This window comes from Peptoanaerobacter stomatis, assembly GCF_000238115.1.
Taxonomy (GTDB): Bacteria; Bacillota; Clostridia; order Peptostreptococcales; family Filifactoraceae; genus Peptoanaerobacter; species Peptoanaerobacter stomatis.
On sequence record NZ_JH414555.1, the window covers coordinates 1 to 57671 of the forward strand.

Sequence of the window (57671 nt, forward strand, 5' to 3'; positions counted from 1 at the left end):
TATATATATATATATATATATATATATATATATATATATATATATATATATATATATATATATATATATATATATATATATATATATATATATATATATATATATATATATATATATATATATATATATATATATATNTNTNTNTTNTTTTTTTGTATAGTAAATTTATCTTTTATTATAAACTTATTAATGTACCTGTTTTTCCTTCCAAACCTTCTGCAGCTTTTTCCAATGATGTGATTAAAGTTGTTCTTCCCGCTTTAGATTTCGCAAAGTTTATTGCAGCCTCCACTTTAGGTTTCATAGAGCCTTCTGCAAATTCTTTGTTTTCTATATGAGTAAGTGCTTCTTCAACTGTTAGCTTATCCAACCATTGCTCATCAGGTTTTCCAAATCTTATAGCTACTTTTTCTACTGCTGTTAATATTATAAGTGTATCTGCATCTACCAACTCTGCCAATTTTGCAGTTGTAAAGTCTTTATCTATAACTGCCGGTACACCCACAAGCTCGTCATTTTCTTTTATTACAGGTATTCCGCCACCACCTGCAGCTATAACTATGCAATTAGCATTATATAATGTTTCTACTGCTTGTTTTTCTACTATATCTATCGGCTTTGGAGAAGGTACTACTCTTCTATATCCTCTACCTGCATCTTCTTTGAATTTGAAACCTTTTTTCTCCATTTCTTCTGCTTGCTCTTTTGTATAGAATGCTCCTACAGGCTTAGTAGGATTGTCAAATGCTTTATCTTCTTTGTCAACTAACACTTGTGTCACTATGGTTGCTGTCATAACATCCATATTTCTTCTTTTTAGTTCGTTTTCTATAGAATTTTGAAGGTGATATCCTATATATCCTTGGCTCATGGCTCCACATTCAGGAAACGGCATTTGTGGAGTTTTTGCATCTGATTTTGATGCAGCGTCCATTGCTAAATTTATCATACCTACTTGTGGTCCGTTACCATGTGATATTATTACTTTATTTCCTTGCTCTACAAGGTCTACTATTGATTTTGCAGTATTTTTAACTGCTTCTTTTTGTTCTTCAGGTGTGTTTCCAAGTGCGTTTCCGCCCAATGCTAAAACTATTTTTTTCAATATAATTCTCCCCCATTATTCGAATTTATTTGTCAATAATCTTTTATTGACAGATATATTTATCTTTTTCTATACTTTACTGTAATTTTATACTATTCTCCATTTGAAATGCCATACAATTTCGATTTCTACATAATATACTTTTATGTGAATATTTATTGCATTATTTCATATTATATATGGCTTTTTAAAAGATTTTTAGTATTACTATATTTCTATGCAGCATTATAGAAAAGACAGATTTATATTATATTATTTTATTTAAGTTTTTTCAACTAAAATATATACTTTTTTAGCTGTTTAATGCTCTATCCACATTTCTTATAAAATCTTGCGCATTTGTAACTATTGACACTGCTGTTAAAGTACCTCTGTCCGCCAATTTGTTTACTGCAAATTCTTGTATATCTATAGTATACATATAAACAGGTCTAACTTTTCCGTCAAATTCGTTGTATGAAGGTGTCATATTACCTGTTGCTATTGTGTATAATATCGCACTCATCATTATTATTGTAGATGTTTTTCTTGCGTGACTTCTCATCGCATTTTGTGCTTCATATACATTGTTTATAGTTTCAGGTAATGCAAATCTGTCACGAATTGTTCCTGCTATTACTACAGGTACATTCATTTCTACGCATGCTTTCATAAATCCGTCTTTTACCATACCTGATTCAACCAATGCTTTTGTTGAGCCGTATTTTCTTGCAAGGTTTATTGTTGCAAATAAGTTTTTTGTTGTATTTTGCTCTTTTTCAAAAGTTTTTTGTCCCCAAGTGGTATCATAAATACCTTTTTCCAAATCAAAAGCCGCTGTTTCAGTTCCGCAGAATATTGCTTGAACATAACCTTGTCTTATAAGTCTTTCAAGTGCATTTCTTGAATCTCTATCCAATGATATAGCTGAACCTACTATAAGAGTAACATATCCGTTGTTTGCTTTTTCATATCTAAGCACATCATATAATGTATCATAATCTACTGAGAACGCCGTTTCTCTTGAACGACCTGATCTGAATGCGAATGTATCTGAATCTGCAGAATCCTCTAAAAATCCTTGTGTCCAAACATATATTCCTTCTGATGCGTCTTCTGTTCTTCCTATTACAACTTTATCGCCTTTTTTCAGATTTCTAAACTCTACTATATTTACGCTTTCTTCTCCTTCTTTATCTATAGCAACGCAAACTGTATCCATTCTTGATTGAGTAGCCAATACCCATTTGCCATTTATTTTAAAGTATTCTGGAAAAACTGATAATGCATGATAATTTCTTGGGCTTATACCGTCTACTTGTACTTCTTCAAGTGTAACATTAGGTGCATTTACCAAAAAATCCTGGTCAAAATTAGGATGATGATATTTAGGCATTTCAAATTTCATTATAATCTCACTCCTTTTATTTCATCTTCTTTTTTATTTATTCCTACCGCTTCTGTTTGTTTTATTTCCATATCACCCATAAGAGATTTATCCGCAGGTTTTACAAGTGCTCTTTCGCAGTTTACAACAAAATCCTGAACATTTGTAATCATTGGTGTAAATGCCATAAATTCTCTTGCTGCAGCAACTTTATTTACAACATTTTCTGTTATATCAACTGTATACATATAGACAGGTCTTACTTTTCCGTCTTGTGTTATTCTATAGCTTGATGCCATATTTGCAACAGAAAGTGAGTGAAGCATTGTGGCTATACCGATTATAAGTGTTGCTTTATCAAGTTGTTTTTTTGTTTCTGTAAGTGCTCTATCTGTATCTCCTATTACTTCCGGAAGAGGACCATCGTCTCTTATTGAACCTGATAATACGAAAGGAACATCCAAATCATTAAGTGTTTTTATTATTCCGTCTTTTACATTACCGGCTTTTATAAACTCTTTGATTGAACCTATTGTTCTGACTTCGTTTAACAAATCCAAATGGTTGTAGTGCCCCATAGGAACATTTTCTTGTGTATATATGTTTTGTCCAAGTGCAGTTTGCAAAAATCCTCCTTCAAGGTCATGTGTACACATTGCATTTCCACCTAAAAGGCAATTTATATATCCGTTTTCAGCCAATTTATTCAATGAATTTCTTGTATCATAGTCAAATACAACGCTTGGTCCTAATACCCAAACTATATGTCCGCCATTTTCTTTTTCATATTGCATAAGTTCGAATAATCTGTCATAATCTTGTGAAAAAGATGTTTCAACAGCTTTTCCTCTTGGACAATATATTGACTGAGGAAAACCGTCTTTATATACAAGTATTCCTTGTGTGCCGTCTATTTTATCTCCTAATACTACCTTATCACCTTTTTTCAACTCTCTAAGTTCTGTTATTACAATTTTATCACCGTCTAATACTGCTACACAATTTAGTGAATTATGCTCAGGCAATATCCACTTTCCATTATATTTGTAAAATGTAGGCATATGTGATGTAAGGTAAAAATCATCTGGTGCAACTCCGTCTTTTTCTACTTCTCCTATGCTAATTTCAGGTAAATTGGCATATTGTGCGTCAGAAAAATCAGGAAATTTAAATTCCGGTAATTTGAATTCCATATCTCTTCTCCTTTAAATTAATTATTATATTTTGAAATTAAATCTATTTAACTTGAAAAATATATCATATTATATATTATTATTTTGTCAATACTGTTTTGCTAAAATAATTTTATAAAAAATTAAATTTTACTCAAGCATAAGTCAATATCTATAGAAATAAAATATTAATCCTGTAAAATTATATTATTCTCTTCATCCAGCACAAGTCTTACTGTAGAAAATTTTTTCAGTTTTCCTTGAAGATTTTTCATAGATATGGGAGTAAGTATGTACTGCTCTATAGCATTGCTTATTGCTATTGCTCCCATATTTTCATAATCAAAATAAGTTATGAGTTCATCTTCAACTTCTTCATTCCAAACAAGATTTATTTGGTTTGTACTCAGCTCTTGTGATAATTTTTGTAAACTCAATTTTGCAACTTTTTTAATACTTTTTTTATCAAATTTGTCTATAAAAAATATTTCATCAAATGATGATAAGAAACTGAATTGTAATTTTGTTTTTAATAAATCTAAATATTTGTTTTTATCAGAGTTTATATTAACTGTGCATATTATTACTGTATTTTTAAAATCTATATTCCTGCCTTTACTGTCATTTATTTTACCATTTTTTATTATTTGAGATATTATAGCTGTCACTTCCAATTGTGCCATATCTATATTATCAAAAAGTATAACGCTGTACGGTCTTGTTCTTATTGTTTCTGTAAACGCCCCTCCTGTTTCAAAACCTATATATCCCGGAGGTGCACCTATCAGCTTGGTTATAGATGATTTATCCGTAAATTCACTCATATCTAAAGCTACAAGACTTTTTTCTCCGTCATATATATAATTTGCAAGCAATTTAGCTATATAGCTCTTACCTACTCCACTACTTCCTGCAAGCAAATATGCTCCTATAGGTCTGTTTTTTTCTACCAAATCGCCTCTTGAACGTATGTATGCATCTACAATTCTGTCAATCATATTTTCAGAGCCTATAAATTCATATTTTAAATTTTCTTTAAGATTTGATATAAGTGCAAGTTCATCCGTTTCGAGATTTTTTTTAGGCATTCCTGCCAATTTTGCAACAATTTCTTTGACTTCTTTTTGAGTTACTTGTATTCTTAACGGATAATATGGTGTTATAGATTTTACTTCCTTTAAATTATTATCCGTTTCCTCTTTAAGTTTCATCAGGTCGCCCAATTTGTCAAATGAATGTTTTTCTTTTGCATCTTCTATTTGCAAAGTGAGCAATTCTAAATCAGTTTGTAGGTTGGATATTTCTTCCTGTCTCTGCCTTTCTTTTATATAGGCATCTTCTTTTTCAAGAAGTATATTTTTTTCTTGTTCTATTGTCTTTTCAAGCTCTGCAAGTCTATGTTTTGATACTTCATCCACTTCTCTTTTCAGCAATACCTTCTCTGTCTCCAACTGCAAGATTTTTCTGTTTAAATCTTCCAATTCAAGCGGTCTTTCATCTGTATACATTCTGACAAGTGATGATGCTTCATCTATTATATCTATGGCTATATCCGGCAATTTTCTACTGCTGAGATATCTTTTTGAAAGTTTGACTGCATCTATTATAGCAAGATCTGTTATTTGCACTTTATGGTGTCTTTCATATTTTGACTTTATACCCCTAAGTATTGATATAGTATCTTCTTGAGTTGGTTCTTCTACCAAAATTTTTTGGAATCTTCTCTCAAGTGCTCCATCTTTTTCGATATATTTTTTATATTCATCCAAAGTTGTAGCTCCGACTACAAGTATCTCCCCTCTCGCAAGCATAGGTTTCAATATGTTTGATGTATCCATTGTACCTGATGTATTTCCTGCACCTATTATGTTATGCAGTTCATCTATGAACATAATTATCTTGCCGTTTGAGTCTTTTATTATCTCCAACAGTTTTTTCAACCTGTCTTCAAAATCTCCTCTATATTTTGCACCTGCTATAAGCGATGTCATATCCAGCGCAAATACTATCTTATCTTTTAATATGTCGGGAACATCTTGTTTTACTATACGTTGAACAAGTCCCTCAACTATCGCTGTCTTACCTACTCCAGCTTCTCCTATAAGTACAGGATTATTCTTTATTCTGCGAGATAATATTCTTATCACGCCTTTTGTCTCTTCATCTCTACCTATTATAGGATCAAGCTTTCCGTCTATAGCCTCTTTTGTAAGATTTCTTCCGTATTTTGACAATTCTTTTAAAGTTTCGTCCGTTATTCCTCTTGCAATATTTTCGCTGTTTATTTTGTTAAATTCTTTTTCCAAAATCTCATAATTCAAATTATATCTTTGTGCAATTTGTGCACCTTGTGTATAATCTTCTTTTAATATAGCAAGAAATATATGTTTTTGACTTACTAAGCTGTCATACATACCTCTTGCTATTTCTTGTGATACTATCAAAACTTTTTGATATGCGCGACTCACATATAGGTTTGTTACACCTTTAGGTGATTTTAATTTAGATATGGCGTTTTTGATATCATCTGTAAGCGATTTTACTACTATTCCCATATTTGTTATAGCTCTTATCACTTCATTATCTGAATTTTTCAAAATACAGTACATGATATGTAATTCAGTCACTTCTAAATTTTCATTTTTTATTGCAATTTTATGTGCCTCTTTTATAGTATCAATAACTGCTTGAGAATATTTGGATAAATCCATATCTAAAAACTCCTTATTTTATTATCATTCATATCAAATTTTTTTCGGATGTATTATTGAGAAAATATCATCTCCTATATTATCCCACTATCATCCATATCAGATGGGCTGCAATTCCTGCACCTAAACCGCCAATTGTATGAGATAAAATTGCATTTCCTGTCATTTCTTTAGTTTCCAGTGCATCCATCATAGCTATATGAGTGGATAAATATCCGCTCCAGCACATACAAATTGCAGTAAATACAGCTATATCATTTCCAGAAACTTTATTGCTTTGCACCATTTTTGCTATCATTCCTATTGCTGCACCGCTACTGCCAAGTGCTGTTATAGGTACTGCTATTGCATCAGGAGATTTAAAGCCGAAAAGTGGCGTCAGTATAAATTGTAGTTTTTCACCTAATAGCGGCAATACCCCTATTCCTTGATTAGCTGTACCGTCATATACTCCTGAAGCCCCTGTTCCGTTTGTAAGAATTATAACCATTGTACATATAAGCAAAACACCTGGAATTATTGACATTCCCATATCTACTCCTATTTTACCACCATCCAAAAGTGCCAATATAAATCTTGAGCCTGCTGAGCCTTCTCTTACTCTTCTCATTCCTTTAGGTATTTTGTCTACATGATTGGTTTTTACCATTTCAGTAGTGCCATAATATTTTTTTGTCTTTCTTATCATAAGTCTTACAGATATAACGCTACCTACAGTTGCTCCTAAAACTCCAATAAAAGCAGCTTTTATAGCACCCTCAACAGGAAAGCTCATCATAGTTGTACTAATTATAAGTCCCATACCGAACGCTGTTCCCAAATTTGTAAGTGCAGGCAATTGATATTTTTTGAAATATTGTCTGAAATTATCATCATGAGCAAGTGTTAATATAGCCGGATTGTCAGACATAAAACAATTTAACATTCCAAGAGAGCTTGCTCCCGGTAAATCATATAGCGGTTTCATTATAAAAGAAAGCACTTTATTTATAAGCGCCACAACTCCGAATTCTGAAAAAACTCCTGAAATACCTCCTGCTATTACTGCAACCGCCATAAGATATAAGCAAACATTTATCAATAGATCAAATGCAGTTGCCATCATAGTTTTTATCATATTGGTTCCGCCCATTATACTGCCTACCCAAATAAAAAAGGCGAAAAAACATATCATAAAAATTATAGATTCTATTCCTATCTCTTTTTTCAGGGCAATTTTAGTGCTTTCACTTTCTACTTGTTCATTAACCCTTTCCATAATTATTTTAACCCTTTCCAATTTAAAATTATATACGAAATTTTTATTCCGGATTATATTGTATTTATATTTTTGTCACAAAATTAATACTAATCTCAACTTAAAACAAGCGATTATTGTTATAAAAATATTTGAACATTTTAAATACGTTTAATAATCAACATTGAGCAAATTTAATTTAAGATTAGTATTAAATATTATATTTTAATTAATTTATAAAACTGAAACAATTTTATTTATTATTCGATTTTTACTTATCTCCCGGATAGAATTTAGGATTTTTGAAGAAATCTTCCGTCATTTCTTTCAACTCTCCACTCATTATTATCATACCTATCATATTGGTAAACACTACAAGTCCTAATGTAAAGTCCAAGAATGTTCCGGCATTGTCGAATGATACGAAACCTCCAAGCAATACCATTCCGCAAGCTGCAAATCTCATAACTTTACCTATTGCTGTACCGAACAAATACTCACCTTGTTTTTCACAATAGAATACTATAACTATAATTGTAGAAAGCACGAACAAGAACAAACTTATTGCTATTATAGCTGTTCCCAATTGTCCGAAAGCTGAATTAAACGCTCTTTCAACTGCAACGCCTTTAAGCTCAGGATCAGTATAATTACCTGTAACTAAAACTACCAATGCTGACATACTGCAAACAAGTATTGTATCAGCAATTACTTCAAATATTCCCCACATTCCTTGACGTACAGGGTGGTCAGTTATAGCTGTAGCATGCGCATAAGGAGCTGAACCCATACCGGCTTCATTTGAATAGCAACCTCTCGCAGCTCCGGCTTTTATCATTGCCGCAAGAGATGTTCCTGCCGCTCCGCCTACAACCGCTTGTGGATTGAATGCACTTTGGAATATCATTGCAAATGCTCCCGGTAATCTGTCTATATGCATAATTATTATTACTAAACCGAACAATAAATACAAAGCTGCCATAAAAGGAACCAATTTTTCAGTAACTTGACCTATTCTTTTTATTCCGCCATAAGCAACGAGTACAACAAGCACTGTTATTATCACTGCTGATATTTTTCTTGAAAGACCGAGATTTTCAAGAGGTCCTGCTGCTGATATTGTTTGCAATGTTATAGATGGAAGTATCTCTATCATAAAGAAGAATGATACCAAGAATCCCATTATTTTACCTGCTGTTCCTCCTATACCTTTCTTAAATGTGTATGAAGGACCGCCGACAAATTCTCCGTCAGAGTTTTTTTCACGATATTTTATACCGAGTATTATTTCAGCAAATTTTGTAGCTTGACCGATAAGTCCCGCCATCCACATCCAAAAAACAGCTCCGGGTCCTGCTGTAAATATTATAGCCGGTGCAACAACTATATTAGCTGCACCTATTGAAGAGGCAAGTGCGGCTGAGGCAGCTTGAAACGGACTTACTGAACCTTCACCGCCGACATTTGACGCGAACATCTTTCCGAAAGTTTGTTTTAATATAAAAGGTAAGTATCTTATCTGAACAAATCCTGTTCTTATTGTTATAATAATTCCTCCGCCTAATAATGCTATCAATATAGGCCAACCCCACATAAATCCGGTTATTTTATCTATTATGTCTAATATTGCTTGCATTTTATTTCCCCCTTAGTTATAAATATTAACTTAAAAATAACAAAATCTGTATATTAATCTGAGATATAAATATATTTTGTGCAAAATAGATGCAAATATTAAGTTTAAAAATTTAAAATGATTAAAAATCTATACTTTTATATATAAACTGCAAAACTCAAAATTATCATACTGTCAATTAAAAAGAGCTTTTTACATATATATGTAAGTTAAAATATTAACAAAGATAGATTATACAATTATTTTTAATTAAAATAATGTATTAAATTATTATATGTAAATTAATTCCGATTATAATTCCATTTTATATCATAATTTCAAATTTTAAAAATTTATAATTATTACAAAGCAAAGCCGTTTCAAATTATTTTAACATAATAATCTCTAAACATAATACAAAATATGCATACACTCATTAATTTTACAATTTATAAGCTTTTAGAGCAGTGTAATTCACTGCTCATATTTCCATACTGCCTTTTCAAAAAATTAATATATCTAAATAGAAAAGACATATTAATTTTTTGAAATGTATTGTCTTTATAGACAACTGTTATTTTTACACGAACTTTAAAACAAATTTCAGCATTAATCTTTAAACTTAACAGCTTTTAAACATTAGCAAAGTGTAGCATATACAACAGCTTTTATTGTATGCATTCTGTTTTCAGCTTGATCAAATACATAAGATTGTTTTGATTCAAATACTTCATCAGTTACTTCCATTTCAGTTATGCCGAATTTTTCTGCTATCTCTTTTCCTACTTTTGTCTTTGTATCATGGAATGAAGGTAAGCAATGTAGGAATATGGCTTCTTTATTTGCATTAGCCATAGCCTTTGCATTTATTTGATAATCTTTTAATAAAGATATTCTCTTTTCCCATATTTCAGCAGGTTCGCCCATAGATACCCATATATCTGTATATAAAACATCTGCATTTTTTGTTCCTTCTTCTACATTGTCAGTAAGTGTAACTGTGCAGAAATTATCTTTTGCTATTTCTTTTGCCATTTCAACCAATTTAGGATCAGGGAATAATTCTTTAGGTGCGCAAGCAACATAATCAAGTCCAAGTTTAGCGCAAGCTATCATTAAAGAGTTTGCTACATTGTTTCTTGCATCTCCCATATAAACAAATTTTAATCCTTTAAGATGTCCGAAATGTTCTTCTATTGTAAGCATATCTGCAAGCATTTGAGTAGGATGCCATTCATCAGTAAGTCCGTTCCATACAGGTACACCTGCATATTTAGCAAGTTCTTCAACTATTTCTTGTGAAAATCCTCTGTATTCTATTCCATCGTACATTCTTCCAAGAACTCTTGCAGTATCTGCTATTGACTCCTTATGTCCCATTTGTGAACCGGCTGGATCAAGATATGTAACTCCCATTCCTAAGTCATGACCTGCAACTTCAAATGAGCATCTTGTTCTTGTTGAAGTTTTTTCAAATAATAAAACTATATTTTTTCCTTCCAAATATCTATGAGGAACTCCCGCTCTTTTCATAGATTTAAAATTCTTTGAAAGTTCAATTAAATATCTTATATCCTGTGATGAAAAATCAATTAATTTTAAGAAATTTTTACCTCTAAAATTTTTTGCCATAATTACCTCTCCTTTTTAAATACATTAAAATTATAGATAACGTTTTTTGCTTTACTAACGTTTTCTGATTTTTATAATATCATAAGAGAAAATTTTATGTAGGACAAATTTAGAGAATATTTTTGTATTTAGTTTATAATTTTTTTCATTCTAAAATTTTTACAATAATTTGTAAATTTCATATAATTATTGCAAATACTAATATTATTATCCCATTTACATAATTTTTTATAAAAAATATTTTTATTTACAACTTAATTTATATGATATAATATATTATAAAAGTATAATTTTTTTGTAAATAATATACAAATACTGATATAAATGTATTTTATGATAAATATCGTTTAAATTAAAATATTCTCAAATATATTAAAAAACATCTATATTTAATTTAAATAACAGTATTAAAATTCACATTATATAATTATAAGTATGAGGTTATTTTCAGATGAATAGCGCCAACAAACTTACTATACAGCATTCAGCTAAAGATATTCTAAATTATAGTGATATAGCCATATTTGATGTCCAAACCGACTTTGCTCCTACAAAAGCACTTCTTCATAAAGAAAGTCGTTTTTTGTACATAATTTCCGGTATGGCAAAAATAAAAATACAAGGTAAAGTACATGAAATGAAAAAAGGTATTCTAATTACATTATTACCTTGGCAAGTATCGGAAATAATAGAAGTTACAGAGCCGGTATCATATTATCTTCTCATATATAAGTTCGATTTTATAAATAATATAATAAAACAACATTTGAACATAAATAATGAGCATTTTAATATGATTGAAATGTTGTATTCTCACAATTCAATAATTATACCAACATCTCATAGAGATAAAATATTAAGGCTTTTTGAAGACATAAGAGATGAAATCGGTATACGCTCCATACAAATAGATCTGTCACCACAAAAATTTTCAGGAATATATTTAATTTCAAGACTTTCAGAGCTACTTGTATATTATATGAGATTTATAAACACCGATATAGACGAAGACAGTTCTCCTATGATAAGCGAAGAAATTTTCAAATATATGTATTTAAATCTGTCCAATGATTTAAGCCTTACACAGTTGTCAAATATATTTTACATGAGCGAAAGCTCCATATCAAAATATATAAAAAATATGACAGGATTGGGATTTTATGATCTTATAAATGAGATGAAACTCTCCAAGGCTCAATTTTTATTATTGTACACTAACCTGACACTTGAAGATATATCCGCATTGCTCAAGTTTTCGGATTCATCTCAGCTAAGTAAAATATTTTCTTCAAATTACGGTATAGGTACAAAAAAATTCAGAGATGCTTATAAAAATGCTGAGGCACTCGCCGACATACGTTTAGATAAAAGAAATGCCAAAATCATAGAGTATATATATGAACACTATGACGAAGATATTGATATAACTGATATTTCAAAACTGTTTAACATACAGCCCAAAATATTAAATCAGATACTGACATATTATGTTGAACAAAATTTCAGCAATTTTTTGAACACAGTTCGCATAAACAAGGCATGCTCCCTACTGCTAAATACGAATTACAGTATAACTGATATAGCTTTTATGGTTGGCTTCAACTCTACAAAGAGTTTTACAAGAAATTTCACTAAGTTGATTTCTCTAACTCCTTCAGAGTTCAGAACAACTACATTGGAACAATTTGATTGATATTTTATAGCAAACTCTATTAAAATTAAACCATATAATTAAGAACATATAAAAAAATTATAATTTTAGTATAAAAGTATAATCAAAAATACTTTTATACTAAAATCTTACAGAATAATAGAAAAACATAATAATTAATTTTTCGGTAAACTATTTATATTAATATTACATAATTATACAAATTATCTATAATTTTATTAGAAAATAGTATTAATTAAAGTCTATTTTTGACTATATAACATTAACTTTTACAAAAAAACAGTATCTACGTTTTTTATTCATAGATACTGTTTCTTTTATTAATTCGTATAATTATCAAAATATCCTTGAATGTAAATTATCGGTGTTCCTTTATCTCCACTTCCTGATGTCAAATCTGATAATGAACCCAATAAATCTGTAAGTTGTCTTGGGGTAGTTCCTTCTGATGCCATTTTACCTACCAAATCAGATTCTTTATTTTTTATATAATCCACAACTGCATTTTTAAGTTCATCTCCTGTTAAATCTGCGAAGTCATTGTCTGCTATATATTTGAGCTTAATTTCTGAAGGAGTTCCTTTTAATCCACTTGTATATCCCGGTGATACTACAGGATCTGCAAGCTCCCATATCTTACCTACAGGATCTTTAAACGCTCCGTCTCCATAAACCATTACTTCAAGATTTTTTCCTGTTAATTCCTTCAACTTAGCTTGAATTTTTTCTACCAAATCCTGACTATTTCTTGGAAATAACTTCAATGTATCTTCAGTAGCTTTATTTGAACCAAGAAGACCATATTCACTATATCCGCTTCCATCAACAGATGATGTCAATATATCATCAAGAGAAAATACTTTTTCTCCACCATTTTCTAAAAGTATTCTCTTTGTTCTTTTTCTTGTGTGTATATCACAATTTATAACATTTTTAGTGTATTTTAATATGGATTTCGGATCATTCGCAAATACTATCTCGCAATCTGCACCGGCTTCTTTTACTATATCTTTGTAAAATTTTATATAATCCACGCCTGTAAACTCATGTACAGGATTTTCGAACAATTCTCTGAATTTTTTTTCATCAAATTCATCTTTCCAAGGATTTATATTATTTTTATCAAGCTCATCATAAGTTATGAAATGATTCCCTACTTCGTCTGACGGATAGCTCAACATTATTATAACTTTTTTTACACCAAGTGCTATGCCTTTAAGTATAAGTGAAAATCTGTTTCTGCTTAGTATTGGAAAAATTATTCCTACAGTATCTGAATTTAGCTTGTCTTTTACATCATATGCTATATTATTTACATTCGCATAGTTACCTTGCGCTCTTGCAACCACAGATTCTGTAATAGTTACAATATCTCTATCATTTATAGTATATCCACCTTCTTTTGATGCTTCAATAACGGTATCACATACTATCTTTACCATATCATCATTTTGTTTGATAATTGGAGCTCTAAGCCCTCTAACAACAGTACCTATCATTCTGCTCATAACATACTCCTTATTTTTTATAAATTTGTTATAAAAACTTACATTATTTATATACTCTTTTAATACTAAATATAATAATATGAATTAAAATTATTTATGTTTATATTATATCCTTTTTATCTGAAAAATACAAAAAAAAATAATTTAATATTCATTTTATAAACTCAAAAATTTACCTTAATATTATTATAGAATACATATTTTTCACAAATTTATAAACTGAATATTTTTTATTTCATTTTTTTATAAATTTATATATATTTAGAATTATATATCAAATAAATATATATAATATTTCTTATTGAAATTATTTCAAAAATGTTATAAAATAAAAAGTGATATTTTTTAAAATAAATTTAAATAAGATTCGACTATTTATATTTTACAAACTCTTTCATTAAAATAGGCATTTTTAATTAAAACTTAACTTGTAAATTCAAAAGCATTATACTCTCAAATCAATAGAAAAATTTCACCATAATAACGATTATATTTTTTCATATAAATAAATCTATTTTATAATTAACCTGTTAATTACCCATTTTATATATTATATGAATGATATTTCTGATTTATGTTATATATTTAAATTTCAAGTATTCGGAGGCAATTTATGATTGATTATGACCATCTAAAAATTACGGAGTTAAAAGAATTAGCAAAAGAAAAAAACGTATCAAATTATTCAAAAATGAAAAAAAATGAATTGATACTGGCATTGTCATCTATTAGCAACGATGATATAAAACAAATAGATATACAAGAAAATGTCTGTATAAAAGATATAGATTATGAACCTAATTCAAATGAAAAGAAAGTAGGAGAGCTTTTCATAGCTGAAAACAATTCTATAGCAAGTGGTGTTTTGGAAATATTGCCTGATGGATACGGATTTTTGCGTGGAGATAATTATTTATCCACAGAAAATGACGTATATATGTCTCCTACACAAATAAGACGTTTCAGAATGAAAACAGGTGATTACATAGAAGGTGTAGTAAGACCTCCAAAGACAGGAGAAAAATTCAGCGCTTTATTATTTGTACATAAGATAAATGGCGAACATCCTGAAAAATCTATAAAACGTATGTCTTTTGACAATTTAACACCAATATACCCAAGAGAAAAGTTCAATCTTAACAACAGCGATGATGTATCATCAAGAATAGTAGATATAATAGCACCTATTGGAAAAGGACAAAGAGGTCTTATAGTTGCACCTCCAAAAGCCGGAAAAACTATGCTCATAAAAGCTCTTGCCAACTCTATAAAAACCCATAACCCAGAAGTTGAGCTGATAATATTACTAATAGATGAGCGTCCTGAAGAAGTCACAGACATAAAAGAGTCCGTAAAAGATGCCGATGTTATATATTCAACATTTGATGAACTTCCGGCGCATCATATAAAAGTTGCAGAAATGGTGCTTAACAGAGCAAAAGGACTCGTAGAATTTAAAAAAGATGTCGTAATATTATTAGACAGTATAACAAGGCTCGCAAGAGCATATAACATAACCATACAATCGAGCGGAAAAACTTTATCAGGCGGTTTGGATCCAAGCTCACTATACGGACCTAAACAATTTTTCGGTGCAGCAAGAAATCTGAAAGAAGGCGGTTCACTGACAATATTATCAACAGCACTAATAGATACAGGTTCACGAATGGATGATGTAATTTTTGAGGAATTTAAAGGCACAGGAAATATGGAACTCACACTTGATCGAAAAATTTCACAAAAAAGAATATTCCCGGCTATAGATATAGAAAAATCCGGAACAAGAAAAGACGAATTACTTCAATCTGAAAAAGAGATGCAGCTGGCGGCAAATATTAGAAAAAACTTAGAAAATCACACAAATGTATATTATTTGGAAAAACTTATAAAACTTTTACAATCAAAATCATCAGAAAACCTTATAAAACAAATAGAAGATATTTAAAAAACTTTATTAATGATAGTTAAATACAACACTTTTTTAAATCACTCAAAAAACTTATTTTTAAGTTTACAATATAAATGCACCACTTAACAAAATAAATTTCAATAATACAATCTATCATAAAACATAAAATAAATTTTAAATTTAATAAAATATACAATTTAAAATTTATTTTTTTATTTTATGATATTTTTTTATCAAAGCTTTACAAAAATATACTTTTATAGTATAATTTTGTAAAATAAACTAATACTAAAACCAATAAAAACATTGAATTATTTAGTAGATAGATTATATGACACCATAAATTTATTAACAAAAGATACTGTAAAAAGTGTTATTCATAGAGAATGAATTATCTCTACTATTAAATTGGTTATTAGTATAAATTCTTAAGTATGGAGATGATAAAATGAAATATTTTTTAATTACATTATTATTAGCGACAATCTGTATGTTTTTCTTTTCATATAATAAAAATGAGGTGTATAATATGCAAACTAAATCTATATCAAGCAGTTCAAATCTACCTAATAATCCAAATGTAAATGTTGACTATTCTAAGGTCGATCTAAAAAAAATATATTTAGCAGGCGGTTGCTTTTGGGGATTGGATGCTTATATGGCAAGAGTTTACGGCGTAGCGGATACGATAAGCGGTTATGCTAACGGTAAAACTGAAGATGCCGTTTATGAAAACTTAAAATCTACAGGACACGCTGAAACAGTTGAAGTTTCATATGATTCTTCAATAGTATCACTAAACGACATATTACAATATTATCTACGAGTGGTTGATCCTACAAGTCTTAACAAACAGGGAAATGATATAGGCACTCAATATAGAACTGGAATATATTACACAGATGAAGATGATAAAAAAATCATAGAAGAAGTATTAAAAGAAGAACAGAAAAAATATAAAAATAAAATTGTTATAGAAGTATTACCTCTAAAACATTTTATAAAAGCTGAAGACTACCATCAAGATTATTTGGAAAAAAATCCTACAGGATACTGCCATATAAATCTCTTTGATGTTGAAAAACCTCTTTCTGAAAGTGAAAAAACATATAAAAAACCATCAAAAAATGATTTGAAAAAAAGTTTAACAGATATTCAATACAAAGTTACTCAGGAAAATGCAACAGAAAGGCCTTTTTCCAACGAATATTGGGATAATACAAAAAAGGGTATATATGTAGATATAACGACGGGAGAGCCGTTATTTTCTTCAACAGATAAGTTTGAATCAGGCTGTGGCTGGCCAAGTTTTTCAAAACCTATCAGCAAAGATTTAATAGAGTACAAAAACGACACAAGCCATGGTATGAACAGAACAGAAGTTAGAAGTAAGTCAGGTGACGCTCATTTGGGACATGTATTCGATGACGGTCCGAAAGAATCTGGAGGAGCAAGATATTGTATAAACAGTGCCTCTTTAAAATTTATACCTCTTGAAGATATGGAAAGAGAGGGATATAAAGATTTAATCCCCCTTGTTAAATAAAACAAATTACAATAAACCTATTTAAATTAAAATATGCTCAAATTGTTTTGCTATTTGATTTACCTATGATTTTATAAATATACACATATATTTATAAAAAAGTTTCCCAAGCAAAATATATTTGAGCATTTCTACGTTTAGTTAGATAGTAATATTATACATAATTTTATCATTATAATAGGCTTTTTAATATATTAAGAAGTCTATAAATAGCATTACATTTTTATTAAATTTACAAAATACTATTTTTCATAGTTCTGTTGAACTTTATTATAAAACAACTATATTTTATAATGCTCTACATTGATTACAAAAACAACTCTGCTATTTTTTTTGCAGTATCTATTTTTTTATTTCTCCTCATAGAGCTTTTTATTATTTCCAATTTTTCAGGATTTTCTATCACACATTTTATAAGCATATCCAATGAAAAATATCTGCTTGTATAAAGTGCCATTTGATTATTTACCAAAAAATCTCTGTTGCCTTCTTCTTGACCTGGTATGAAAAAAGGTATTATCATAGGCAATTCTTCGTGAATACATTCTGTAATGGTAAGACCTCCCGGTTTTGTTATAATCACATCTGATATTTGATAATATCTTTCTATTTCGTCAGTAAATCCTACAACTACAGTTTTATTTTTAGGTTTTTTTCTATATATTCTTCTTTCCAATCTTTCTTTAAGATGTTCATTTCTTCCGCATATTACTATTATATTTATATCTTCGTGCAAATTTTCAATCTGTTTATAAACCGATATTATGTCGCCTGCACCAAAACTGCCTCCCATAATGAGTACAGTAAACTTATCATCTATATCTTTTTCTGCTTTCCATCTTTTTGTATCTGATATATCGTAATCTTTCATATCTATAGGTATTCCCAAAGGATATATCTTTTCCTGTTCTACTTTAAAAGATTTTAAAAGTACTCCTGTATCTTCATGAGCTACTATATATTTATCTATATCTTTGGCAACATGAGCTACATGAACTGTATAATCGGTAATAAGAGAGTATAACGGGATATTTATTTTTTCCTTTTCCTTCAAATTTGATACAGCTATTCCCGGAAAAGCATGGGTAGTTATTATATGTGTTATATTCTCCTCTTCAATCTTTTTTAATATATTCCTTTCCATATAAGATATTATAAAATTCCAGTCAAATGTTTTTCTGATAAATTTACCATCAGATGCGTTATATGCTGTACCGTAGACTTTGGGTATATATTGAGCTGATTTTTCATATCCTCCTGATATCATAATGTTTAACAATCTCCCTACTTTGCCTATATCTTTAAGAGAGTCTACAATCTCGCTTTCTATATTCAATATATCAAGTTGTTTTTTTATTGCATTTGAAGCTTTATTGTGTCCTCCTCCTGTTGAGGCAGTAAGTATCATTACTTTTTTTTGCATAAATTAATCTCCATATCATTATATTTTGCATTTAATTTCTGTAGTATATTTAATAATTATATCAAAAATTAAGCATTAATAAAATAAAAAATAAGAAGTTGCGATTTTTAAATTCAAATTTAATAAAAAATTAATATAAGGATTATATAATTTATTTCACAACATATGTAATATCAAATATAAAAAATAATAATTTCTTGGTGTTTATAAATGTTTATATCGGGAAATAATCCTTAATATTCAGTTTTTTATTAGGAGGGTATGATTTGTTCAAAAATAATCTGTTCAAAAAAATTTTATTTGTTATATTTTGTTTAATTGCATATAAAATTGTTGATAATTATGTTTTTTTCTTTTCGGAAATCGGAAGATTTTTGTCTATATTATCACCTTTTTTCTGGGGAATTGCTTTTGCATATATACTTAATCCTCTTATGTGTTTGTTTGAAAGTAAGCTTAAAATCCCTAAGAGAGTTTTTACTCTTGTGCTTGTATATCTTATATTTTTTGGAATAATTGTTCTTTTTGCAATATTTATCATACCTGTTATAGCCGAAAATATAAAGGAATTGTACAGCAAATCCTCATATTATCCAAGCATTTTGTATTCATATATAGAAAAGTTGCCTAATAGTGAATATTTATTGAAAAATCTCGGGATAATGAACTTAATCGAAAACAACAGTTCAAGCATTTTGCAATGGCTGTTTCAACTGTCAAATTTAACATTTAATTCAATATTGACGCAAGCTTTTAACATAACATCCGGTTTATTCAATTTTGTACTTGGAATTTTTGTTTCCATATATCTGTTATATGACAAGGAACATCTCATATATTATAACAAAAAAGTTATACGTGCATTATTCCCTAAAGATACAGCTTTATCCATATTAACTTATTTTTCAAAAGTGAATTTTTATTTTTATAATTTTTTAATTGGAAAACTAATAGACTCTACAATTATAGGTATACTTTGCTATATAGGACTTTCACTGCTTAAAATAAAATATGCTTTACTGCTTAGTATAATTGTAGGCATATTTAATATGATTCCGTATTTCGGACCTTTCATGGGGGCAATACCTTCAATATTGTTGACTCTTATATACAGCCCTGTTCAAGCGTTATGGGTTGCATTATTTATATTGGCTTTACAACAATTTGACGGTTGGTATTTAGGACCGAAAATACTCGGCAACACTGTAGGTGCATCTCCGCTTTTCATAATATTTTCCATCTTGGTCGGCGGAGGTTTTGCAGGTGCTCTTGGAATGTTGCTTGCAGTTCCGTTATTTAAAAGTTTATTCTTGCTCTGTGAAGAATTTATAGACAAAAGAAGTCCCGATAAAAAAGATTTGATTGAATAAAAAAATAATGTTATAATGTTTAAAATAAATGTTTTCATATAGCAGTTTATAAATTTGTTCTAAAAATGTATATTTTAAATTTATTTTATTAATTATAGAGTATTTAATTATTGTCTATCATAGCGTATATTTAATAATAATCTTATTTTTAATATGGATAATTTCCTTTTTAAAATTTTAATTAAATAGCTTTAAGTAGATAATACATTATACAAAAAATCATCATATAAAATTTATTTTTATATATTTTAGAGTGAAATTTATATAATCTATTATTTTAAAATTAATTTTTTAATTAATACGAAATATGATAACTTATAGGGGGATTTAAGATGAGAAGAACAAATTGTGAAACAAACTTATTTGCCATTGTAGGTGCTACTGCAATAGGAGCAATAATAGGTGTGGCATTCGGCTTGATGTTTGCACCGAAAAGTGGAAATGAATTAAGAGAACAATTAGTGACATCAGGAAAAGATTTGGTCAATAAAAATAAGTCTAAAAAAGACAGTTTTTTTGATGAAGATGATGAAGATATAGACGAAATAGGAGATTTTTCCGATTCTATATAATAAATAATTTGATAAATTAAAGGTGAACATTTAAAGTGGTTACGTTTAATTTATCCGCCTGCATTTTTTAATTATGTGTTTTTATTTCAAAAATACCGATATTATAATAAATTAATTCATTATAATATCGGTATTGTACTGTTTCTCTTTTGTAAGTATTTATAGAGTCATATTTATGCCAGTATTTTATCGTCATTTATATGTCTACTTCATAAGCACTTCAATCAAATCTTCTTGTGATTTTATATCTGCAATCTTGCACATATCTGTTACTATAGAATCCTTAAGTGACAGGAATTGCTCTATTTTAGTATGTTCATATGTGTAATCAAGCGCTTGTAATATAGCCAACAAATCTGTCTTAGATAGCTGATCAATAGTAATCTTGTTAAAATCAAACATATCTTCTCTCCTTTTATTTTACTTTACTCTAAGTATTATATCATAAAATAATTTTTTAGTGCATAAATTTTTATAGTTAATTACAATATTCTTATACTAAACATAAATACTAATGCCTAATTAAACAGATATGTGATAAAAATGTTAAATTGAATGTATTTTATTAGTGTCACTTTCGGTACAATAAAACTCACAATCTCCTTAATCAAACACATTATACTAAAATCTTATAGAATAATGGAAAATCATAACAATTAATTTTTCTGGTAGACTATGTATATTAATTTTATATAATTATACAAGTTATCCATAATTTTATTAGAAAATAGTATTAAAACGCATTCTTTACATTTTTTAATAGATTTTAGATAAATTAAGTTATGATCTAAAAATATTATCTAATCTTTAAAAAAATATGATATAATATCTAATATCAATCAAATGCAATAAATAGTTGGAGGTATCATTATGTCTGATACAAAAAATATTGAAAATGTGATATTGGTAGGACTCAATATAACTACTGATATAAAAAAACAAACTGATATAGATATATACGATTCTATGAAGGAATTGGAAGAACTTGCTCAGGCAGCCGGTACAAAAATACTGGGAACTACCGTACAAAACAAAGAGACTTATGATGCCGCATACTATATAGGTAAAGGCAAAGCAGAAGAGCTTGCTGAGCTTGCCGAAAATATGGAAGCGGATACAATAATATTTAATGAAGAACTGTCAGGAGTACAAATCAAAAATCTTGAGGAAATAACAAAAACAAAAGTAATAGACAGAACAACATTAATACTTGATATATTTGCATCAAGAGCTTTATCAAAAGAAGGTAAATTACAAGTCGAGCTTGCTCAACAAAAATATCGTTCAGCAAGACTTATCGGATTAGGCTCACAACTTTCAAGACTTGGTGGAGGTATAGGTACAAGAGGTCCTGGGGAAAAAAAATTAGAAATAGATAAGCGTCACATAAAACAAAGAATAATAGATATACAAAAAGAATTAAAAGAAATATCAAAAAATAGACAAACACAAAGAAGTAGCAGAGCAAAATCAAATTTACCTCTTGTAGCTTTGGTAGGTTATACAAATTCAGGAAAATCTACAATTTTAAATGAAATAATAAAAACACATAAAGATTATGATAAAGAAAAAGAAGTCTATGTTCAAGATATGTTGTTTGCCACACTTGATGTTCAGCTTAGAAAAGCAACTCTACCTTCAAATTCAGACTATCTCATAACAGATACTGTAGGTTTTGTCTCACAAATACCTCACGATTTGATAGAAGCGTTTAAAGCTACATTGGAAGAAGTAAAGTATGCTGATTTGCTCCTACACGTAGTAGATTTGTCAAACGACAAATATAAATTACAAATGGATACAACAAACAAAGTTCTATCAGAAATAGGAGTTGACAACAAAAAAGTTTTATATGTATTCAACAAAGCCGACAAAGTAAATTATGAAGCAAATATCAGCGTAAATGAGCCTTTTATTATGATATCGGCAACAAAAAGATATAATATAGAAAAGTTTTACGAAATGATAGAACATATGCTGTCAAAATCTAAGAAAAAAGTAGAACTGCTCATACCATATTCAAACTCAGACATAATAAACAAACTTCATGATAAATATAATTTTGAAGAAATTTACGAAGAAAATGGAACGAGATTAAAAGTCAGCTTAGAAGAAGAAGAATATGGAAGATATAAAAATTTTATAACACAAGAATTTTAATTTATTTTTGTAAGCTTATCAAACAAATCTATTACTTAAATTAATAGATAGTAGTATTGGATAATTATAATACTAAACTCAGTTTAATTAAAATATTTTAAAATTGTTTTGTAAACAAGATTACTAACACCATTATAGATTATATATTATAAAATCTCTAAACTTTATATAAATTGTTGTTTTACAAAATATGAATTTTTAAATATATGATTATGATGTACTTTTAATTGATGTTTAATATTAAAAAGTATTTAATCATATGATAGTATCAGGATAAAAAATAGGAGTTATCATGAAATTAAAAGTTAAATTTGAAAAAGAAATTTGTCAAGATTTTGAATTTGTAGATGGAAAATCAGATTGGATAGATTTAAAATCAGCAGAAGATGTTGAACTAAAAGCCTTTGAACACAAACTTATAAATTTAGGTTTTGCATTAGAACTTCCAATCGGATATGAAGCATATGTACTTCCAAGAAGCTCTACATTTAAAAACTTCGGCATAATACAAACCAATTCCATGGGCATAATAGACAACTCATACTGTGGCGATGAAGATTATTGGAGATTGCCTGTTCTTGCAATAAGGGATACTAAGATAAATAAAGGCGACAGAATATGCCAGTTTAGAATAATGGAAAAAATGAAAGATATAGAAATCGAAATAGTTGAACATTTAGGAAATAAAAATCGTGGCGGTTTCGGTTCAACAGGTAAGAATTAATAACAAAACTCCAAGTACTATTATTCAATTAAAATAATATAGTTTTTTAAATGTTTTTTAACTACTGATATTTAATTGAATAATAGTATAAAAATTATGTCCAAAATTATGTAAATATAGTGATTTGAGATAATATGATTGTATTATAACATTGCGAAAAATTCTATTCGCAAAATAAATATGGATGTTGTTTAATAAGTTCAATCAATTAAAAACCATATATGCTATTAACCTATTTTTCTATAAGCAATTCAGTTGAAGCGTTTTAAAATAATTGATAGTGTCATTATTAATGTGAAATCAATCATGTTTATAGGATTGTGTAATCAACTTATTTGCTAAAGGCAATAAGCTTTATTGGCATGAATAATTACGAAACTGCCTGTTAACACTTATTCTTAAAGTTCTGTAAAAGTATCTACAAAGTATCCATATTTGTGTACCCTCTCATAAGCAGTTTGCTGCCATTCCTCCTTTATAAGACCATCTTCTCCAACGAAAAAACCAGGATCCATATATCGTATTATCATGAACTCTGATGTTTTCTGTTGAAATCCATCTCCACGACTAAAATCAATTCCTCTTCCGGTATTTTTTGTTGCAATAGCCTCGAGTAGTGGCAGAGTAACTTCATTTACGGGTATCGTCATATCCGGCATATCAAAAAAAACACCCTTATCTTTTATATAAATAGCCAGATTACTGATTGTCCCATTTGTCACGCATTTCACTCTACGTATTGAATTAATATCAATTGTATGTTTTTTACCTAAGATTTTTCCCTGTGAAATACGAATCTCTTTTTCTTTCAGACTATGTGCTATAAGTGTATCAAGATTATACAAGTTATTTGGAAAATCTTTAGTCAGCTTACTTGCCGCAAAAGCAACAAGAATTGTTTTTGTTTCAGCAATATTGTGTCCTGTATTTCCTCCTGTTTCATCCGTTGTTATTTCACATATGTTTTGTCCATCAAAATTTCTAAAAATCAAATTATAACTCTTATTTGAATTGCAATATCCTATCGGCAGTATTGAGCCAATATCAGAAAATTTTAAGTTTATCGATGTTTTTCCATCTGAACTTATTAAGGCAAATCCCTCTTTCTCCACTATCAAAGTATGTTTCTTGTCTTCAAATGTTATCTTGCGGTCATCAAATACAGTTTTCATTAAATTCCCTCCAAATTTTTTTCTATATAGTAAATATAACTATACTTTAAAATTTATCTAATAGTAATTTTATTATTACACTTTTACCTGCTCCATTTGTCCACTATAGAAAACTATTGTTCTCTTAGAAATATCAAGGTTTAACGGTCATAATTTCAAGCTATCAAGCTTTTTTTACTAAATATTTAATTTTAATAGCAATATAGAATCATCACTGTAATTATTAATATGTATATTAATTATTTACGACTCACTGTTCTTTGTATTTTAACTTTTATTATTATGACACAACACCTTAAAAAATTCAACCAATATAATATACAAAAATCTGCTGACTACATATAAGCCAGCAGATATAATTTTACTTAACTTTATAATATCTGATTAAGACAATATACCGATAAAGCTATAAAAATAGTTTCCTTTAATTAACGTAATAATCCAAATTGTTCTGTATCTATCCATTCCATCGAAAGAATAGACCAAAAATCTTCTGCAAGACCATCCAATACATAGTCATATGGAATCCATCCATAACCATCTTGCCCCCAAGTGCTTCCCCATGAATTTCGTATCATGATGGCTCCTTTTGTTTTCTCATTACTGCTTGTATTAATAATAACTTTATTGTCATCATAGCCCACTGCCATAACGGCATGTCCCCATTCCGCCTGTTCATTTTTACAAGGATAAGGAATCGAACCGGGGGCATCGGAATTTTCAAAAGATGGGAATCCAAAAAAACCAAATGCAGACGGAATTCCTGCTGCTAAATATGTCTTTACGTTTCTTAAAACATCTTTTTTCGATGTTTTTTTACCCAACGGATCATGACAGAAATAGTTAATAGCAGAGTAGTGATTTGCAAGAGAATAAAGGAAAGCATCTGGTTCAATGTCCCAATCCGGATTTACATTTTCTCCATCAAATGTGTACGGAAAATATTTTTCATCAGGTACTCCAAACAATACGAGAGCACCCATCGCCGAACGAAGCCAAGCTCCTGAGTCTCCAGTTGAGAGCATTAGCTTTCTCGTTGCTTTATACACAAATAATCTTGAACCTTCAATATGTCTTCCGTATGCTCTTTTTTGAAAGTATTCCACCATTCCAACAACAGCATTTGCTGTACAAGAACCCAAACTAAGCTGGTCTTCCACAGGTGAACACCATTTTCTAAGATCTACACGACTTGAAAGTTTTTTTTCAGTTTTTGTTTTGTCTGATCCCTTTATGCCAAGTTTCATAGAAATCTCAGAGATAACAGGGTGTTCATTTGAATAGTCTCTCATATCAGGAAGAGGAGGTAACCAGCCCGTTGTAAGCGGTTCGCCAGCTTTATCTCCCTTCATAAACCTTCTTTGTCTATAAAATACCTTAATCATATGATATCCTCCTTTTTACAACTTGATATGTTCTGGTGCTCCAATTACCATACCTGCTGATTCAATGTTTGCAATCGGATCATATTGTGATAGTTCACCAAAGTCCAAGCCTGTAATTTCTTCTATGCGAGCAACCGGAACTTGATATGTTTTGTATTCTCCATATGCAAATTCAAGGTTTTCAATCATATTTTTCTGAGTTTGAAGGTAAGCAGTAGCAGACATTTTTCCATCGTCCTTAATCATGACTGCAACTTTCCAAAATTCTGCCGGTATCTTAAATTTTTCACGATAAATCATGTCGTCACTTCTAAATACAGGACCGGTGAAAACAGAAACCTTCAGATTGTGATTTTGTGCATTTTTTAAAATATAATTTTCTAAATCGAGCCAAATCTTTTGATTTAAGTTTTTGTGCTGAGGTGAGCTGTTTGTAAAATGAAAAGTATCATTATTTGCCTGAATAGCCTTATCTCCCCAAACAGGATCCAATCTTCTTACCAAGTGACCACGATCTAAATCATTTTTGACATATAGCTCATCTCCATACTGGGCATCTTTAGGAATCCTTGGATCAAAGTTCCAACTATCTCCACTCCTTTTTATATTTTTAGCTTGATTTCCATCTATATTTACAGCTGTGAAATAAGCAAGACAACGTGAACGACACATCACGATTGAAAAATGCGTATAATCCAAAACATAACTTCCATTATCCATATAAGAGACATCTTTCTTCATCTCCTCAGAAAGCCCTGGAAGTTCAACTTTGTAATCTAAACCAAGAAAAGTACTGTCGTATCCCACATCTATTTTGGAAGGAATGGGATCAGAAGGATTAGGCTCACCACAAATATCCAAGTTTGGAAAAATTTCCCGAATGAACATTTTTTCTCCCGCATTAAAATTATTGAATTTCTTTGCAAAATAATTTGAAATGGAACTGATGCGAATTCCCTCATTTGCAATCCATGTATTCTTTTTATTAGGATCTGGCACTCCTGAGTGATGAAGAGCTACAACAATCCATTGATCATTGAATACCGGTGAACCTGAAGAGCCAGGCTCAGTATCTGTTAGGTAGTGTATGAAGTCATCTAAAATAGAGCTTACCTTATTTTCCCTAATAGTAACTGCCTTTGGTCCTCCGTTTGGATGTTGAATGATAGAAACATATTCTCCTTCGAGAATTTTTCCCTCTTCAGCAATTAGATGAAGATGCCCAAAATCTTTAGGCTGTTTATCACTTGAAGGATTGTCTTTAAGTGCAACCAGAGTAAAATCAAGTTCCTCGTCCGTAACAAAAAACTGTTCAGGATTTAGACGAAAAGTATATGTAGGACAAGGCATGAAGTTTACATCATCTTGATAATTAAACTCGGCAATAGAATTTAGAGCAGTCCTCATACTATCAATAACATGATTATTTGTCATCAGTACATTTTCCGAAACCAAAAATCCTGTTCCGGAGCCAATAAAACTTCCCTTATCATCACGAATCTGAATGCGACAAATAGAATTTCCTGAATTGGTTCCCATCTGTAAGTATGAAATCGGGAAGAGATCACTTTTCCCCATGATACGCTCCATGGCAATCGAATCATAATCATTAAGCAACTTTCTTCTTGATTTCAGAGTATTATCTTTAATATCAATTTTTTCAAGATTAGAACTCCTTTTAGAATCGTTTTCAATAAAACGCTTCAAAGCCTGCTTCTGAATTTGATCTTGTTTTGCTTCAAATCTTTCCTTAGAAATTTCTTTTTGTTCAATAATACCTCGCAACATAAAGATCACTCCTTTCATTTATAAACATTATTAAAAGATAAAACCAAGTTTTAACAATTGAAATAATCGCTATTTACAATTTCTCAGTTTGAACAACTCATATTGTCATATCGCATAAATATTATAAATTTTATAGAGATGAAACCTACACTTTTAATAAAAATATATTATATTATACTACATAATACTACATAATTTCCTTTATTACAATAAATTCCACATTTTTTCAATAAAATTATTTACCTTTCTCAATAAATTGATAAAGAAATTCCGTGAATTTAAAGAGAATCTGATAAAGATATCAACGAAAAATATTCTCCAATGCTATTAGCAATTAAATAAACTTTATTATATTTAGAAATGATTGGAATTAAAATAATTACTAAACTCTATTATTGTATCCCAAAGTTTTTCTGATTTATAATCAAATCCAATTACTTCAAAACTGTCATCCAAAAATTCCCTATAGCGATTTTATTCTTCTGCAGTAACCACCTTTAACATGAACATATATAACAACATTTTTCATTTTAGTGTACCTCTATAGATTCAAATCTGCTAATTCCTAAAGTTTGGATTGTTACTACTAATCTCAATTTCTTCTTTAGTCATGCCTGTAAGTTCTGTTACCCATAAGCCTACAATATCTGAAAGCACAGAATCACAAATATACTCATTTTCACCATCAGTATATTTACAAGAAAAATATGGATTTCTTGTAGCTGCTTGATAAAAATTCATTGCTAAATCTGCTAATTTGTTAGGATTAAAAGGAAGATTTAACTCTTTGGCAATGTCAGAGCGAATCATGTCCCAATCTTTGTTCTCAGCCGTATAGCTTTTTCTTATTTTTGATATATATCCGTCACAATATTTTTTTAGTAAGTTTTGATTTTGATAAAGGAGTTTACAGTTAAAATCAAAAATATTTCCGGCATGTAGCAAAAAAGTTAGAAGTCCTTCTAAGTTATCTGCAATTCTCCCGACCTCTCCTTCGCTACTGATAAATCCTATACTGCTATCATTCAAAAAAACAAACTCTCCGCCGCTACCATCCTGCGCAAATGCCTCGCATGGTATGGAATATATTTCATGATTACTCAAAAAATGAGTTTTTTGACTTTGCTTATAAAAATAAATATCACACTCATGCATAAGTAACATGTTTAGTTTTTTATTTCCTTTGATATATTCTAATAGATCCATAATTTTTCGCTCCTAACAAACTTGAATTTATACATAATTATTTAGATTTCTTCTTACAACAAAGTAAGCTCTCTAACATAACCCAAACTAAACTTTCCTGTTTTATTTCAAATCCATCAGATATAATCCGCTTATTAAAGTATTCAACCGACTTATCGTGATCAAGAAATTTATTGATACTTAGATACTGTTCAACCTCATCAAGTAAAAAAGCACTTTGTTTTAACGACAAGTCACTAAAACCGTTTGCGTAATGAATGCTTTTCATAGTTCGTTTTAGCTTTGTTTTTGGATATTCTTCTTTGAGCGAATTCCTTAATAAAATAACAAGGCTATTAAAGGTTTGACTATCTAAATCATCTACTCTCATATGAGCAATAATATTTTCATTACGTAGATGTTCAATTAGTTCAATCAAGTATTGTTTCAAATCAATTACTATATTTTCACTCATTGAAATACTCTCTCCTACTATTGATTTATTTATTTCACTCATTTTATCTTTAATATTAAAGTACTATTATATCTAAAAACCTGGATTTATCTATAATTTTTTTAGTAAGCTGAGCAAACATACCTCCACTCTCTCAACATTTAGCAGCGCTATATCTCTTCCCATCCTCCTGTCTGCACATCATATTTAGCAAACTCACCGGTATCCGTAAATTCAGATGCTGTCATTCCTACTTCAAAAATACAATCAAAGTCGTTTGAAGTTAAAAAATACAACCCCCTGTCTGTCAGGAATGCTTCTCCAAAATCATCATGTTCAAATCTTTTCCCATCGTTGGTATTCCCTACCTGTTTATACTGATATTTCAATAAACGGTTTTCCAGTTCTGATCGTTGTTCCGGTGTGAATTTTCCCAAATTCTCCTCCTTTTCAAAGAAATCAGGTTGTGCTGACTGCTGTTCTTTCTGTTTTGTACTAACAGAAAACAAAGAGATTGTGTAACTCATTTATAATCTTCCTCCTTATAAATATTATAAATTTACCTATCATTATTTGCACAAAAGCCTTCCACCAAAATGATGGAAGGCTTTCTAAATAATTTATCACCTTATTGCTCTTAGATAAATAAGTATCGCTCATAAACTTGCTCAATGTAACAAACTCCCTTTGAAATATACTTTCTGGTTTTTTGTACTAAACTTCTATAAAATGACGCTGCAAAATAGAAAAATAAGATATAATACCTTTCAAACAAGATATACTCAAAAGTATAACTTTAAGAGATTTGAACATGGTATCTATTTGGGGTAATATTAGTATTAATATCAAAATAGTATCACGGAGTTTTTTTCGTTTTTATAAATCAATAAAACATTGTATTTTCAAAAGTTTATTTGTGAAAACATATTTGTTACTTCTATTCCAATTTTATCATGTATATCTTCAACATCTAATCAACGATACAAACCCATATATCCTGCATTCTGAAATATAGCAAATTCTCCGTTTGTGATAACTCCTAAATCATGTGCTGTTTCCACCAAAAGCTGATTCCATCGTTTAATATCTCCACAAACAACAAGTCTTCTTCTATCTTCATCAAGCTGATTAAAATGATCTGCTATTTCTTGACGATATGTTTGTCCAAGTGCAATAATTTCTTTTATCAGATCGCTGTTTTACACGATCAAATAGCAAGCATATCTTTATCAACTACTTTTCTTTATCTCTATATTTTTCAATAAGATTACCTTGTAAGTCTTTCCATTCTACCCATCCATTATTAGATTTACCAATAACTATCCAACCGGCACTTGACGGATTCATACATACAATATCTTCTTGTAAAATATTATCTTTTATTTTTGCATTTCTTCTGATATATGGTATATATCCTTTGCCGGTATTACCACAAAAACTTCCTTTTAATACTGTGAATACTCCATCTTTAACTATAGCTTTTCCATTTACTTTTCCGAAACCTTTTATATTACGATTTAATACATACTCCCCATCCGGAACAAATCCACTCTCTGTTTTAAGTTTTATCTCTTCTGTAGATTCTTTGAACACTTCTTTTTTACTTTTATCTTTAGGATAAATTTGTTTACCGTCTAAAGATGATAATAAAGACTTTGCGATTTCTATATCTAACGCAAATAGTTCAGTACCTACAATTCTACTTTTACTAAAGATGTCATGAATAAGTTTTTCTTTCTCATCATATCCATCTACTTCTATAGCAAACTCCCTTTTTAATCCTGTGATATTGGCATATCCATTGCTCTCTAAAAATCTCATTCTATTTTCAAATTGGTTATTTCCAGTCTTACCAATCTTGATAAGACCGGAAACGACTGTAGTCATTAAATATATTATTCCTTTTGCCATCATTTATCCTCTTTCACCATACACGTTTACAAAGATTAAAACTAATCAATTATATTCCTCTCTCTATCTTCTGCTACTAATAACAATGTTCTATCGGCATGATTATTATACGAATAAACATTGCCTTTTTCCTCAAAGTTATAATTATCAGTCCAAAGTTCGCACTGCGTCATAACAACCTGAACGGCATCATCCATTCCTTCAGGCGGATATTTATGTTTTTTCAAAAGTTTTTTGATTAGCATACGCATTTTAGCTCTCGCTGATTCACGCTTCTGCCAATCAATAGTCTTATTCTTACGTAGAGTATCTGCTAATTCTTTTGTTATTGCAATCAGCTCTTCATTTTCATAAAAGTCCTTGATTGCCTGTGGTTTTGTTAAGGCATCGTAGAAAGCAAGTTCATCAGAAGTTAGTCCTAATTTATCTCCCTCTTGATGTGCTGCTGCAATCTGTTTTGCTAACTTTAACATTTCTTCTATGACTTCCTCATTAGTAAGCATACCGTTAAGATAAGAATTAAGAGAACGCTGCATAATCTCGCTGAACTTTTCAGATTTTACAATATTTGTTCTGCGATAAACAGAAACCTGTTCTGCAATCAACTTTTTCAATAGTTCAACCGCAAGATTCTTCTCTTTCATATTTGCGACTTCCTGAAGAAATTTTGGGTCAAACAAAGAAAACTCCTCTTTGATATCTGAGAACAAATTTATTACCCCATCACTTTTAATACTCTGTTTCAAAAGTTCATTTATTCTTGCATTCATTTCCGGCAAGGAAATCTTTTTGCCAACACCAGTATTGGCAAGTCTTAGAACAAGAACTCTAACAGCCTCAAAGAATGCTGCCTCAAATCTACTATCTTCATCAACTAATGAAGAACAAAGGGAAAGAGCCTGATGAAGCATAAGGGCTTCTTTTACGAAGGAATCCTTATCATCAACTTTTTCTCTGCCCATAATGAAGTTGACAGCACCGCTGATAGTCTTTGCTCTTTCAAGGTCTGTGCCGTTTTGGAACTTGGAATAATCATATCCGTGGAATTTGTCACGGCAAACAGACAGTTTTTCCAAGAACTTCGGATAAGCAACCTTAGCAACATCTGTATCGCCGTAGTTCTTCTTATCACGGGAGGTATAATCATTCATTGCTTGCTTCAGAGCAGTAGCTATTCCTACATAGTCAACAACAAGCCCACCTTCCTTATCTCTGAATACACGATTTACACGGGCGATTGCCTGCATAAGATTGTGTCCAGACATAGGCTTGTAAACATACATCGTAGCAAGAGACGGAACATCAAATCCGGTCAACCACATATCAACAACAATCGCAATCTTCATAGGACTGTCGTTATCTTTGAATTTCTTTGCAAGCTCATTCTTATGATGTTTATTACCAATAATCTGTCTCCAGTCTTCCGGGTCATTGTTACCGGAGGTCATAACAACACCTACTTTCTCAGTCCAATCCGGACGAAGTTCTAATATTCGCTTGTAAATCTTCATGGCAATAGGACGAGAATATGCAACAATCATCGCCTTACCTGTAAGCAAATTCTCTCTATTATTCTCATAGTGCTCAAGAATATCACAAACCAAAGAATTAATAGTGTTATCATTTCCAAGAACTGCTTCCATCTGACCAAGCTCTCTCTTGCTCTTTTCAATAACTTCCTCATCAGCATTAAGAGCCATCAAATCATATTCAGCATCAATTAATTCCAAGGTAGTTTCATCAAGATTGAGCTTAATTACACGGCTCTCATAATAAACCGGACGTGTTGCTCCATCTTCAACTGCTTGTGTCATATCATATATGTCAATATAATCACCAAAGACTTCACGGGTACTACGATCCTTTGATGAAATAGGTGTGCCGGTAAATCCAATATATGTAGCATTTGGAAGCGTATTACGAATAATTCTTGCTGTGCCAATAACACGCTTTGCCACTTCGTCACCATCTTCATTCTTTGTAATCTTAATCTTTTCCGCAAGTCCATATTGACCTCTATGTGCTTCATCAGCCATAACTATAATATTATGGCGTTCAGACAAAGGCTCGTTAGATTCCTCGAATTTTTGCATAGTAGTAAAGATTATACCGTTTGCCTGTCTGCCGGCAAGCAGAGTTTTGAGATTTTCTCTACTTTCTGCCTGTAACGGTTCTTGTCTTAAAAAGTCCTTACACTTTGCAAACTGTCCATAAAGCTGGTCATCAAGGTCATTTCGGTCAGTAAGCACAACAATAGTAGGACTATCTAATGCTTCCTGCAATAAATGAGCATAGAACACCATAGAAAGTGATTTACCGCTTCCCTGAGTATGCCAGAAAACGCCGCCTTTACCGTCGGTAATTGTAGCATGCTTTGTAGATTCAATCGCTTTTCTTACCGCAAAATATTGGTGATATCCGGAAAGAATTTTAAATGTGTTAACCCCCTCATTTGAAAAGCAAATAAAGTTCTTGATAATATCAAGCAGTCTTTCTTTTTGAAACATTCCCTCAAAGAAAGTGTCAAACTGAGCATACTGTGTATTTTCATAATTACCGTCTTTTGTCTTCCACTCCATAAAGCGGTCTTCACCGGAAGTAATAGTCCCCGCTTTAGATGTCAGCTGATCGCTCATAACACAGATAACGTTATATATGAACATAGACGGAATTTCCTGCATATAATTACGAAGCTGTCTATACGCTTCTGATGCATCCGTTTCTTCACGAGAAGGAGATTTGAGCTCAACTAAAACTACTGGCAATCCGTTCAAAAATAGAATTACATCCGGACGTTTGTTACTGTTCTCAATGAATGTCCACTGATTAGCAACTATAAACGAGTTGTTGTTAGGATTTTTATAATCGACAAGGTAGACAATAGCAGAATGCTCCTCGCCACCTACAAAAAATCTTACAGGAATCCCATTTTGAAGATAATCCATAAATATATAGTTTTTCTGTACAAGCTCACCGTTTTCAAAGTTTTTAAGTTTATATAATGCTTCCTGAATGGCATCATCTGGTACTCCTATATTCAAACGATATAGAGATTCAACCAGAACATCTTCATATAATGGACTGTAAAAATCCCTTTCAATATCAGGTCCATATACATACTCATATCCCAAATTATTTTGGAATAATTCTATTATTGAATTTTCATAATCTGCTTCTACGAAAAATTTCGACACTATTTTTCACTCCTCTCCGATAATTCACTTGCTATCTTTATAATTTTATCACTGATGTACTCAGATTCATTCTTTGCATGTTCTTTATCGAATCCATTTTTCAGTAATACTTTTTGAACGCTCACCCTAAATCTACTTATTACAGACTCTTGTCTATTCCAATCAATTATTGAAACCCATTCTTCCACCAATTCCCATATTTTTTGCAGATCGAAATGATATTTTTCGCTTAAATCTTTAATGACAGCATCTTTGAAACTCTCATCTTTTATTATGTTGCCGTTTATTTCAATATCTGTTTTTATTACTTGTTGTTTTATATCATTAGGATCAAATTTTATAAATTCTGATGAAGCCTTTGTTTTAGCATTCTTTTTATTTTTTATATAACTCAATTGATGCTCTAATTCAGGAAATAAAGTTGCCTCATTTATATTATAAGTATCTAATTCCTCTAATATTGCCTTCTTATTCTCCCCAGAAATATAGAAAAATTTTCTATCAAATTCATCTCGTAAATCTTTATATCCTTTTTCTATACTGGACTTACTAATAGACTCTGTATAAACAAAATTAAAGCATCCTGCCAATAAAAACATTCCGCATTGTCTTGATAATCTTTCATTGTTGTATGGTGGAGTAACAATATAATTATTCTGAATAATATTTATAAATTCTTCGTAATGTTCTTTTAATTTCCATCTTTCTTCTAACTCTTTTGATATAGCTTGCCGTTCTGTAAGTTTTCTCAATATGGACTAAGAGTATTATCATTTGACAAATCTATCTGAGATAAAGAGGATATGACTTTTATATTTATTTCATTTGTAGATACGGCATATTTCTTATTAAAAAATATTACACCGTTCGCTTCTTGTGTTTTAGTATCCTCTTCATCTTCAATTCCTTTATAACATACATCACCATATTCTTCACAAGCAAAGTATAGAGCCACTAGCGGATTCGTAGTTAAATCCAACAATCTTGTGCACATTCCATAATGTTGGTATTTCGTCATGATTTCAAAATCATTATTTATAGAAATAAATTCATACGGTGCTTTTAATAGAGATACTTGCATCAAAGTATGTTCTACACTTAAAAAATTACCTCTAAAAATGCTTGGAATAACATCCCAGAAATCAGTTTTTTGCCCCCTAAAAAACAATTCCTCATTGCTCCCATACAAATCATTTTTTATTTCATTTACTTTTTTAATAAATGAACTTACAGAAGTTATCTCTTTTCCATAATTTTCTATTTCATCTTTATTAAATATTATTTCTTTCATATTTACGACTCCTTCTGTAAGATAAACAATAATTTAGTAGCTTAGAGGTCAATGTTTGAGACATCCAACTCGCCGGACATCAATTTAGGTAAAAGGGTGTCTCTTAGGTCAGATAAACAGGTGCTTTCTTCACGATTTGAAGCAATTATATTATTTATTGCAGTGAATTGATCTATTACATCGAAATCATCAAGATTTAATGGAGCATAAAATGAAAAGCCTTCAAGATTACCTTTTGTTATAAATTTTATAACTGAGCCACGAGCAGCCGCTGTGATTTTATTAAGATTATATTTTACTGCATAGAACAACCAAGCAGAAAATCTTGGGTTGTGTGGAATCAAAACATATGTGCGCTGGTATGCTTCAAATTTTCCATTGTAGAACTTGACATTGAAATCTCCGTTTCCAGCTACAAGAATGGCATTGCCTTCAAAAGAGTATTCGTCTGTCCAAGTAATATCTTGAGAACAGCTGAAAAACGGATATGTTCCAATGGATGAAGATACATTTGCATTTTTCTTGCCAGTAATTACAGGCAAGAAATCACTCAACTTGTATTCAACCCAATTATTGGGAACTGTTCTATTGTAAGGTTCATAATCAATGAACCAAGATTTGAAAAGTGCCATTGCTTGCTGTTCTAAATTATTGTTTATCGCATTATTCAACGCTATTTTGTCATCAAGAGACCTTAATATACTTCCAATTTTTCTTTGCTCTTCGATATGAGGCAACTCTATATCCAAATCAGCAACTACATCGGTTTGTACTCTTTGGCGACCCGATGACCCCACCATAGATTTAATTGCTGGATTACGAACCAATGGGCTACAAATCAAATAATACAGAAAGTCAGCATCACTAATACCTTCAATGGCACGAAAAACAATATATTCAGTTGAGCCAAAACCAACTTCATCATCATCCAAAACAGAAACCTTTGAAATTTTCCCATTCTCTAAACAAGGTGTTATTCTTGCCATTATCGTGTCATCATTTCTAAATTTGGCTCCACCTTTATACTCTTCCAAAATGAATTCCGAAATATCCCTACAAAACGGTTGCAATTTATCCATTGGTACTTTTTTAGCCATAATACCTTTACCAATACTTTCTTTAGGATTGATATGAGCAATTTCGGATAGTTTTTTTATTGCTCCAATTATATTTCATACCCAATCGCCCCCAGTTTCCTTCTGATTTCCTCTTCCAGTTCATGAGACTTTTTAAACATAACAGAAAGCTCTGAGGTCAGTCTTGTCATCTTTTCTTCAAAAGGCTCTCCGTCATCTTCTTGCTCTTCAATGCCTACATATCGACCGGGAGTTAAGATATAATCTTGTTTTGCTATATCTCCTATTGTAGCTATGGCAGAAAATCCCTTTTTCTCCTCTAATTCTCCATTTTGAAAATCTTCAAAGGTTTTCGCTAATAAGTCAATATCTCCAAGGCTTCCATCTTCTTGTATACCTTCCGTAAAGTCTCTATGTTTTCTATCAACCATATATCCCATTTTTCTGGCATCAATAAATAGAGTTTTTCCTTTTTGTTTTTATTTTTAGTAATGAACCATAAGGTCACAGGGATGGTTACACTATAAAATAATTGCGTTGGCAAAGCAACAATCCCTTCAACGAGATCATCTTCTATAATCTTTTTTCTTATTTCCCCTTCTCCGGAAGATTGGGATGATAATGCCCCATTAGCGAGTACTAAGCCTATTTTCCCATTAGGTGCTAAGTGGTGAATCATGTGTTGTATCCACGCATAGTTTGCATTTCCCGATGGCGGAGTTCCATATTTCCACCTAACATCATCTTTTAATTTATCTGCACCCCAGTTAGAAAGATTAAATGGTGGATTTGCCATAATGAAATCCGATTTTAAGGTTTTATGGATGTCATTAAAAAATGTATCGGCATGATAAGAACCGAAATTGGCATCAATTCCTCTTATTGCCATATTCATTTTCGCCATCTTCCACGTGTCTGCATTAGATTCCTGTCCATAAACAGAAATATTTCCTCGATTGTCGCTATGAGCCTGTACAAATTTTTCACTTTGTACAAACATACCTCCACTACCCATACACGGATCATACACACGACAATTATTAAATGGTTTGAGTATGGCAACAATCGTCTTCACAATACTTGAAGGTGTATAAAATTCACCACCCTTTGTTCCTTCATAGGCAGCAAACTGAGCAATACAATATTCATATGTCCTACCAAGTAAATCTTTACTGGCATCTGTCCCATCCATTTTTACTTCGTTAGTAAATAAGTCAACGACTTCTCCCAATACTCTCTTATCCAAATCAGGGCTGGCATAATTCTTGGGTAAAACATTTTTTAAACTTACATTTTCCTTTTCAATCGCTCTCATGGCGTCATCAATTACTGTGCCAATTTCAGGTGTGTGTGCAGCGGAAGAAATCTTACTCCAACGTGCTTCTTCCGGCACAAAGAAAATATTTTCTTCTGCATATGCATCTCTATCATTTTCAAAACCATCGCCTTCTTTTAAAAGTTCTTCATAGCGTTTTTCAAAGGCACTGGATATGTAACGAAGAAAAATAAGACCTATGATAACCTTTCTGTATTCTGCCGCAGGAATATGCCCCCAAAGAACGCAAGCTGCATCCCAAATTTGCTTTTCAAAACCTATATTTGTATTGTTTTTGACAGCCATTATTTATTCATCATCCTCCTCAAATTCCATAATATCATCCAAGCTACAATCCAATGCTTTACAGATCTTCCCAAGAACTTCCACAGTAACATTCTCATTTTTATTAAGCTTATTTATCGTGTATGTACTGACATCCGCAAGTTCTGCCAATTCTTTCTTCTTCATATTCCTGTCCAGCAGAATATGCCACAGTTTTTTATAATTAGCTTTCATAATGAACCTACCTTCCACGAATATATAAAAACCTTTTACAATTATAACATAAAGTCAAGTTAAAATATAGTTATAACTCTATTTATCCCCAAAAGATTGAGACAAAATCCTCAAAAAAAGAGTGCACACGACAAATTTTCATTCACCATGTGCATCACCTCTATCGTTCCATATCTTTTGTTCGAGATTTTAGTTTTACTTCCGGAGTTTTGTCAGATTCTCTTTTTATCTGCTGAATAATGCTTTTTTTAGGTTTCTCGTTTCGTCCAAGATACTGATCTATGTTTGCTTTAAGCCTATCAAATTCGCTACGCTTCTACTGTAACTTATTGTGTTCTCCTGCAAGTTCTTTCTGTATGTCGTGTAAACTCTTAGAATGCTTATTTAGATTTTTAAAGATCGACTTTCCATCACCTCGTTTTAAGCCTTCCAATATCTCTTTCTTCAGATGTGAAAACTGTTTTATAAAAATCTCTACTTCTGAATAAGCTTCCTTCTTTTTCCGTTCTTTTAGCCATTTGTCGCATTGTCTCTCTTGATGACTTGCTTCTAAACATCTTCTATAACCTCATCCAACATTTCTCTCATTTCTTGCTGTTTATTAGGAAACATATGAGCATATCTGAAAGTAATTTCTGATGATTCGTGCCCGACCCTGTTACCAATATCCACAACACTGAATCCTTTTTCTATCAACAGTGATATTGCAGAATGCCTTAACGCATGAACCTTTATCTTTTTCACTCCTGTAGCTTTGCATCCTCTTTTCATCTCGTGATGTAAAAATGATTTGCTGAAAGTAAATACCCTATCTTCTTTTCCAACTCCATAAGTGCAAGCGATTAAGTTTTGAGCCTCTTCCATAACAGTCTTGGGCATTGAAACTACTCTTACCGTTTTTGGCGTCTTAGGCGTTGTGATAATATCTTTTTGGTCAATCCTCTGATAAGACTTGTTGATATTGATCGTATTATCATCAAAGTTGAAGTCTTTTTACTGTCAACACCAACATTTCTACTAATCTGAGTCCTCCTCAAAAGAGAATTCTAAATGCCAAGCTTGAATGCGGTTTGTCTTCAACAGCTACTACGAACCTACTAAATTCTTCAACTGTCCAAAACTCCACCTCCTCACTCTCTTCTTTATATCTATAGGTAAAATACCTGAATGGACAGCTCTATAAATAGTGTTATATGAAATACTAAAAGTTTGTTTTTCTAACTTTGCTCTACCTGATATTTGCTCAGGAGTCCACATTAAGTTAAGTCTATCAATAACATAGTTTTTAACTTGCTCGTTTAATTGTAAGATAGGTTTCTTACCGCAATTAGATTTTCTTTTAAGATACTTTTTTTGAGCATGATGAGCGGCATAAGAGCTGTTAGCATAGCAATTATGAGAGAATTCACGAGATATGGTAGAAGGTGAGCGACTAAGTATACGTGCTATAGCACGTATACTTATACCTTGCTCCAACATAACTCTTGACTTTTCTCTTTCTTCTATGCTAAGATGAGTGTAATGACTCATGAAATATCAACTCCTTGTATTATTTGTTGTGGTAAACTCTATTATACAAGTTTTTGTTTTCTGAGTCATTATTTTTTTATTAAGTGTTGCACTTATATTGTAAACCTAAAATATATAAAAATGGTGAATTAGAACTTCCTGTAGAAGTAACGCCGGATAAAGAAACCGTCTGGCTAAATCGAAACCAACTGGCAATTTTATTCGAACGAGATATAAAGACTATAGGTAAACTATCAATAATGCACTTAAAGAAGAATTGGACAGTTCAAAAGGAAGGTGCCAGAGAAGTAAAAAGATCTGTCGAATACTACAATCTCGACATGATTATCATCTCAGTCGGATATAGAGTAAAATAAGCACGAGGAGTTGAATTTAGGCGTTGGGCTAATAAAATTTTAAAAGATTATATTGTACAAGGGTATGCAGTAAATGAGAGAAGATTAGCTGCTCTCAACAGAGTAGTGGAAATACAGTCAAATATCATAGCGGGTGTACTTAATCTTGATGCCGAAAAGGTTCTTGAAGTCGTGAAGAGATATTTACTCGCATTAGAGATGCTTGAATGACTATGAGCACCAAACTATCACCAAACCGAATTTAAGTTCCAGTGAAGTGTATAAACTCACTTATGAAGAATGCAGAAATCTAATCTCTAAAATGTCCTATTCGGAAACATCTGATATATTTGGAAAAGAAAAAGGAAAAGGTCTATTAAAGGGAATCATCGACTCCATCTATCAAAGTGCTTTTGGAGAAGAGGCTTATCCGTCAATAGAAGAAAAAGCAGCAAACCTTCTTTGCTTTATCATCCTTTTGTAGATGGATGCAAAATAATTTCCGCTACAACATTCTTACTTTTTCCGATTGCTTGATAGCTTACTTTTTCTTTTCTACTGATTGACCTTAGACTTTCTTCTCTGTAGAAGATGGCTTCCATTAACTCTCTTTCTTCTCTTGTTAGCGTATTTAATGCTCTATGAAGCTCTTCAATTTGCATTTTTACTTCTACAATTTTTTCTAAGTCTATTTTTTCATCTATGATGTTATCTACAAAGTGTCCGTCGTGATCCAGTGCTGAAAATGACAGAACATTATGTTTCCAGTCTTTTCTTTGAAGATACTTTTCATGTTCTGTTATCTTCCAGTAGGCTTTGTAGACTTCTTCGCTTACAGGTACGGCTTTCCCTTTCACATAAAGGTAATATTCTTTCTTTGCCACTTAGTTATCCTCCTTTTCCTGTTCTCTGTTTTGCTTTTTGAGAATAAAAAAGGAGGACTTCTACACTTTGGCGTAAAAAGTCCTCTTAACTTGAAAACTACTGATTTGTTATATTGACTATTTGGATGTTTGTAATGGCGACATATTGCTATACAAAAGCAAGTCCAAGCATAAAAAAGGACAATTATATCGTTCTGTGAAAACCGAAACTATAAGTTTTGACATGATTATCCCTCCATTACTTTTCCTCCTAAGTAAATTTATTATTAAATCACTCCTGCTTTTTCAAAATGCTTTTTGAGCATCTTTGTTGCAGCGAATGCTCCTATGCAGGCAAGAACAAAAGTTATCAAGCCAAATCCTACTGCCCACGAAACTTTGAAATAAGATAATGCTTCATTTATTTGTGCTTCGCTCATTTTCCATTTTGATGCTCTTTCCACAAAAGAAGCTGTCCCGAATAAAATTACAGGAATTACTGTTCCTAAAAAATCTGCTAATGCAAATGTCCCATACCCAATAATCATTCGTCCCTTGCTCTCATAATTTCCTATAATCAAATCACATATAATTCCACCGATTACAGCAAAGACTGCATGAGGTAAATGTCCTCCTGACAACGCAATTAAACCAAGAAGCGTTCCTGATATTGTAAATACACCCTTCTTTTTAACTTTTACAGCCATAAGAATATAAACGGTAGCAGCTATCATAAAGCTAACTCCTGAAGCAATAAATCCTCCAATAACTGTTGTTGCCATAGCAAAGCTGGCTGCCATGTATATGACAATTCCAATTGCATTAAAAATTCCGATTGTAATAAAATCACGACCATTTAATTTGTTTTTCATAAAAGTCCTCCTAATAAATTTTCTGTATTACTATCACAAGAGCAATCATCAAAGCTCCTAATAGTCCAATCATTAAGTCTGCCCAGCTAAACCGCAATTCTGTTAATGTTACCCTTTTCTCATCACTATCAAGTCCTCTAATGAGTGCCGAAGCTGACAATTCGTCTGAAATTTTAATCATTCTCATTAAAAGTGGAACAAGCGTATATTCAATGTATTTAATTGGATGTAGCAACGAAAAAAATCTGCTTGTTACGATTCCTCGAATCTTCATATTCTCTTTTAATGCCTTGAGTTCTATTTTTATAGTTGGTACAAACCTAAGCAAAACACTAAAAGGTATGCCAATGCTTCTTGGTACTTTCATTCTATTTAACGCTTCCAGCATTTCACTTACACTTGTAGTCTTTGTTATATATCCACCAAACATAGCGATTAAGGTCATTCTTGATGCAAAGTAAATAAACATATATATTGCAAATACAATATTTGCTTCACAAAACTTTCCAAGCCCTAACTCTATGCAGTATAAAAGCACAAAAAACAAGATAAAGCGTAACGCTCTTTTCCACATCTCGCTATATAAATATAGAAAAAAGGCAAAAACAATTAGTACAAAAAATAGAATTGTATCGCTTATAAAAAAGCTCGTAAATCCAACAATTGGAAGTAGAGTAAGTTTTATTCTCGAATCTATAGTTTTTCTATCTGACAAGCTCTCTACCTCCTCTCATCTTGTCTAATATGAGAAATTTATTACTTTCACTCATATTTAAAACATTTTCTATTTTTCCATCTCCCATTACCCACAGCTTGCTCACTGTGTTTGCTAAAAACTCAAAATCATGACTTATTACCAAAACTGTTGTCCCATTTTTCAATTGTTCTTCAATCAGTTTTGCGACGGAAAGCATTGAGTCTTTATCACAACCTGATGTTGGTTCATCATAGATGAAAATCTTTGCCTGTTTCATCATTCCACAAGCTATTGTCAGTCTTTGTTTTTCTCCTCTTGATAAAGCAAACGGATGCTTATCAATGTATTTATCTAAGCCAAGTACATTCAAAATAGACTTTGCCTTTTGAGTATTTTCTTTTTTATCTTTACTTGAAATACCAAGTAGCATTTCATCAAGTACATTTTCCGAAAACAACTGATAGTCTGAATCTTGAAAGACAAAATATGACATATCCATTAAATCTTTATGATTAAGCGACTTATCTTTTCCCGCCCATATTGTTCCCTCTTTTATCTTCTCAAGTCCTGAAATCACTCTTGCAAAGGTAGTTTTTCCGGTACCATTTAAGCCGATAAGACCAATGGCTTTTCCGCACTCCATATTGAAATCAAAATGATTTAAGATGTACTGTTTTTGCTTATTTCCAACCTTAGTTGTACTTGGGTAACAAAATTTCAAGCCTTTTCCACTAATACTTTCATCATTTAATTGATATGAATCTTTCTTCTCACTTATCCTGTATTCTTCTAATTCAAGAGTTCTTAGTCCATTTTCATCCCAAAACTCCCCTTCAAGATGGATAACTTCTTCCCGACTCAAATCCTGTGCAATTTCTCCATCTTTCATCAAAAGAAAACGGTCAAATAAAGACTTTACATAGTACAAACGATGTTCAATTAGAACAACCGTTGTTCCTTTTTTCTTTAATTTCTCCAAAATTAAAAACAGGTCAAATGTTGCTTTCATATCCAAATTTGCTGAAGGTTCATCTAAAATTAAAACTTTCGGATTCATCGCATAGATGCTTGCAATAGCTATCTTTTGTTTCTGTCCGCTTGATAATTCAAAAACAGATTTTCCTTTCAGTTCCTCAATATCCAGCTCTGCATATACTTCTTCTACTCTCTGTTTGATTTCATCTCTTGATTTGCAGATAGTTTGAAGACCAAAAGCTATTTCTTCATCTGTCGTTGTCGTAAAAAACTGACTTCTTGGATCTTGAAATACAGTTCCTACAATATGCCCTATTTCATGAAGTAATAATTTGCTTATATCTTTTCCTGACACAAAGGCTTCCCCTTGCATTTTGCCTTTATAATAATGCGGAATAAGACCATTCATTACACTTCCAAGAGTGCTTTTACCACTTCCACTTTTCCCTGAAATTAAAATAAATTCACCTTTTTTAATTTCAAGATTGATATTTTTTAAAGCAGTTCGTCCATCTTCCCATTCATAAGAAACATCTTTTAACAAAATCATGATTATACCTCGTACTGAGCTTTCCATAATTTTGTGTAGTAACCATTTTTATCAAGAAGTTCCTCATGCTTTCCTTTTTCAAGTAAATTGCCTTTTTGAAATACGAGAATTTGGTCAGCTTTTTGAATGGTTTTTAAATGATGAGCAATCACAAGAACAGTTCTGTCCTTTGCAAGCTCTGTAATGGCATCTTGTATCAACGACTCATTGACAGGGTCAACATTACTTGTCATCTCATCAAGAATTAAAATCGGTGCATCTTTCAGAAACGCTCTTGCAATGGATATTCTCTGTCTTTGTCCGCCTGACAATATTCCGCCGTTTTCGCCAATATCCATTTCATAACCTTCAGGCAAACTCATAATAAAATCATGGATTCTTGCTTTCTTTGCAGCTTTGATGATTTCTTCTTTTGTTGCCCCTTTTTTTCCTACTCTGATATTTTCCTCAATCGTATTATCAAACAGTTGAACATTCTGCATAACAATGCTGATACGATCCAAAAGTTCATCATAAGGAATATCTCTAATATCCACACCGCCAAGTGTAATTTTTCCTTTATGCACATCATAAAATCTTAAAAGCAAGTTGGTTATAGTAGTCTTTCCACTACCTGATTCTCCAACTAAGGCTGTCATTGTTTTTTCAGCAATAGAAAAGCTCAATTTTTCCATTTTAAATTCATCTTTTTCATAGGAAAAACCAATGTTCTCAAAAGCTATATCATTATCTTTCGGAACAATCCCATCCACTTTATCCGATATTACATCTGCATATAAAATTCTTGAAAGTCTTTCATAACTGTCCACCGCCGAAACATAGTACATATAGTGTTGTTCCATAGAAGCGAACGGCTTATAAAACTCTTTTGAAATTACCGCAAAGATAATAAAATTAAATACATCAAGATTTCCCTTTACAACAAATATTGTTCCTGCAATTAAAAGAACCAAATATCCAATATCCAGTAAAAACCCAAATATAGATAATTGTTTTGCCTTAAATCTTGAAGCTGCTTTACTTGTTTCTCCAAACTTCTTTGTTTTATTCATAAGCTCATTATCCAAGCTCTTATTGTTTGAAAAACTCTTTAATACAGGTATTCCTCTCACATATTCAACAAATAGGCTAACCATATCAAGAAGTGCTGAGTTGTTCTGATTTTCTATTTTTTCAGATTGCTTAATTGTCATATATAGAAAGGCAAGTGCAATCGGAACGGATACTGCCATTATCAGTGCCAACTTTATATCAATATTTGCAAGACCAACAAATACGACTGCACCTATCAAAAAATCACCAAACATTCTTGACCACATATGTCCTACAACAAGGGACATATTATCAACATCTTTGTGTAAAATTGTATTTATTTCCCCAAGTCGTTCATTGGTATAAAATCCCAAACTGAATTTCTTTAATTTGATAATCATGCGTTCTCTTATTTGCTGAACAATATCAAAACCTGCACTATGCTTTTTCATATCCGCAACCATGTTACAAATACCTTTGAAGACTACAAGTAATCCAATCGCAATAAAATATTTATAAAGCATACCTAAACTCGTCCCATCAAATATCTGAAACAGTATAGAAAATACGATAACAATCATAGCTATGGAGCTTAGTCCATAAAGGGCAAAGAATACACTTGATATAATCAAATCTCTCTTCCCGGTTTTTGTAAGTAGTTTTAACATTTCTCTAAACATTTTCTGTTACCACCTCTTTCAAATTCCATCTATCTACCTTGTTCTGTGCTTCAACCATATCCTTATAAAAATCACATCTTTTCATCAGCTCTTCATGGCTTCCTGCATCAAGAACAACACCCTTATCCATAACTATAATTTGGTCTGAATCTCTAATCGTATTTAGATGATGAGCAATTGTAATGATGGTTTTATCCTTACTTAAATCATCAATCTCTTCACCGATTAGTCTTTCATTTTCACTATCAACAGCTGCCATTGCCTCATCTAATATTAAAATCGGTGCATTTTTAAGTATCATTCTTGCTATGGAGATTCTTTGTTTTTCTCCACCGGATAACTTAACTCCCATTTCACCTATTCGTGTTTCATATCCATTTGGTAAAGCAGAAATAAAATCATGGCATCTTGCTTTTTTAGCAGCTTCTATGACTTCTTCTTTTGTTGCATTTAGTTTTCCGATTGCTATATTTTCAAAAATACTTAAATCAAAAAGGATAACTTCTTGTTGCACACTACTAATCAACATTGAGATATTTTCTTGACTATATTCTTTTATGTCTTTTCCATTTATCAGTATTTGTCCTTCGTCTGCATCCCAAAATCCCATAAGCAAATTAGATACGGTACTTTTCCCACAACCGCTTGCCCCTACAAAGGCATTCAAGCTATTTTTCTTAAAAGTCAAATTGATATCTTTAAGCTCAAAACCATCTTTTCCGTATGCAAAATTCACATTTTTAAATTCTATGTTTCCAAATTCTAAACCTTGTTCTGTTTTTTTGTTTGGAAGTGGAACTGTTAAAACTTTTCCAATCGCCTTTAATGCCTCCCTAAACACAATAGAAAAATGTTGCAATGTAGCTGTCTTACTTATAGATGCAGTAAAAGCAGATGATAAAATTATTGCAAGAATAAAATTAGGTGTTGTAATATTTCTATAGTAAAGAAATATGCTTCCTAAAATCATGACAATTACCACTCCAATTTCCATAAATATGTCAATAAGTCCCATTGGAATTGTAATTGCTCCCATACTCTTTTTAACCCAGTAAATATATTCTCTTGCCGTTTTTAATGTTCTTTCACTAATCTCCTCTTCTTTAGCAAAAGCCTTAATCACAGAAATGTTTTTTACATATTCCATCAACTCTTCTCTCATCTTATTTTCATGATTAAAGTAAATCGAAAAGTTTTTATCCATTGTTTTCTGTGAAAGAACTTTTACCAAATACATGAGTGGAACTCCGGCAATCATTCCAAGAGCAAGACGCCAATCCACAAAAATCATAGCTACAAAAATAATGGTAGGTAGAAGTGTAACTGACATTATTTCAGGAAGACCATGGGCAAGGTATACTTCCACTTGCTCTACATCATGTTGAACGATATTGGTAAGCTCTCCAGTATTATGTTCTTTGAAAAATCCTAAACTTAGTTTTTTTAGATGACCGATAATATCTAACCTAAGTTCTGTCAATTTTTCGTATGCTTTCTCATGAGCAACCTTTGTCGCAAAATAGTAAAACACGCCTTTTAATGCAAACGATATAAAGATTCCTAAGAAAATATGCTTCAAATTATCTTCGCTAATATTGTTTGCAATTAAGGAACTAATCAAATATACAAGTAAGATTTGTGGTATCAAATCAAATACTATTTTTAAAGCAAGAAGTGAATTGGATAAGCCGTTTTTCCCAATCACTTTTTTTCTTAATTCTTTTTCCGGCATGAACAACTCTCCTTTCAAAATTGAATAATATTGAATTATAATTCAATATTAAGGTTTAAAGTAAGACTTTGCTGATTACACAAAGTCTATTTTTTAGTGCTAATTATAAGGATTCCACTCCCTTGTAATAACACCTTGCAATGAGTTTTAGCATATCTTTTGCCCACTTTTCACTTTGATAGTGCCTTGCTATTTCAAGAAGCCCCTCTGTAAAGTTACTGGCTAAAATATGGGCAAGCATTGGATCATATTCCTGTTTCGATTGTCTTTTTAAACTTACTTCAATATGAACCTGCATTTGCGATATGAGTTTTTGTTTTGCTTCTGTATGTTTCGTTCCTGAGCTTTTATCCATCAAAATAATTAACTTCTTACGCTCTTTTAAAAGTTCATGAATATAGTTTTCTCCAACTTCATCAAACCTTTCAGAAGCAGAACCTTTTTCCAAAGACTCTTCCTCATCAAAGGCTGACTCGAAATTTATATAAACAGAACTTACTACTGCATCAAACAAAACTTCCTTATTTTTGAAATAGGTATAAATTAGTGCCACAGGAATGTCTGCTTCTTTTGCAATTTCTGTTAATTTGGCACCTCTATAATCCTTTTTATAAAATACTTTTTCTGCTGCTTCGAGTATTCTATTTCTAACTTCTTCTTTTAATACTTGTGCCATAGCACACCTCTTTCTATACTAATACTGAATCTATATTTAATAATAAATTAAAATTCAATATTTGTCAAGATGCTTTGTTCCCATATAAACATAATCTACCGAATATAAATTCATCTTTCTACTTCTTTCAGCTTTTCTTTTTTCTCTTTAGAAATTCCCTTATCTTGTTCCTTATGTTTCCTAATTTTTTCTATAATTGATTGTTTATCCACTGTTTTATCCCTACCAAGATACTCATTCATATTAACTTTCAGATGTTCCAACTCCTCATATTGTGCTGATAATAAATTATATTTCTTTGCAATCTCCTCTTGTTTAGCCTGTAATTCTTTTGAATGCTCATTTAATTTTCTGAAAAGATTTTTACCTGATTTTGTCTTTAACTCTCCCAACACTACATATGATGTTATCAGTATAATGTCCATCATAATCTAATGACGAAAAAAAAAAGCAAGTGGTTTTTTCTGTCCACCTGCTCTAAATACTTCTCGTGTTCTTTTTCTCGCCAGTAGACTTTATATATCTCTTCACTGACTTCTACCTTTTGTCCTCGGACATAAAGGTAATATTCTTTTGGCATTTTATTTCCTCCATTTCTTTTTTGTCTGCTTGTTTTTAGGCAAAAAAGGAGGACTTCTGCACATAGGCATAAGAAGTCCTCGAAAATGGAAGATTAAATTTATACTTAAATAGTCATAACCGTTAATTAAAAAGATACATATAGAAAAAAGGAGCTTCGCTTTTCCTTGAAATTATTAAATAACACAATCTTATACTCATAATTTTTGCTCCTTCTTCAGTATCTCATTACAAAATTTTTACCCCTTCATTTTTATTTTGCAATTCTACCATCCCTTTATAAATGCCATCTAAAGACATTAGTTTATCGTGATTACCCTGTTCTGCAATATTCCCTTCCTTGATTACAATAATATTGTCGGCATCTCTAATGGTATTTAATCTGTGGGCAATAACTAACAATGTTTTATTCTTTACCAACTCACTTATTGCTTCCTGTATATAGCTTTCATTATCCACATCAACACTTGCTGTTGCCTCGTCAAGAATTACAATTGGAGCATCTTTTAATATGCAACGAGCGATAGAGATTCTCTGTTTTTCTCCACCGGATAAAGTTGCTCCTCCCTCTCCAATCATTGTGTCAAATCCATCAGAAAGTGCCATAATAAAATCATAGCATCTTGCTTTTTTTGCAGCTTCTATAAATTCTTCTTTGGTTACATTTTCTTTCCCCATGGCAATATTGTTAAAAATCGTATCTTGAAATAAATACACTCTCTGGAAAACCATACTGATTTCCGACATCAATTCAGATAGTGAAACATCCTTTATATTCACTCCTCTAATCAAAATTTCACCGGAATCTACATCCCAAAATCTTGCCAAAAGATTTGCTACTGTGGATTTACCTCCTCCGGACTGTCCAACTAAAGCCGTCATTGTATTCTTATTCATTTCAAAACTCATATCATGTAAGACCTCTTTTTCACCATAAGAGAATTTAACATGATTAAAACAAATTTCAGGTTCTAGAGAATCATATTTTGAAATATGTTTTTTGCCTACATCTTGCAATTAAGCTTCATTTAACACTTCTTCAATGCGATCTAACGCAGCGTTCATTACAGTAAGCCTTGTAGCTTCTCCATAAAGTGTCTTTAAAGGACTAAATAAGTCAAACACAAACAAAATAAGCCCCAACATATACGGAAGTCCCAAAGCTCCTTGATAATTAAGATATAGAGCCACTGCTAAAATAAATGTAATACCAATTCCATAAATAATATTTAGACCGGTTGTCCATGGTGTTATTTTATTTTCAAATTTTATAGATGTGTCCTTTGAGGATATAAAATTATCTGTAAGAGATTTAGAATTTTCGCCTAAAAGGTTGTAACTTTTAATAACACTGATCCCCTCAGCAAATGACAAAACTGCATCGGTGAGTTTTTCACTTTGTTCTTGTCTAATAACCGCTTCAGATAAAGACATTTTATTCATGCTATTTGCAAGCAATGTTGCAACCAGTGTTACACACACCGCAATCAGTCCAATTCTGTAATCTAAAACAAACATGAATACTGTTAGTACAAGTGTTGATAATACATAGCTCATCATATTGGCAATCGTACTCATGGAAACTTCTTCAATAAAAGCCATGTCCGAACTTAAAACAGAATTTATTTTTCCTAAATTACCTGCTGTAAAATATCCCATCGGAAGCTTTCTAAGATGATTCCCAAGCTCCATTCTTTTATCAGCAAAAATCATAAAGCCGGCTGCACTTTGTAATTTATCGCTTAAGAAGTGAACCACAGCTTGTAATAAAACCACTAAAACAAGTCCTATTCCTACATATAGAAAAGTTTGGGGCGTATTCCTTTTTTCATAAAATCTAATCAAAACGGTAAATGCAATAAATATCGGCATTTTACTTAATATAGATTCAACAAAGGCAAATATAAATGCGGACTTTATTCTGTTTTTGTATTTACCTGATAAATTTAAAATTCTTGAAATTAGTCTAAACATTCATTTCACCTTCCTTTCTGCTGATTTTCCAATCTTTACTAAATAGTGTCGCATCCCATAATTTGAGATATTCTGCTGAAGATTCTAATAAGTCTTTATGCTTTCCATTTGCAACTAAATGACCATGATCCATAACTAATATCTGATCTGCATCTACAATAGATGGTAACTTGTGTGCAATAACAATTAAGGTTTTCCCTTTTACAAGTTCACGAATAGCTGCTTCCATTTTTTCTTCATTTTCAGGATCTGCATAGGCTGTTGCCTCATCAAGTACAACAATCGGAGCATTCTTCAAAATAGCTCTCGCTAACGATATTCTTTGTCTTTCTCCACCTGAAAGCATTTTTCCTGCTTTCCCTGCTAAAGAACAAATACCATCCGGAAGTCTATTTAAGAATTCCATACACTGAGCTTTTTTAGCTGCTTCCATAACCTCATCATCACTTGCAGCTAAATTACCAATACGAATATTCTCTAAAAGCGAAGTATTAAATAAATATTGGTCTTGTGCTACATAAGAAATTTGCTTATTGAGAGATTCCAATCTTATATCTCGTAAGTCTTGTCCCCCAATACTTATGCTTCCATCTAAAACATCATAGTAGTGAATTAAAAGTTTAGCTAAAGTACTTTTTCCTGAACCTGATTCACCGACAATCGCTGTCTTTTCACCAGCTCTTGCCGTAAAACTTACATTATGAATAACATTCTTAATATAGGTTTCGGGCTGTCCATTTTCTCCCATCTTGTTTAACTGATAGCCAAAGGTAACATTATCATATAAAATAGTCTGTCCTGTTCCCTTAAAATCATTTTCTCCCTGCTTTAAAGGAGCCATATTTAAGGCTTGTTCTAAAGCAGAAATCTTATAATTTAATTGTGGCATAGTTGGTAAAAATCCAAGAGCTTTCAAGAGTGGCAATCCTATACTTAAAGAAAGACATAACACTAATATTAAGTTAGAAAGACTTGCATAGCCCATATACACAAAGTAACCACCAAGAGGCAATGTTAAAATAATCGTGCATGGAAGTAAGGCACTATATAACGCCATCCATGGCCATGCCGTCTTATACCAAGCGAGTGCATAATCTCTGTAATTACTTATATCTTTAGAAAGGCGTTCATAAGACTCTGTTTGCTTATTAAATACTTTTACAACTTCCATACCGTTTACATACTCAATAATGGTATTGTTCATTTTTCCACTTGCCATATAATATGGTCCCATTTGCTTCATACCTACAGAGTACATAATCATCATTGCAAGAATGCTAATCGGAATAGAAGCTAATGACATTAACGCTAATCTCCAGTCAATAAAAAACATTGAAATATAAACCATAATAGGTACAATTAGGTTCGCTATTCCTTCAGGAAGTGAATGAGCTAAAAGCACTTCTAAACTGCCAATATCATCCACGAACATTTTTTTGATTGTACCAGTCCCTTTTTCTTCAACAACACCCAATGGCAGATCTTCCATTTTTTTCTGTAAGGATGTTCGAAGTCCAAGTAGCGTGTTGTATGCTGCTTTATGAGATACATTAAGACCTAAACCTCCTAAGACAGCTTGCAACACTAAACAAACTAAAATACTGATCAATAAAATAGCAAGTCTTTCAAATTCTAATTGCTCACCTAAAATAAGTGGATTGATAATCTGATATGCAAATAGAAAGGGTAGCACACCCATAATTACACTAATAAGCATAATAAAACTTGCTAAGTGAATTGATTTTTTATGCGAACCTGCATATTCAAAAACCTTATTTAACATAGTTTTTCTCCTTCAATAAATTTCCTTTTTTATCCATAAAATCCATAATTGACGCTTCATTTCCCTTTACAGATATTTTTTTATAATCCTTATCACCAAGCATTAAGACTGAATGACAGATTTTAAATAACAGCTCTAAATCATGAGTAATTATAATAATTGGAATCTCCTTTGCTTTTTCTGTTATTAAATCAGACATAATTCTCATACTCTTATAATCAAGACCTGATGTTGGTTCATCCAGAATTATCAGCTTACGACCGGATAAAAACGAAGTAATAATCGCCAATCGTTGTTTCTGTCCGCCGGATAGTTTCTGCGGATGATTAGTTTTTTTATGCCATAGATTTGTATCTTTTAGATATTCTCGTATTTTTTCTAAATCACTTTCCGAGTTTTGATCTTTACAAAATATCAACTCATTTTCTACGGTATCAAAAAAAATCTGAGCATCTACATCTTGTAACACGCAATATGAATTTCTAAGCCGTTCTCTTTGTTTCTGTCCATAGCTGACATCTAAATATTTTTCAGATAATCCGCATAATGTTTTTGCCAAGGTACTTTTTCCAATACCATTAGAACCAATCACTCCCATTATTTCGCTCTCTCCAAGCTCAAATGTTAATTCTTCTATCAAAGTTCTTTTACCTTGATGAATGGAGGCTTTATTTACTTTGATATATCCTTTAGCAACAATAGGTTCTTTTTCTGATATCAATTCTCTTTCATTAAGTGTTCTTAACTCAAGCTCCTTACATTTATCATTACTAAGACTACCATTCGGAAAATTTTCACATATTGTACCGTCTTTTATATAAACCAATCTGCTAAAAATCTCTTTTAAATAATAGAGCCTATGTTCCGCTATAATTATTGTCTTACCCATCGCCTTCAATCTGAGAAGTATTTCACTGAAATATCTTATACTATCGTAATCAAGACTACTTGATGGCTCATCAAAAAAAATAATATCCGTATCATAGATAAGAGTTCCAGCTATAGCTACTTTTTGCCTTTCTCCTCCTGATAATTCAAAAATGGATTTTTTGCTAATATGGCTTATTCCTAATAAATCCATTGCTTTTTCAACTTTTTCTTTTAGCGTATCCCTGTCCAATCCTAAATTTTCACCCACTAAAGCAATTTCATCTTCTACTACATCACAAAAAAATTGATCTTTAGGATTTTGAAATACATTGCCAATATATTTAGCTAACTCTCCCTTTTTATATGCCGTTATATCCTTCCCTAAAATCTTAATTTCCCCGTCCAAATCACCGTCATAAAAGGATGGAATAAGTCCGTTTAGCAGTCTTAAAAGTGTCGTTTTTCCGCATCCGGAAAGACCTGTTAAGACTACAATTTCGCCTTTTTTTACAGACATTTTTAAATCTTTTAATATCAAATCCTCTCCATAATGAAAGGATCTTATTTCTGCCTCTAAAATATTTTCCATAAACTCGCTCCCAACAAAATCATCCCTCCGACCATCATTGCGATATCAACAAATGTAATTTTCACCTCATGAAAACTTGTTTTTTTTCCATCATATTCAATCCCTTTTGATATTACCGAACAAGTTAAGGTATCGCTTATATCTATGCACTTATACATAAGAGGAACAAAATACAACTCAAAGGTTTTAATTGGTTTGAAAATGCTTGCTTTAAATCCTCTAATTTTCATGCCATTATTTATTTCCTTCATCCTAATAGAGATTTCCGGAATAAAACGAAAAAATACTGTAATTCCTATACCTATTCCACCATCAATTCCAATTTTTCTAAATGCGGCAATTAGATGTGAGGAACTATATGAAGACAGAACTCTTCCCAAAATGAAAAGTGGAGCAAATTTCAACACTATAAGTAGCATTGTATATATAGAACCAATCAAAACATTTCCTAAATGGGGTTTTAGTAAATAAATAAGTCCCCATACTATAAGCAATGAAAATATTGTTCTAAATGCTTTTTTAATTGAAAATAAGGATAACAGTCCTAAAACAAAAATAAGTGAAAATAAGTATTGCGATTGTTCTCCTACTGTTAAAATAACTGAAAATAGTAAAATCAACCCAACTATAGTAAGCGGGTTGATTTTGTCTGATAGTTGGTACTTGTTTATATTATTTTTTTCATCTCTACAAAACACTTTTCTTCTTCCTATCGCTAAAAAATTTATTGTAAATATATGTTCCAAAATAAGCACCTATGACTGATGCGACAGCTGCGATCAATAGACAAATTAATATGTTTGTAGGAGTGTAAAAATCATAAAGGAATGTTGCATAATCTTTTGTAAACATTTTTGGAAATTGCTTTGTAAGTCCTTCTACACCAAATACAAACGTAAAATACATAGCATGTAAGGAATATATGAACATACCTGCTCCAAACGCAGCCCCAATCTTCATATTCTTATTCTCATAATTTTCCTTTTTACCAATTACAAGTTCTGCTAAAAGTCCTGCAATAGCACAAACAGCAATTACTGGCCACATTCCCATGAGAACATAGAAAACACCCATCAATAGGAAGTATAAAAATGCTGTACCTCTTTGCCCGACCTGCTTACACATAATAACAAAGACCGGTGCTACAATAATTGTTGGCAGGGCTGATGATAAATATAAACTTGGAAGCATTCCAAACGATCCCGTCAAAAACCCTAATCCCATTGTTAATACAAAACCAATAACAGAAAATACTGCTATTTTTACAATACCTTTTAAATTCATAATTTTGTCCTCCTTGATTTTTCAATATGATATATTTCTATTTTCATACAGAAACAATATCCAGTTTTATTTTTATTCTTCTACATTCCGAAATATAACTAAGTTATATTTCGAGCAAAAAATTTTGGTTTATATTCCTCGAATCTTTTTCCATCCCTCATTAAAGAACTCTGAAATCAAAGTTGCATTCAATTTCACTTCTTCTTTACTTTTAGCATGAACTGCTATTTCCGATAAAGCATAAAAATACGCATGGTTGATTAGATGAATTCCTCTATTAGTTATTACGTCATTGACGTGATCTGCTCCGTATATCATGCTTAAAATTTCAAAGTGATTTTTATCTTCTTTCTCAATAATCTCATCTAAAAAGTTGTTAAACTTTGTTCCATAAGAGCCAAATACCAGCAACTCAAATGCATCTTTATGCTCAAAGAAATATATAACCATTTCAATAGCACCTTGTGCTTTTGATTCCAAAATCTTGGAAATAGTTTCTTTCTTTATATGACTTTCTCTTTTATAAACATCAAAACTCTTATCTTCATACATAGCATAAGAACTTTGTATCTGTTTCACGATTGGTTCTACTAATTCAGAGAAAAGAGCTTCCTTATCTTCAAAATGACCATAAAAAGCACCGGTGGTAACACCCGCAGATTTGCATATTGCTCTTAAATTAGCTTTTTCAAAGCCTTGATCTTTAAAAATTTTCTTACCGCAATCTAATATCTTCTTATGTGTTTTTTCATAATCACCATTTGCCACTTTTTAATTCCTCCTTTCTCTCCAAATATAACTTAGTTATATTATAATACTTACTATGCCAAAATTCAAGCACAAAAGTTGTAATCTTTCACTTTTATATGATACAATATAAATCACAAATTTAGAATGTGCTTAATGTTTGCTACTCTAATCATTCTTTTGTAGTTTTTGTAGCAAGCACAGTAAGTGTACGGACACTTACGAAAAAAATTGATGAAGCAGCCCTCTGGGATCTGCTTCTTTTTTTATCAATTTTTAACTTGTTAGGATGTACCCTAAGACCCCGAAATACATTCAAAGGAGGATTTACCTATGGCAAATAGAATACGAAATGAAAGACTTGAAATTAAATTAACCAAAGAAGAAAAGTTTATTTTTGAGGAGAAAAGAAAACTTGCAAAATGCAGAAATATGAGCCATTTCATTCGCAAGTGCGTTTTAGAAAAGGAAATATATCAAGTGGATTTAGAACCGTTTAGAGATTTACAGGGTTTACTTTCCAACGCTACAAGCAACATCAATCAGATTGCAAAGCGTGTAAATTCCACCGGCATAATCTATAAGGACGATATAAACGATATGAAAAAACAGATTGAATATTTCTCAAAAGAGTTGTGGCAAATACATTCTCTGCTTCTTAACAGAACTTCCGGAGGTGATTAAATTTTATGGCTATTACAAAAATACATCCTATAAAATCAACACTTAATCTTGCCATTTCATATATTGTTAATGGAGAAAAAACAGATGAGCAAATCTTAGTAAGCACTCATAAATGCCATCAAGAAACTGCTCATACCCAATTTTTAAGAACACAAAATGATGCAGGAACAAACGGAACTGTCCTTGCAAGACATCTTATTAAATCCT

At 31.3% G+C, this 57671-nt stretch carries 47 protein-coding genes and 4 pseudogenes (1 of these 51 running past the window's edge); 10 read left to right on the plus strand and 41 right to left on the minus strand.

The features are described from left to right. Nucleotides 1–175 precede the first annotated feature (175 nt). The 7 genes from arcC to argF form a co-directional block, all read right to left on the minus strand. Nucleotides 176–1105 (minus strand): carbamate kinase, encoded by a 930-nt coding sequence (arcC, locus tag HMPREF9629_RS07065; protein WP_009525693.1) that lies wholly within the window; start codon nt 1103–1105, stop codon nt 176–178. 292 nt (nt 1106–1397) lie between these two features. Continuing rightward, the gene (locus HMPREF9629_RS07070; protein WP_009525694.1) at nt 1398–2492 is read right to left on the minus strand and encodes a putative NPN-dependent ornithine cyclodeaminase; all 1095 of its coding nucleotides are present in this window, start codon (nt 2490–2492) and stop codon (nt 1398–1400) included. After that, nucleotides 2492–3664: an ornithine cyclodeaminase family domain gene (locus HMPREF9629_RS07075; protein WP_009525695.1), complete on the minus strand. Its 1173-nt coding sequence runs from the start codon at nt 3662–3664 to the stop codon at nt 2492–2494. The genes HMPREF9629_RS07070 and HMPREF9629_RS07075 overlap by 1 nt, the downstream gene beginning before the upstream one ends. Nucleotides 3665–3831: 167 nt before the next feature. Beyond that, nucleotides 3832–6354, minus strand: coding sequence for an ATP-dependent Clp protease ATP-binding subunit (locus HMPREF9629_RS07080; RefSeq protein ID WP_009525696.1), 2523 nt, complete (start codon nt 6352–6354; stop codon nt 3832–3834). A gap of 79 nt (nt 6355–6433) precedes the next feature. Next, entirely contained in the window at nt 6434–7612 is a 1179-nt protein-coding gene (locus HMPREF9629_RS07085) for a CD0519/CD1768 family membrane protein (protein WP_009525697.1), read from the minus strand. 250 nt (nt 7613–7862) lie between these two features. Then, entirely contained in the window at nt 7863–9227 is a 1365-nt protein-coding gene (locus HMPREF9629_RS07090) for an alanine/glycine:cation symporter family protein (RefSeq protein ID WP_009525698.1), read from the minus strand. A 618-nt stretch (nt 9228–9845) separates the two neighbouring features. Further along, a complete protein-coding gene (argF, locus tag HMPREF9629_RS07095; protein ID WP_009525699.1) occupies nt 9846–10838 on the minus strand; it encodes an ornithine carbamoyltransferase in 993 nt (330 codons plus the stop codon). A 451-nt stretch (nt 10839–11289) separates the two neighbouring features. Here argF and HMPREF9629_RS07100 point away from each other — a divergent pair, with 451 nt between their 5' ends. Further along, on the plus strand, nt 11290–12531 hold the full coding sequence (locus HMPREF9629_RS07100; RefSeq protein WP_009525700.1) for a helix-turn-helix transcriptional regulator: 1242 nt from the start codon (nt 11290–11292) through the stop codon (nt 12529–12531). A 299-nt stretch (nt 12532–12830) separates the two neighbouring features. Here the strand turns inward: HMPREF9629_RS07100 and HMPREF9629_RS07105 are convergent, their stop codons facing one another. Beyond that, complete coding sequence (locus HMPREF9629_RS07105) at nt 12831–14018, minus strand: coenzyme F420-0:L-glutamate ligase (RefSeq protein WP_009525701.1); 1188 nt, start codon at nt 14016–14018, stop codon at nt 12831–12833. Nucleotides 14019–14631: 613 nt separating this feature from the next. On the opposite strand from HMPREF9629_RS07105, the gene rho reads away from it, so the two are divergent. Together rho and msrB are read left to right on the plus strand one after the other, a co-directional pair. Further along, nucleotides 14632–15963, plus strand: a complete 1332-nt coding sequence (rho, locus tag HMPREF9629_RS07110) for a transcription termination factor Rho (protein WP_009525702.1) — start codon at nt 14632–14634, stop codon at nt 15961–15963. A 412-nt stretch (nt 15964–16375) separates the two neighbouring features. Beyond that, complete coding sequence (msrB, locus tag HMPREF9629_RS07115; RefSeq protein ID WP_009525703.1) at nt 16376–17473, plus strand: peptide-methionine (R)-S-oxide reductase MsrB; 1098 nt, start codon at nt 16376–16378, stop codon at nt 17471–17473. A gap of 307 nt (nt 17474–17780) precedes the next feature. Here the strand turns inward: msrB and HMPREF9629_RS07120 are convergent, their stop codons facing one another. Then, complete coding sequence (locus HMPREF9629_RS07120; RefSeq protein ID WP_009525704.1) at nt 17781–18896, minus strand: MGDG synthase family glycosyltransferase; 1116 nt, start codon at nt 18894–18896, stop codon at nt 17781–17783. Nucleotides 18897–19162: 266 nt separating this feature from the next. Here HMPREF9629_RS07120 and HMPREF9629_RS07125 point away from each other — a divergent pair, with 266 nt between their 5' ends. Together HMPREF9629_RS07125 and HMPREF9629_RS07130 are read left to right on the plus strand one after the other, a co-directional pair. Beyond that, nucleotides 19163–20266: an AI-2E family transporter gene (locus HMPREF9629_RS07125; protein ID WP_009525705.1), complete on the plus strand. Its 1104-nt coding sequence runs from the start codon at nt 19163–19165 to the stop codon at nt 20264–20266. A 332-nt stretch (nt 20267–20598) separates the two neighbouring features. Continuing rightward, complete coding sequence (locus HMPREF9629_RS07130; protein WP_009525706.1) at nt 20599–20838, plus strand: YtxH domain-containing protein; 240 nt, start codon at nt 20599–20601, stop codon at nt 20836–20838. 204 nt (nt 20839–21042) lie between these two features. On the opposite strand, the gene HMPREF9629_RS07135 is transcribed toward HMPREF9629_RS07130, so the two are convergent. Beyond that, nucleotides 21043–21240 carry a hypothetical protein gene (locus HMPREF9629_RS07135; RefSeq protein WP_009525707.1) on the minus strand — a complete coding sequence of 66 codons (198 nt, stop codon included), beginning with the start codon at nt 21238–21240 and terminating at the stop codon, nt 21043–21045. A gap of 468 nt (nt 21241–21708) precedes the next feature. On the opposite strand from HMPREF9629_RS07135, the gene hflX reads away from it, so the two are divergent. Further along, the gene (gene hflX, locus HMPREF9629_RS07140) at nt 21709–22998 is read left to right on the plus strand and encodes a GTPase HflX (protein ID WP_009525708.1); all 1290 of its coding nucleotides are present in this window, start codon (nt 21709–21711) and stop codon (nt 22996–22998) included. Nucleotides 22999–23290: 292 nt separating this feature from the next. Next, nucleotides 23291–23722 (plus strand): dUTP diphosphatase, encoded by a 432-nt coding sequence (locus HMPREF9629_RS07145; RefSeq protein WP_009525709.1) that lies wholly within the window; start codon nt 23291–23293, stop codon nt 23720–23722. Between the two features lie 398 nt (nt 23723–24120). On the opposite strand, the gene HMPREF9629_RS07150 is transcribed toward HMPREF9629_RS07145, so the two are convergent. From HMPREF9629_RS07150 to HMPREF9629_RS07225, 16 genes and pseudogenes are all read right to left on the minus strand, one after another. After that, a complete protein-coding gene (locus HMPREF9629_RS07150; protein ID WP_009525710.1) occupies nt 24121–24894 on the minus strand; it encodes a hypothetical protein in 774 nt (257 codons plus the stop codon). 428 nt (nt 24895–25322) lie between these two features. After that, the gene (locus HMPREF9629_RS07155; RefSeq protein WP_009525711.1) at nt 25323–26279 is read right to left on the minus strand and encodes a C1 family peptidase; all 957 of its coding nucleotides are present in this window, start codon (nt 26277–26279) and stop codon (nt 25323–25325) included. 15 nt (nt 26280–26294) lie between these two features. Then, nucleotides 26295–28067 (minus strand): DNA/RNA non-specific endonuclease, encoded by a 1773-nt coding sequence (locus HMPREF9629_RS07160; RefSeq protein WP_009525712.1) that lies wholly within the window; start codon nt 28065–28067, stop codon nt 26295–26297. A 558-nt stretch (nt 28068–28625) separates the two neighbouring features. Beyond that, entirely contained in the window at nt 28626–29273 is a 648-nt protein-coding gene (locus tag HMPREF9629_RS07165) for a hypothetical protein (RefSeq protein WP_009525713.1), read from the minus strand. Between the two features lie 37 nt (nt 29274–29310). After that, nucleotides 29311–29727, minus strand: coding sequence for a hypothetical protein (locus HMPREF9629_RS07170; RefSeq protein ID WP_009525714.1), 417 nt, complete (start codon nt 29725–29727; stop codon nt 29311–29313). A 149-nt stretch (nt 29728–29876) separates the two neighbouring features. Next, complete coding sequence (locus HMPREF9629_RS07175; RefSeq protein WP_009525715.1) at nt 29877–30233, minus strand: hypothetical protein; 357 nt, start codon at nt 30231–30233, stop codon at nt 29877–29879. Nucleotides 30234–30939: 706 nt separating this feature from the next. Next, nucleotides 30940–31620 carry a GIY-YIG nuclease family protein gene (locus tag HMPREF9629_RS07180; RefSeq protein WP_242822027.1) on the minus strand — a complete coding sequence of 227 codons (681 nt, stop codon included), beginning with the start codon at nt 31618–31620 and terminating at the stop codon, nt 30940–30942. Nucleotides 31621–31658: 38 nt separating this feature from the next. Next, a complete protein-coding gene (locus tag HMPREF9629_RS07185; protein WP_009525717.1) occupies nt 31659–34811 on the minus strand; it encodes a type I restriction endonuclease subunit R in 3153 nt (1050 codons plus the stop codon). Further along, on the minus strand, nt 34811–35563 hold the full coding sequence (locus HMPREF9629_RS07190; RefSeq protein WP_009525718.1) for a hypothetical protein: 753 nt from the start codon (nt 35561–35563) through the stop codon (nt 34811–34813). The genes HMPREF9629_RS07185 and HMPREF9629_RS07190 overlap by 1 nt, the downstream gene beginning before the upstream one ends. Next, on the minus strand, nt 35560–36102 hold the full coding sequence (locus HMPREF9629_RS11315) for an FRG domain-containing protein (protein WP_009525719.1): 543 nt from the start codon (nt 36100–36102) through the stop codon (nt 35560–35562). Before HMPREF9629_RS11315 ends, HMPREF9629_RS07190 begins: the two co-directional genes overlap by 4 nt. Before the next feature lie 41 nt (nt 36103–36143). Then, nucleotides 36144–37199 carry a restriction endonuclease subunit S gene (locus HMPREF9629_RS12235; protein ID WP_009525720.1) on the minus strand — a complete coding sequence of 352 codons (1056 nt, stop codon included), beginning with the start codon at nt 37197–37199 and terminating at the stop codon, nt 36144–36146. 68 nt (nt 37200–37267) lie between these two features. After that, nucleotides 37268–38799 (minus strand): annotated as a pseudogene (locus HMPREF9629_RS07210) (N-6 DNA methylase). A gap of 3 nt (nt 38800–38802) precedes the next feature. Further along, entirely contained in the window at nt 38803–39012 is a 210-nt protein-coding gene (locus HMPREF9629_RS07215; protein ID WP_009525722.1) for a helix-turn-helix domain-containing protein, read from the minus strand. Nucleotides 39013–39422: 410 nt separating this feature from the next. Beyond that, a complete protein-coding gene (locus tag HMPREF9629_RS11925) occupies nt 39423–39569 on the minus strand; it encodes a hypothetical protein (RefSeq protein WP_009525723.1) in 147 nt (48 codons plus the stop codon). Further along, nucleotides 39562–39978, minus strand: coding sequence for a tyrosine-type recombinase/integrase (locus HMPREF9629_RS07220; RefSeq protein WP_207635495.1), 417 nt, complete (start codon nt 39976–39978; stop codon nt 39562–39564). Before HMPREF9629_RS07220 ends, HMPREF9629_RS11925 begins: the two co-directional genes overlap by 8 nt. 120 nt (nt 39979–40098) lie before the next feature. Next, a complete protein-coding gene (locus tag HMPREF9629_RS07225; protein ID WP_009525725.1) occupies nt 40099–40542 on the minus strand; it encodes an IS30 family transposase in 444 nt (147 codons plus the stop codon). Between the two features lie 612 nt (nt 40543–41154). Here HMPREF9629_RS07225 and HMPREF9629_RS12245 point away from each other — a divergent pair. After that, the gene (locus tag HMPREF9629_RS12245) at nt 41155–41361 is read left to right on the plus strand and encodes a hypothetical protein (protein ID WP_242822029.1); all 207 of its coding nucleotides are present in this window, start codon (nt 41155–41157) and stop codon (nt 41359–41361) included. On the opposite strand, the gene HMPREF9629_RS07235 is transcribed toward HMPREF9629_RS12245, so the two are convergent. The 15 genes and pseudogenes from HMPREF9629_RS07235 to HMPREF9629_RS07305 all read right to left on the minus strand — a co-directional run bounded on the left by HMPREF9629_RS07235 (nt 41348) and on the right by HMPREF9629_RS07305 (nt 56801). After that, nucleotides 41348–41761, minus strand: a complete 414-nt coding sequence (locus tag HMPREF9629_RS07235) for a sigma-70 RNA polymerase sigma factor region 4 domain-containing protein (protein WP_009525726.1) — start codon at nt 41759–41761, stop codon at nt 41348–41350. The two genes, HMPREF9629_RS12245 and HMPREF9629_RS07235, sit on opposite strands and share 14 nt — an antisense overlap. Nucleotides 41762–42027: 266 nt before the next feature. After that, the gene (locus HMPREF9629_RS07240) at nt 42028–42612 is read right to left on the minus strand and encodes an MptD family putative ECF transporter S component (protein ID WP_009525727.1); all 585 of its coding nucleotides are present in this window, start codon (nt 42610–42612) and stop codon (nt 42028–42030) included. Between the two features lie 10 nt (nt 42613–42622). Further along, nucleotides 42623–43327, minus strand: a complete 705-nt coding sequence (locus HMPREF9629_RS07245) for an energy-coupling factor transporter transmembrane component T (protein ID WP_009525728.1) — start codon at nt 43325–43327, stop codon at nt 42623–42625. Beyond that, nucleotides 43317–44834 (minus strand): ABC transporter ATP-binding protein, encoded by a 1518-nt coding sequence (locus HMPREF9629_RS07250; RefSeq protein ID WP_009525729.1) that lies wholly within the window; start codon nt 44832–44834, stop codon nt 43317–43319. The genes HMPREF9629_RS07245 and HMPREF9629_RS07250 overlap by 11 nt, the downstream gene beginning before the upstream one ends. Before the next feature lie 2 nt (nt 44835–44836). Beyond that, nucleotides 44837–46546: an ABC transporter ATP-binding protein gene (locus HMPREF9629_RS07255; protein WP_009525730.1), complete on the minus strand. Its 1710-nt coding sequence runs from the start codon at nt 46544–46546 to the stop codon at nt 44837–44839. Next, nucleotides 46539–48278: an ABC transporter ATP-binding protein gene (locus HMPREF9629_RS07260; protein WP_009525731.1), complete on the minus strand. Its 1740-nt coding sequence runs from the start codon at nt 48276–48278 to the stop codon at nt 46539–46541. Before HMPREF9629_RS07260 ends, HMPREF9629_RS07255 begins: the two co-directional genes overlap by 8 nt. 103 nt (nt 48279–48381) lie before the next feature. Next, complete coding sequence (locus HMPREF9629_RS07265) at nt 48382–48954, minus strand: TetR/AcrR family transcriptional regulator (protein ID WP_009525732.1); 573 nt, start codon at nt 48952–48954, stop codon at nt 48382–48384. Between the two features lie 110 nt (nt 48955–49064). Continuing rightward, complete coding sequence (locus HMPREF9629_RS11545) at nt 49065–49382, minus strand: hypothetical protein (RefSeq protein WP_009525733.1); 318 nt, start codon at nt 49380–49382, stop codon at nt 49065–49067. After that, nucleotides 49354–49534, minus strand: a pseudogene (locus tag HMPREF9629_RS11970) (sigma-70 family RNA polymerase sigma factor); the annotation flags it as partial. The pseudogene HMPREF9629_RS11970 and the gene HMPREF9629_RS11545, both read right to left, overlap by 29 nt. Before the next feature lie 227 nt (nt 49535–49761). Beyond that, a pseudogene (locus HMPREF9629_RS07280) lies at nt 49762–51507 on the minus strand (ABC transporter ATP-binding protein). Next, nucleotides 51500–53290 carry an ABC transporter ATP-binding protein gene (locus HMPREF9629_RS07285; RefSeq protein ID WP_009525737.1) on the minus strand — a complete coding sequence of 597 codons (1791 nt, stop codon included), beginning with the start codon at nt 53288–53290 and terminating at the stop codon, nt 51500–51502. Before HMPREF9629_RS07285 ends, HMPREF9629_RS07280 begins: the two are co-directional and overlap by 8 nt. Continuing rightward, on the minus strand, nt 53280–54749 hold the full coding sequence (locus tag HMPREF9629_RS07290; protein WP_009525738.1) for an ABC transporter ATP-binding protein: 1470 nt from the start codon (nt 54747–54749) through the stop codon (nt 53280–53282). The genes HMPREF9629_RS07285 and HMPREF9629_RS07290 overlap by 11 nt, the downstream gene beginning before the upstream one ends. Further along, a complete protein-coding gene (locus HMPREF9629_RS07295; protein ID WP_009525739.1) occupies nt 54734–55447 on the minus strand; it encodes an energy-coupling factor transporter transmembrane component T family protein in 714 nt (237 codons plus the stop codon). The genes HMPREF9629_RS07290 and HMPREF9629_RS07295 overlap by 16 nt, the downstream gene beginning before the upstream one ends. Beyond that, entirely contained in the window at nt 55437–56033 is a 597-nt protein-coding gene (locus HMPREF9629_RS07300; RefSeq protein WP_009525740.1) for an MptD family putative ECF transporter S component, read from the minus strand. Before HMPREF9629_RS07300 ends, HMPREF9629_RS07295 begins: the two co-directional genes overlap by 11 nt. Nucleotides 56034–56162: 129 nt before the next feature. Beyond that, entirely contained in the window at nt 56163–56801 is a 639-nt protein-coding gene (locus HMPREF9629_RS07305; protein WP_009525741.1) for a TetR/AcrR family transcriptional regulator, read from the minus strand. Nucleotides 56802–57113: 312 nt separating this feature from the next. Here HMPREF9629_RS07305 and HMPREF9629_RS07310 point away from each other — a divergent pair, with 312 nt between their 5' ends. Together HMPREF9629_RS07310 and HMPREF9629_RS11930 are read left to right on the plus strand one after the other, a co-directional pair. After that, nucleotides 57114–57464: a plasmid mobilization protein gene (locus tag HMPREF9629_RS07310; RefSeq protein ID WP_009525742.1), complete on the plus strand. Its 351-nt coding sequence runs from the start codon at nt 57114–57116 to the stop codon at nt 57462–57464. Between the two features lie 5 nt (nt 57465–57469). After that, nucleotides 57470–57671 (plus strand): annotated as a pseudogene (locus HMPREF9629_RS11930) (relaxase/mobilization nuclease domain-containing protein) (it continues 1130 nt past the right edge of the window).

Coding starts and splice junctions, on each gene's coding strand:
- HMPREF9629_RS07070 (WP_009525694.1), bottom strand. CDS start 2,492: ATGAAATTTGAAATGCCTAAATATCATCATCCTAATTTTGACCAGGAT.
- HMPREF9629_RS07075 (WP_009525695.1), bottom strand. CDS start 3,664: ATGGAATTCAAATTACCGGAATTTAAATTTCCTGATTTTTCTGACGCA.
- HMPREF9629_RS07080 (WP_009525696.1), bottom strand. CDS start 6,354: ATGGATTTATCCAAATATTCTCAAGCAGTTATTGATACTATAAAAGAG.
- HMPREF9629_RS07085 (WP_009525697.1), bottom strand. CDS start 7,612: ATGGAAAGGGTTAATGAACAAGTAGAAAGTGAAAGCACTAAAATTGCC.
- HMPREF9629_RS07090 (WP_009525698.1), bottom strand. CDS start 9,227: ATGCAAGCAATATTAGACATAATAGATAAAATAACCGGATTTATGTGG.
- argF (WP_009525699.1), bottom strand. CDS start 10,838: ATGGCAAAAAATTTTAGAGGTAAAAATTTCTTAAAATTAATTGATTTT.
- HMPREF9629_RS07100 (WP_009525700.1), top strand. CDS start 11,290: ATGAATAGCGCCAACAAACTTACTATACAGCATTCAGCTAAAGATATT.
- HMPREF9629_RS07105 (WP_009525701.1), bottom strand. CDS start 14,018: ATGAGCAGAATGATAGGTACTGTTGTTAGAGGGCTTAGAGCTCCAATT.
- rho (WP_009525702.1), top strand. CDS start 14,632: ATGATTGATTATGACCATCTAAAAATTACGGAGTTAAAAGAATTAGCA.
- msrB (WP_009525703.1), top strand. CDS start 16,376: ATGAAATATTTTTTAATTACATTATTATTAGCGACAATCTGTATGTTT.
- HMPREF9629_RS07120 (WP_009525704.1), bottom strand. CDS start 18,896: ATGCAAAAAAAAGTAATGATACTTACTGCCTCAACAGGAGGAGGACAC.
- HMPREF9629_RS07130 (WP_009525706.1), top strand. CDS start 20,599: ATGAGAAGAACAAATTGTGAAACAAACTTATTTGCCATTGTAGGTGCT.
- HMPREF9629_RS07135 (WP_009525707.1), bottom strand. CDS start 21,240: ATGTTTGATTTTAACAAGATTACTATTGATCAGCTATCTAAGACAGAT.
- hflX (WP_009525708.1), top strand. CDS start 21,709: ATGTCTGATACAAAAAATATTGAAAATGTGATATTGGTAGGACTCAAT.
- HMPREF9629_RS07145 (WP_009525709.1), top strand. CDS start 23,291: ATGAAATTAAAAGTTAAATTTGAAAAAGAAATTTGTCAAGATTTTGAA.
- HMPREF9629_RS07150 (WP_009525710.1), bottom strand. CDS start 24,894: ATGAAAACTGTATTTGATGACCGCAAGATAACATTTGAAGACAAGAAA.
- HMPREF9629_RS07155 (WP_009525711.1), bottom strand. CDS start 26,279: ATGATTAAGGTATTTTATAGACAAAGAAGGTTTATGAAGGGAGATAAA.
- HMPREF9629_RS07160 (WP_009525712.1), bottom strand. CDS start 28,067: ATGTTGCGAGGTATTATTGAACAAAAAGAAATTTCTAAGGAAAGATTT.
- HMPREF9629_RS07165 (WP_009525713.1), bottom strand. CDS start 29,273: ATGGATCTATTAGAATATATCAAAGGAAATAAAAAACTAAACATGTTA.
- HMPREF9629_RS07170 (WP_009525714.1), bottom strand. CDS start 29,727: ATGAGTGAAAATATAGTAATTGATTTGAAACAATACTTGATTGAACTA.
- HMPREF9629_RS07175 (WP_009525715.1), bottom strand. CDS start 30,233: ATGAGTTACACAATCTCTTTGTTTTCTGTTAGTACAAAACAGAAAGAA.
- HMPREF9629_RS07180 (WP_242822027.1), bottom strand. CDS start 31,620: ATGATGGCAAAAGGAATAATATATTTAATGACTACAGTCGTTTCCGGT.
- HMPREF9629_RS11315 (WP_009525719.1), bottom strand. CDS start 36,102: ATGAAAGAAATAATATTTAATAAAGATGAAATAGAAAATTATGGAAAA.
- HMPREF9629_RS12235 (WP_009525720.1), bottom strand. CDS start 37,199: ATGGCTAAAAAAGTACCAATGGATAAATTGCAACCGTTTTGTAGGGAT.
- HMPREF9629_RS07215 (WP_009525722.1), bottom strand. CDS start 39,012: ATGAAAGCTAATTATAAAAAACTGTGGCATATTCTGCTGGACAGGAAT.
- HMPREF9629_RS11925 (WP_009525723.1), bottom strand. CDS start 39,569: ATGTTTAGAAGCAAGTCATCAAGAGAGACAATGCGACAAATGGCTAAA.
- HMPREF9629_RS07225 (WP_009525725.1), bottom strand. CDS start 40,542: ATGAGTCATTACACTCATCTTAGCATAGAAGAAAGAGAAAAGTCAAGA.
- HMPREF9629_RS07240 (WP_009525727.1), bottom strand. CDS start 42,612: ATGAAAAACAAATTAAATGGTCGTGATTTTATTACAATCGGAATTTTT.
- HMPREF9629_RS07250 (WP_009525729.1), bottom strand. CDS start 44,834: ATGATTTTGTTAAAAGATGTTTCTTATGAATGGGAAGATGGACGAACT.
- HMPREF9629_RS07255 (WP_009525730.1), bottom strand. CDS start 46,546: ATGTTTAGAGAAATGTTAAAACTACTTACAAAAACCGGGAAGAGAGAT.
- HMPREF9629_RS07260 (WP_009525731.1), bottom strand. CDS start 48,278: ATGCCGGAAAAAGAATTAAGAAAAAAAGTGATTGGGAAAAACGGCTTA.
- HMPREF9629_RS07265 (WP_009525732.1), bottom strand. CDS start 48,954: ATGGCACAAGTATTAAAAGAAGAAGTTAGAAATAGAATACTCGAAGCA.
- HMPREF9629_RS11545 (WP_009525733.1), bottom strand. CDS start 49,382: ATGATGGACATTATACTGATAACATCATATGTAGTGTTGGGAGAGTTA.
- HMPREF9629_RS07285 (WP_009525737.1), bottom strand. CDS start 53,290: ATGTTAAATAAGGTTTTTGAATATGCAGGTTCGCATAAAAAATCAATT.
- HMPREF9629_RS07290 (WP_009525738.1), bottom strand. CDS start 54,749: ATGGAAAATATTTTAGAGGCAGAAATAAGATCCTTTCATTATGGAGAG.
- HMPREF9629_RS07300 (WP_009525740.1), bottom strand. CDS start 56,033: ATGAATTTAAAAGGTATTGTAAAAATAGCAGTATTTTCTGTTATTGGT.
- HMPREF9629_RS07310 (WP_009525742.1), top strand. CDS start 57,114: ATGGCAAATAGAATACGAAATGAAAGACTTGAAATTAAATTAACCAAA.